This is a genomic window from Maritalea mediterranea, assembly GCF_021568695.1.
Taxonomy (GTDB): domain Bacteria; phylum Pseudomonadota; class Alphaproteobacteria; order Rhizobiales; family Devosiaceae; genus Maritalea; species Maritalea mediterranea.
The window spans coordinates 628,234-684,747 of the sequence record NZ_JAKGTI010000001.1; the positions used below are offsets into that span (position 1 = coordinate 628,234).

Consider the following 56,514-nt stretch of genomic DNA (forward strand, 5'->3'; position numbering starts at 1 on the left):
ATATTACGACATGCGTGTCTGGGGATGTTCATTCATCACCAATATGGGCGCGGGCATGTCGGACGAACATCTCTCTCACGACCATACGCAAACCATGGTCGCATCTGGCGGAGAGCGCATGCAAAGTTTGCTGACAAAAATGATTGCAGAACTATGAGTTTAAAAGCAGTTGAAATGCCGCACGCGGCAGAAGAGCATAAACGCAATCCCGGTTTCGATTTGGATTTGGGCTGGTTGCGCCATGTGCGGATGAACCGCTCAGCGTTGGAACGTCGGGCCGCCACCATCGGCACCCGCCGCTCTGTGAAAAAGCAATGGCAAGCCGCTTGGCTGCTCCACGCCATCACCAATATCGATTTGACCACGTTGAATGGCGACGACAGCAAGGGCCGCGTTGAGCGCCTGTGTGCCAAAGCCCGCCAACCCGTGCGCACCGATATTTTAACGGCGCTGGGCGTTGAAGATTTGGGCATCACCCCAGGCGCAGTGTGTGTCTATCACAATTTTGTTGCCGACGCGGTGGCCGCGCTTGAAGGCACCAACATTCCTGTGGCCGCCGTTTCAACCGGGTTCCCTGCAGGCCTCACGCCTTTGGCAACCCGCATTGCTGAAATCGAGGCCTCTGTAAAAGCGGGTGCCAAGGAAATCGATATCGTGATCGAACGGCATCAAGTGCTGACGCAAGATTGGCAGGGCCTTTATGACCAGGTCAAAGCCTTCCGCGCGGCATGTGGTGAAGCACATTTGAAAACCATTTTGGGCACGGGCGAATTGGCCACCCAAACCAATGTCGCCAAGGCCTCTTTGGTCTGCATGATGGCCGGGGCCGACTTCATCAAAACCTCAACCGGCAAGGAAAAGGTCAACGCCGATTTGGTGACCTCCCTGTCCATGATCCGCATGATCCGCTGGTTCCATGAGGAAACGGGCATTGAGATTGGCTATAAGCCCGCGGGCGGCATTTCCAAAGCCAAAGATGCAATCACATATCTAGCGATGATGAAGGATGAACTGGGTAATCAATGGCTTTCCCCGCATCTGTTCCGCTTCGGCGCATCGAGCCTTTTGAACGACATCGAGCGACAGCTTGAACATAATGTCACCGGGCGCTATGCGGCCGATTATCGTCAGCCTCTGGTTTAGGTGGGCAACATGAACGTTAAAGAGATTTTTGAAACCATGGAATATGGTCCTGCGCCGGAAGGCAGCGCCGAAGCACATGAATGGCTTGATGGCTATGGCCGCAAATTTGGTCACTTCATCAATGGTGAGTTCACCAAGCCGGGCAAAACATTTGCCTCCACGAATCCTGCCAACGGCGAAGAATTGGCGCAAATCAGCCAAGCCAAAAAGGGTGATATTGATCTAGCCGTTTCTGCGGCACGCAAAGCCCAATCAGATTGGGAAGCTTTGTCTGGCTATGAGCGGGCCAAATACCTTTATGCCATCGCGCGGCAAGTGCAAAAGCACTCTCGTTTGTTTGCGGTGCTCGAAACCCTCGACAATGGCAAGCCAATCCGCGAAAGCCGTGATTTGGATATCCCTTTGGTTGCGCGTCATTTCTATCACCATGCCGGGTGGGCGCAGCAGCGTGATCGCTTGTTCCCTGATCAATCAGCCTATGGCGTTTGCGGGCAAATTATCCCGTGGAACTTCCCACTTTTGATGTTGTCTTGGAAAATCGCACCAGCGCTCGCAGCGGGCAATACGGTCGTGCTGAAGCCAGCAGAATTTACGTCACTGACCGCGCTATTGTTTGCAGAAATCTGTCAGGAGATCGGCTTGCCAAAAGGCGTGGTGAATATTGTAACCGGTGATGGCGACGCAGGCGAAGCGATCGTCAACCATCCCGGTATAGACAAGATTGCATTTACCGGGTCGACAGGTGTGGGCAAAGCCATCCGCAAAGCCACTGCGGGAAAGGGCAAAGGCCTGTCTCTGGAACTGGGCGGCAAATCACCCTTCATCGTGTTTGAAGATGCGGATTTGGACAGCGCTGTTGAAGGCGTCGTCGATGCCATTTGGTTCAATCAGGGGCAAGTGTGTTGTGCCGGGTCGCGCTTGTTGGTTCAAGAAGCGGTGGAAGAGCGGTTCATTAAGAAGCTGAAAGCCCGCATGGAGACATTGCGCGTGGGCGACCCGCTCGACAAAGCCATCGATATTGGTGCCTTGGTGGCGCCCGTGCAGGTGAAACGGGTGCAGGATTTGATGAAAAAGGGCGAAGAGCAGGGGGCCGTGCGCCACCAACCCGATGGGGCGGTTCCCTCCAATGGTTGCTTCGTCAAGCCAACGCTTTACACCAATGTGCAGCCTGCCAACATCATCGCGGAAGAAGAAATCTTTGGGCCCGTTTTGGTCGCCATGAGCTTCCGCACGCCTGATGAAGCGGTGACCTTGGCCAACAATTCGAAATATGGCCTTTCTGCCAGCATCTGGACCGAGAACATCAACCTCGCTTTGGACATTGCACCACGGGTGAAGTCCGGTGTTGTCTGGATCAATTCCACCAATAATTTCGACGCTGCCGTCGGTTTCGGTGGGTATAAAGAAAGCGGTTTTGGCCGTGAGGGTGGCAAAGAAGGCATGCGCGCCTATCTGCGCCCCAACTGGGAACTGAAGCTGAAATCGTTGGGTAAATCCACAGTGCCAGCGAAACCCAAATTGTTCGCAACAGATGGCATTGACCGCACCGCCAAACTTTATGTGGGCGGCAAGCAGGCTCGGCCAGATGGTGGTTACGCTCGTTCAGTGGTGAACGCTGATGGCAAACTGGTTGGCGAAGTCGGTGAAGGCAATCGCAAAGACATTCGCAACGCAGTGGAAGCCGCGCGCGGAGCCTTGAGCTGGGGCAGCAAGCCCGCCCATACACGGTCACAAATTCTCTATTATATGGGCGAAAATCTCGACTATCGCCGCAGTGAATTTGCGGATCGGTTACGCGAGATGACCGGCGTTTCGGCTGGAGCTGCGAAAAAAGAAGTTGAGCTTTCTATCGAGCGCCTGTTCGCCTTCGCGGGCTGGGCCGACAAATATGACGGCGCCGTGCATAACCCGCCTGTGCGCCAAATGGCAGTCGCCATGGTGGAACCGATCGGCGTGATCGGCATTGCTGCGCCAGATGAAAGCCCACTATTGGGTGCTGTCTCCTTGCTCGCCCCATCCATGGCCATGGGCAACACCAGCGTGTTGATCCCGTCTGAAAGCGCACCATTGGCCATGACTGATTTCTATCAGATCTTGGAAACCAGCGATGTGCCCGGCGGCGTCGTCAACATCGTCACTGGGGCTAAAGATGAGCTGACCAAAACATTGGCCGAGCATGATGGCGTTGACGCCATGTTCTATTGCGGCGATGCTGAGGGTGGCAAAAAAGTTGAGCAATATTCGGTACACAATCTCAAACAGACTTGGACCAATAAGGGCAAAGCCATGGATTGGACCGATCGCGAGATTTGTGAAGGCGAATATTTCTTGGAGCGGAGCACTCAGGTCAAAAATGTTTGGGTGCCCTACGGCGCATAGGAACCTGAACCATGAGTGACAAGGTTGAAGTTGAAAACGTAAACACACCGGGCAAAATCACCCGCGTTGACGCGGCGAAATATAACGCCATGTACAAAGCGATGATGCAGGTTTTGCCCCATGAGGCACCGGGCATGGTCGTCAAAGATGTGATTGCCGAAGCCAAAAAACATCTGCCGGAGGGGCTGTTCCCCGGGGGCAGCACCGCAGGCTGGTGGGTGAAATGCGTGCAACTTGATCTTGAAGCGAAAAAGAAAATCGCGCGGGCGGAAAAGCCGCCTGTGCGACTTTATCGACTAGACTAAAGCCATCGAGGAAAGTCGAACATGTTTTTGCCGGCCGAAATCATCGCCAAAAAACGCGATGGTGAAACCCTTACCCCTGCTGAAATTAGCGCCTTTATCGAGGGCGTGGTCAGCGGTGCGGTCAAGCCGGAGCAGGCCGCCGCTTTTGTTATGGCGGTCTATTTCCAGAATATGGATATGGATGAGCGCGTGGCGCTCACCTTGGCCATGCGCGACAGTGGCGAGGTACTCAACTGGGACGAGTTAGACGGTCCCATTATCGACAAGCATTCCACTGGTGGCGTGGGCGATAATGTCTCCTTGATGCTGGCGCCCATCTGGGCAGCATGTGGTGCCTATGTGCCCATGATTTCTGGCCGTGGCCTCGGCCATACGGGCGGCACGCTTGATAAGTTTGATGCCATCCCGGGCTATCAAACCAGCGTAGACAGTGCTTTGTTCCGCAGGGTCGTGGCTGAAGCAGGATGCGCCATTGTGGGGCAAACCAACAATCTCGCGCCCGCTGATAAAATCCTTTATGCCATCCGCGATGTCACCGCGACGGTAGATAATATTTCGCTGATCACCGGCTCCATACTGTCCAAAAAACTGGCTGCCGGGTTGGATGCATTGGTGCTCGATGTGAAGGTCGGCTCAGGTGCTTTTATGAAATCAGCGGACGAGGCAAATGCCTTAGCACAAAGCCTCGTGCAGGTGGCCAATGGCGCAGGCGTGCGCACCAGCGCCTTGATCAGCGACATGAACCAGCCCCTCGCCAGCGCTGCGGGCAATGCGCTTGAATTGCAGAACGCCGTGCAGTTTCTCACAGGCGAACACCGCGATGCCAACCTCGAGCAAGTAGTGCTGGAGCTCGCGGCCCATGGCTTGATGCATGGCGACTTGGCGAGCGACCTGGATGCGGCGCGGCAAAAGGCACAAGACGTGTTGGAAAATGGCAGGGCGGCAGAACAGTTTGGCAAAATGATCAGCGGCCTCGGCGGTCCCACCGACTTTATGGCGCAGGTAGAGCATTATTTGCCCAAAGCCAAAATTATTCGTGACGTCACACTCGGCCAGTCGGGCTATATCACCGAAATCAATGCCAAGCAGGTGGGCATGGGCGTGGTCATTTTGGGCGGTGGCCGCAAAGCACCGGCCGATCCGCTGGATTATGCGGTTGGCTTCGATCAGCTGGCCCTGCTTGGTCAAAAGATTGAACAGGATACCCCAATAGCGCGTTTGCATGCCAATGATGAGGCCCTGGCCGATGAAGCAGAAGAGCGGCTGAAAGCGGCCTATAAAATTGGCGATGCGCCGCAAACCCCGCCATTATTCTATGGCGTGATTGAGCAAAATTAGGAGGCCCTATGCCCCGAGCAATATTATGTGTTTTGGACAGTTTTGGCATTGGCGGCGCGCCTGATGCCGCAGACTTTGGCGACGAGGGCGCCAACACCCTCGGCCATATCGCCGAAAAATGCGCTGCAGGTGAAGCCGACAAGGAAGGCTTGCGCCAAGGTCCGCTCTTCTTGCCTAATATGGATATGCTGGGGCTTGGCCTTGCTGCAAAAGCGGCGGCGGGCAGCGTGCCGCCTGACCTGAGCGAAGAGCATAAAGCAGGCGTCTGGGCGCACGCGAAAGAGGTTTCAAAGGGCAAAGATACCCCGTCTGGCCATTGGGAAATCGCTGGCGTGCCCGTTTCCTTCGATTGGGGCTATTTCCCCGAGACAGAACCTTGCTTTCCGCCAGACCTGATCGAAAAATTTATCGTAGAGGCCAAGCTGCCTGGCATATTGGGCAACAAACATGCCTCAGGCACCACCATCATCGCCGACTTGGGCGAGGAGCATATCAAAACCGGCAAGCCGATCTGCTACACAAGCGCCGATAGCGTGTTCCAAATCGCGGCCCATGAGCAGCATTTTGGTTTGGACCGACTTTACGAGATTTGCGAGATCGCCCGCAAATTGCTTGATCCCCTCAATATTGGCCGCGTGATCGCACGGCCGTTTATTGGCGAAACGCCAGGGGATTTTCAGCGCACCGGCAACCGTCGAGACTTTTCCGTATTGCCGCCAGAACCAACCCTTTTGGATCGCGCCAAGGAAGCGGGCCGCAAGGTGCTGGCCGTGGGCAAGATTTCAGATATTTACGCTGCCCAGGGTGTAACCCACAAAATCAAAGCCAGCGGCAATATGGCGCTTTTTGATGCGACTTTGGACGCGATGGATATGGCCGAAGATGGCGATTTGATCTTCACCAATTTTGTCGATTTTGACATGGAATATGGTCATCGCCGCGACGTGCCGGGCTATGCTGCAGCGCTGGAAAAATTTGATCGCCGTTTGCCAGAACTGGTCGCCAAAATGCGTCAGGACGATGTGCTGATCCTGACTGCCGATCATGGCTGCGACCCCACCTGGAAAGGGTCAGACCACACGCGTGAGCAAGTGCCGGTCTTGTGTTTTTCCCCAATTGTGCAAAAAGCCAGTGCGGGCGGGCGAGAAACATTTGCGGATATTGGTGAAAGCGTGGCAAGTTGGCTAAAGTTGCCAGCCGGGCCACATGGTAAGAGCTTTTTGTAAGAGGTAGAATATGGAAAACGTCACCGTTGTCGACCACCCGTTGGTGCAGCACAAATTGACCATCATGCGGACGAAAGAGACGTCAACGGCGAGTTTCCGTCGGCTGTTGCAGGAGATCGCCCATCTGCTTTGTTATGAGGTGACCCGCGATCTGGAAACCGAGCTGATCGATATCGAAACCCCAATCCAGAAAATGCAAAGCCCGGCGCTCAAGGGTAAAAAGCTGGTATTTGCGTCGATTTTGCGGGCAGGCAACGGCCTGCTAGAGGGCATGCTGGATCTCGTGCCCAGCGCGCGCGTGTCGCATATCGGGCTTTATCGCGATCCTGAAACGCTTGAAGCGATTGAATATTACTTCAAGGCCCCATCCGACATCGCAGACCGTCTGGTCGTTGTTGTTGACCCTATGTTGGCTACGGCCAATTCAGCTGTCACCGCGGTAGATCGCATTAAGCGCCGTGGCGCCAACAATCTCCGATTTCTGTGCCTGTTGGCCGCGCCTGAGGGCATCAAGCGCTTTCAAGAAGCGCATCCGGATGTGCCGATCTACACCGCGGCGATTGACGAAAAGCTCAATGAAAAAGGCTATATTGTGCCGGGCTTGGGCGATGCGGGCGACCGCATGTATGGCACCCGCTAAACGCAGAGCAAAATGAAGGGGCGTTACGGCGCCCCTCTATTCGCTTTTAAGCGGCAAGCCCAGTCCGATCAAATCTTCACGCAATTGTGCTGGATTCTCAAAATGAATGGCCTTCATGCCGATATGCTCAGCGGCCACCACATTGGGATAACTGTCATCAATGAACACACAGCTTGAGGCATCGAGGCTATAACGATCCAAAAAGCGGTGATAGATCCGGTAATCCGGCTTCACCAACTTCTCCTGACCGGAGACCAAAATCCCGTCAAACCGTTTCAAAAAGTCATATTTCTCCAGCGTCAGCTGAAATTTCTCTTTTGAGTAATTGGTGATGGCAAAGGTGGGGAGATCCGCAGCGATAAGCTCTTCATGAATCGCCACGGTACCCTCGAAAAGGCCAGCGATGGTTTCCAGCCAACGTTTATCATATGCCACAATTTGATCGGTATAAGCCGGGAAGCGGGCGCAGAGCTCCGCGATGCCGTCGGCATAAAGCTTGCCCGCATCAAACTCCAGATTCCAAAGTCCGGAATAGATATTTTCAACAAACCACACGGCTTCTTCTTCAGTGTCAAAGACATTGCGATAGAGGTTGAGCGGGTTCCAATCAATAAAAACGCCACCCAGATCAAATACGGGGATCAGGTAATCAGACATAATTTTCCTAAGAGTTCAGAGCGGGAGCAGCGATGTTAGTTCAGCTCGATGATTCCATCAAACCGCGATCTAAAGAAATAGCGTTTTTCAAAGTTGAGGGTAGAGTTAAACACATAGCCAATAACCGGGTTGGCAGAGTTCCAAGCTTCGCCCATGATCAGAAAATCGTTTCTGTTTGCTTTTGCCACTTCTGGCGGGATATCGACATATTCACTGTCTTCCACCAGGGCGCTTCCCCCGTTGTAGGTAAGTGACCATACAACCCAGGCGCGAGCATCGTCATCAATGCGCAGGCTGGTCACCCGTTGGCGCAAATTGGCGTCCTCATAGGGTTGAAGGGTAAACTCGGCGGCCTCAAAATAGTCGTCAATCGTTGAGGTTTTAATTTCATCCTCCGCACGCGCGACCAAGTCGGCAACCGACCCCGCCACCACCGCCACCTTGCGATCAATAATAATGAAAGTGCTGACATCAATGGTACCCAAATAAAGGGTCAGCATAACGGGAAGGATCAAAGCAAATTCTACGGCCGAAATGCCTTGGTCATTTCGCCAAGCGGATCGTAAAAATTTGCGTATTGGCCTGAACATGATCAGCTTCCTAAAACGGTTCGTTCATGAACACGCGTGAAGAACTCATGAGCATGGCGCTGTTGCCATTGAGCGACCCCAGCCGAAAGCCCATAATATTCAGAATGGTGGGCCACTTGTAATGAGTTTCCACCAGTACAACTTCGTTTCGGTCTCCGGGTTCAAATCGGCTTGCCCACACCCAATCGCCATCTTCATCGACCGGACTATTTGTCTGCGCGCTTGAAAAGCTTTCGATCACCTGCACCCGTATGCGGAGTTGATTGCAATCGAACAGGCCGAAAGTCTTGTCGCAAATCTTTGCGCGGAATTCCGGTATTTCATACCCCTTCGACTGTGCTTCTCCAGTTCGCACGACACGGGTGGCATCGTGCACAGCGCTATCCAAAACCTGTGAAGCCAACAACACGACGCCCGTTTCCAGGATTGCTCCGATAACTGCAAAAAAAGGAAGGGCAAGTAGGGCAAATTCGACAACGGTCACCCCGCTCTCATTCTCATGAAAGCGCCTGTGCCGTAATTGCTTATATGCGCGACGACATTTACGTGCGAACGACATCACTTGACCCTTGCTTTTAATATCAAAGCATAGCCTTTTGAGCTTACCGAATTCTTTCAATCAACTTCATTATTGCATGCAAATGCAATTATTCTGCTGCATTCTCTACGATGGATTTCGAGCCAGCGACTTGCCCGAGATAGTCCACATCGTCTCCCATCATCAAGGCGGGACCACACTCAGGTGTGCAAGACACGCTGTTCCGTTGCAAGCCATTGTAGATCAGCACCAAATTGTCCTGCTGCGCCACAACCTCAACTTTTAGGTCCGCAATAGGATTGCCAACCGCATCCAGTGCGATCAGATTGGTGTGGCCAAAGGTTTTACCTGTCAAAACAATGGTTTCAGGATCCTGAATGGTCGCGTCAGCAATGGCAGGGTTGCCGATCACCACAGTAGACGCAGCGGATGGTAGACGCAGAATGCGGGCCATGTTGACTTGTACATCCACTTCGCCTTTTGGGTCTGCCGCCAGACTTGCACTTACATTGGAAAAAGCCAACAGGCCAGCGGCCATTGCACCGGCAACCAGCCAGGAACTAAGCGCTTTCATCTTATATCGGCCAAGCATGACATTAACCCTTTGTTTAGCAAAACTCTTTCTGCATCATCGGATAGAATGGTGAACAAAGTGCAAATACAAATGACGGTTTTGCTTTGAGCCGCTTTGGCCGAGCTTAATTATATAGCTCAATGAAACAATCGGGCTGACTTATCGCTGCATTGTCATTTCTGGTTAGGTCAATGAAATCAAGGGTTGTTTTCACCAACACATAGAAATTCATAAATATATTTCCTTTTAACCACTTGATAATCATAAATATATCAAGTCGGGTTATTGCTGATTGCAAGGTTTCAATTAACACAATTTCAAGACTCGAAGCCTAACGTTGGCCTGGAGTTCGATGGTGAGGATCGGACAATTTCTAGTCACGTTGTGTCGTGACGACGAGCAAGGAGCAAACAAATGAATCTGGTAAAACGTTTTTTGAACGATGAGTCCGGCGCGACAGCAATTGAATATGGCCTGATCGCCGCACTTATCGCCGTGGTTATCATTGGCGCCGCAACAACTCTCGGTGACAATCTCAGCGCAACATTCGCCGAAATTTCAGGCCAATTGGTTGCTGCTGGTGGCGATAGCTAAGTTTTCGTCGCAAAGCAATTTAGAAAAGGGAGGCCCGCCGGCCTCCCTTTTTTGTGTCTATTTACATTTGGCTAATCTTAAAGCCGCACATTAGCCGGAATTGAAATTTGATGAACTGGCAATGATGAACACACTTATACTTGCGATTTTCCCGCTCATGATGGCCTTTTGCGCAGCGTACGACCTTTTGACCATGCGCATCCCGAATTGGATTTCTCTCGTCCTGATTGTCGCTTTCGTGGTGGCCGCGCTTGCAGGTGGCCTAGCCTGGGCAGCCATTGGTACCCATTTTATCGCTTTTGGCATTGCGCTCGTTGTTGGCATCTTACTATTTGTTCCCGGGTGGATTGGCGGAGGCGACGCGAAATTTGCCGCGAGCACGGCGCTGTGGATGGGCACGAGCAGCGCTGTGCCATTTTTACTTTACGCAGCAATTGCAGGTGGGGTCCTTACGATCCTTATACTCGCATTTCGTCATGTGATTAATCCTGCTCAATTGCCCAAATGGCCGTGGTTGCTCAAATTGCATGATAAAAAGGTTGGCATTCCCTATGGCGTTGCCTTGGCAATCGCCGGCTTGATCGTCTTTCCCCACACGGTGATTTTTACCGTACTGGCAACGATCTAAATCCTTAAAATCATGAAACTTTTCGTTAACTCTAATTGACAAGGCTCCATTAACCAAACCTTGACCCTTTAGTTCGATACTACCCGAGAATATTTGCGCCCATTGCGCGCAAAACAGTGAGTTTAACCGGGGAAATCGAAATGAAGCCGGCGCGTTTGATTCTAGTATTGGTCGCACTTGTAGCGGGGGGCTTAGCCGCATTTTTTGCTTTGAACACAGGCAATAGACCAGAGCCTGCTCCGCAGATTGCGGAAGAGGAGCCTGTCCAACAAGTCAGAGTTTTGATTGCCAGCCGCTCAATCGGTGTCGGCGAGTATCTGACCCCCTCCGCAGTGTCTTGGCAAGTCTGGCCCGAGGACGCCATTCAACCCGAATTCATTACTGATGATCGTCTACCTGATGCACCACAGCAAATGGAAGGCACAATATCTCGATTTGAGATTTTCGCGGGCGACCCGATCCGTGAGGCAAAGCTTGTGCGCTCGGCGCAAGGCTATCTGTCTGCTGTCATCGGCAAAGGGATGCGCGGCGTGTCGATCGAGGTCTCTGCCGAAAGCGGCGCTGGCGGCTTCATCGTGCCTAACGACCGTGTTGACGTGGTGCTCACCCAAATAAGCAATTTAGGCGATACATCACAAACCATTTTGGAAAACGCGCGTGTTTTGGCAATCGGCAAAAAGCTGGGGGAAATTGGCGAAAATTCAGGTGCAGGTAACGGTGAGCAGGCCCGTCCTGAAGCATTTGAAGATAAGACGATTGCCACTCTGGAACTTACGCCCCGTCAGGCAGAAGCTTTGATAAATGCCTCTAAATTCGGCGAACTTTCGCTGGTGCTGCGGTCAATCGTGGACTTTGTCGATGGGCCGGCAATCGGCGGCAAGACGGACCAAGCGAGTGTACGCCTTATTCGGGCAGGCAAGCAAAGTAACGCTGTTGCCAATTTGGAGAACAACGAAGCTGATGCAGCAGCAGAGGCTTCGACGCAACCAAGCGCTGACATGCCAGTGTTCTCGACTACATCAGAGTATTCGAATGTGCCGGGGGCACCATCATCGGGACCGGACGATAGCGGCCCCGTGCTGGTGAAGGAGTAGTAGAGATGTCGAGTATTGCGCAAGCCGTACTAAAACCCGTTCAAGCAGCGACGCTGGGGAAAGTGATGAAGAAAAACATAGTTTTGCTGGCTTTATTGGCAATCGTCAGTCTGTGCAGCGCGCAAGCTGCCTTGGCAAATGCAACGATGCGCATCTCCGCAAACCAAATTGGTCAGACTTATGCGGTCGAGATTGGCCAGAACAAATCCTTGATTGTTGATCTCCCCGTCTCCGCTAAAGAGGTAATTGTTTCTGAACCCACCATCGCCAATGCCATTATACGCACCAAGCGGCGTGCCATCATCCAGGGCCGGAACAGCGGTGATACAAACGTCATTTTCCTCGATGTAAAAGGCAACCCCATTGCGATACTTGACGTAACTGTCGGCCAGTCTGGCGGCGGTTTGGAGCAAACACTCGCACGTTTGCTGCCAGGGTCTTCCATTCAGGCCACGATGGCCGAAGATCGTGTTGTCTTGTCGGGGTCAGCGCAAAGCGATGATGATGTTCAAAAAGCCATCGCCATTGCCCAACAAGTCAGCAACAATGAGGTCGTTTCGATCATCAATATTGCGGGCTCTCAGCAAGTTATGCTGAAGGTCATCGTCGCAGAAGTTCAGCGTGAAACTGTAAAACAGTTGGGCATCGATCTGAATGCCAGCCTGAATGTCGGGGGCGTAGCGACGTCTCTCCTCACCAGCCCGGGACTTGGCGGTGTGTCCAACGTTGTGGCTTCGAATTCTGGAAATTTGGGCTTCTCGTTCGGCAATTTATCCGTTGACGCCACCATCAGGGCTTTGGAGCGTCGCGGCGCATTGCGCACGTTGGCCGAGCCTACGCTCACTGCGATTTCAGGCAAAAGCGCTGAGTTTCTCGCGGGTGGCGAATTCCCCGTGCCTGTTGGCTATGATGACGGTGAGATTACCTATGAGTTCAAAGAATTTGGGGTAGAGCTCAACTTTACACCTACCGTGCATTCCAACAATGCCATTTCTCTGGATGTGGAGACCAAAGTCTCTGAGCTGAACGCGGAGGGCGGTTATACCGCTGGCCCGGTTAGCATTCCCGCAACCAAGGAACGCCGCGCCAAGACTTCAGTCAAACTGCCGTCTGGCGCCACATTGGCGCTCGCGGGTCTGATTGAAGAAAAATCGCGGCAGCGCTTCAACGAAGTCCCTGGCCTCGGGAAAATACCGGTTCTGGGCGCATTGTTCCGGTCCAGAGACTTTGTGCGGGCAGAAACAGAATTGCTGATTCTGGTCACCCCTTATCTTACGGCTCCCGGACACCTGAACGATTACACCTTGCCGACCGACAAAATGGAATTTGCGGGTGATGCGGAAGCCGTGTTCTTGGGGCAAATGGAAAAGCTATATGGCGTTGGCGATGGTCCGAAAGGGTTGGACCTCAAAGGCGGCGTTGGCTTTGTTTTGGATTGATCGTGGCACGAAACGAGTTGGAAATTTAGATTATGTCAGATGATATTCGTCAAAATATTAAGGGCACGTCGGATATTCCCTCGGGTGCGCGTTTGGTGCCACATATCACCATTCAAGCGTTTTGTGAAAATGCGATGACCGCCCAGTCTGTCGAGTGTGCGGTCAATGATAGACGTATGCACAAAGTGGCGCTGACCACCCACAATGGGGGGATAGAGGCAGCGGTGGAGACCTACAAAGTCAATCCTACGCCAAACCTGATCATCATAGAGTCAAACCTTTCTGGTAACGATTTGGTGGCAGCGCTGGATCGGTTGGCAGAGGTTTGTGACGCCTCCACCCGTGTGATTGTAGTGGGCAACGTCAATGATGTGGAACTGTATCGGCGACTGATCCGGTATGGCGTGTCAGAATATATGGTCACGCCTGTAGAGACACCCGCCCTCGTGGAAACCATTGCGGACCTGTTCGCCTCGGACGGGGCAGAGCCGATCGGGCGAACCATTGCCTTTGTGTCGGCCAAAGGGGGTGCCGGATCATCCACGATTGCGCACAACACGGCTTGGGCATTGAGCCAGCAGGTGCGGCGTGATGTTTTGATCATGGATATGGATTTGCCTTTCGGCACAGCTGGGTTGAATTTCAATCAGGAACCGCCGCACGGCATTGCCGATGCTGTTTTCTCCAATGACGATGTGGATGATGTTGTTATCGAACGGCTTATGTCCAAATGTGCCAACCATATCAATCTTCTCACGGCGCCGGCCAACCTGAACCGCGATTATGACTTCCACGAGGAAGCATTCGAATCCATCATTGAGATTTGCCAGAAAAATATGCCGTTGGTGGTGCTGGATTTGCCCCATACCTGGAACGGATGGGTGCGCCACACCCTTTCCACCGTCGATGAAGTTGTGCTTGTGGCCGAACCCGATTTGGCCAATCTACGCAATGTGAAATTTATGATGGACACGCTCAAATCCTTGCGCATGTCTGAAGCTGAACCCGTTTTGATGATGAATAAAGTTGGCGTGCCTAAGCGGCCCGAATTGAGCACATCTGAGTTTGCCAACACCATTGAAGTGGATATTTTTGCAGAAATTGCTTTTGAGGCAGCCCTTTTTGGCACGGCAGCCAACAATGGGCAAATGATCGCAGAAGTGAACAGCTCACACAAAATCAATGATGCTTTTAACGCTTTGGCCCGGCGGGTAAGTGGTCGTGATGGTGTCGCCACCCAGGATGCTGCAGGGCTGTTGCCGGGCATCTTGAAGAAATTAAAGCTGGGATAATCCACGATTAGCGTGAAGTAAGGTCAGTTATGTTTGGGAAACGCACAAGTTTTGGCGGAAATACAAATCAGCAGCAGGCAAAGCCCAAGCCGCAGCCTAATCCTGCGCCGAAACCGGCGCAAAAGCCTTCATCTGAAAAGACTGCCCAACGTCCGCAGGCCGGTCAAACCCCGAACCTGAAAATCAATAAGCCAAAGATCGGTCAGGAAGAAGTCGTCGACGTCGATAAAACGGCCAAAGACAGAGGGGTAGATTCCGAATATTACAAAACCAAATCCTCGGTCTTCAATGCCCTGATAGACTCGATTGATCTGAGCCAATTGGCGACTATGGAGCAGGATTCTGCCCGCGAAGAAATTCGCGACATTGTGTCTGAAATCATCACCCTGAAATCCATCGTGATGTCCATTTCAGAACAGGAGGATCTGCTCGAGGATATTTGTAACGATGTATTGGGTTATGGCCCCCTCGAGCCGCTGCTGGCCCGTGATGACATTGCCGATATTATGGTCAATGGCGCCGGCCGGACCTACATTGAGGTGGACGGCAAGGTGCGCCTGACCAATGTGCGCTTCCGCGACAACTCGCATTTGATGAATGTGTGTCAGCGGATTGTGAGCCAGGTCGGCCGTCGTGTGGATGAATCGAGTCCCATTTGTGACGCCCGTTTGCCCGACGGTTCGCGTGTGAACGTCATCGCCCCGCCACTGGCCATTGATGGCGCCTCGCTCACCATTCGTAAGTTTAAAAAAGACAAGCTTACCCTGGATCAGTTGGTGAAGTTCGGTTCGATCTCGCCTGAAGGTGCAAAAGTTTTGCAGGTGCTGGGCCGGGTCCGTGCCAACATTTTGATTTCAGGCGGTACCGGGTCAGGTAAAACCACTTTGCTGAACTGTATGACCGGCTTTATCGAGTCTGACGAGCGGATCATCACCTGCGAAGACAGTGCAGAATTGCAGCTACAGCAGCCCCACGTTGTGCGGTTGGAAACACGCCCGCCCAACCTTGAGGGGGAAGGTGAAATCACCATGCGTGACTTGGTGAAGAACTGCTTGCGGATGCGTCCGGAGCGGATCATCGTGGGTGAGGTGCGTGGCCCCGAAGCATTTGACTTGCTGCAGGCCATGAACACAGGTCACGATGGGTCCATGGGCACTCTGCACGCCAACTCACCCCGTGAAGCCTTGAGCCGTTTGGAATCCATGATCACAATGGGCGGCTATTCACTGCCCTCCCGCACCATTCGCGAGATGATCGTTTCATCTGTTGATGTGGTCGTACAGGCCGCGCGCTTGCGCGATGGCTCACGGCGGATCACGCATATATCTGAAGTGCTAGGCATGGAAGGCGATGTCATCGTCACTCAGGATGTGTTCCTTTACGACATCATAGGCGAAGACGCGAACAGCAATCTGATCGGGCGCCACCGCTCCACCGGCATCACCAAACCGAAATTTGCCGAGCGCGCGCGTTATTACAATGAAGAACTGAATCTTGTTGAGGCCCTGGAAGCAGCGGCTGTCAGCGATGAAGAAGCAAGAGGTTAGTGATGTCACCTTTAATCCTCTTCTTTCTAACAGCCATTGCAATCGGTGCGATAGGCTTGGCATTGGTTCCCGGTGTGGCAGGCAGTGGCCGCGCCGGCAAACGCATGAAAGCGCTGCGACAATCTGATGGGCGTAGCGTGCGCGGTCGGCAGCGGGGTCGGGCCGAGGCCGATGGGCAAAAGAGTCGCAACAAGCGGCGTAAGTCGTTGCAAGAGGTTCTTGACGAGCAAAATGAAACCAACAAGAAGCGCAAGAAAAAAACACTCAAAAAGCGTCTGATTCAAGCAGGCATGAAAGGAAATGTAGCCGCGTTCTACCGCTACTCGGCTATTTTGGGTGTGATCGTGTTTCTGTTCACTTGGTTGACCGGCGTGCCACTTCATTTTGCAGTGGTATTCGGGGCTTTCGGGTTTTACGCTCTACCGAGGTGGTATTTGGCGAACAGAACCAAGAGCTTCCGCGCAAAATTTTTAGATGAGTTTCCCAACGCCATCGAAGCCATTGTGCGTGGCGTGAAAGCGGGTATGCCGGTCAACGAGTCCATGAAGGTGGTGGCGTCAGAAGCCAAGGAACCGGTCAAGACAGAGTTTATTCGCGTTGTCGAGCAACAATCAGTCGGCAAAAATATGGGGGAGGCCATTACCATTATGTTTGATCGTCTTCCCATCCCCGAAGTGAACTTCTTTGTGGTTGTGATCACGGTGCAGCAACAATCGGGCGGTAACCTATCGGAGGCACTTGGAAACCTCGCGACAGTTTTGCGAAACCGGAAAAAGATGAAGGCTAAGGTGAAAGCCATGAGCTCTGAAGCCAAGGCTTCCGCAGGCATTATCGGGGCACTGCCGTTTGTGGTCGCAACCTTGGTTTCCTTTGTGAGCCCAAGTTATCTGTTGCCTTTATTTCAAACCCAAATTGGCAATGTTTGGCTCGGGGCAGCAGGTTTGTTGATGGCGATGGGGGTGTTTGTGATGTACCGCATGGTCCAGTTTGAATATTAGCAGCAGCTGAAAGTAACCATATGGAAACGCTCATTGATACACTCACAGATCGGCAATTTTTGGTCGCGCTCTTAGCAGCTGTTTCTGCAGCGGCGATTGTGTTCACCTTTGGGGCTCAGTTTGCTGACAGCAAAGATATGAAAAGCCGTATTCGCAGTGTTGCGAGCGAGCGGGAGCGGCTCAGAACCGATGAACTGGCACGGCTGCGCGGCGAGGACAAGAAAAGTCAGGCCAGCGCACGCCGGAAAGATCTGATCCAAAATATTGTGGAGCGGTTCTCGCTGAAAAAGGCGTTTGCGGACGAACAGACCACGCTTAAACTGGCCCAAGCCGGGTATCGCGGACCCAACGCGGTCATGACCTATGTGTTTTTGCGCTTCACCATTCCGCTTGCTGTATTTGCGATCGCATTTTTCTATTTGAAGTTCATCATTCTTCCCGATGCACTTTTGTTTTTACAGATCACCTATGCCCTGGGCGCGGCCATTTTATCCTCCTACCTGCCTGTAATTTTGTTGACCAACAAGATCACCAAACGCCAGCAATCAATCCGGCGTGCCTGGTCAGATTGTTTGGACTTGATGTTGTTGTGCGTTGAAAGCGGCATGTCCATTGAGGCCGCGTTTCAAAAGGTTTCGCACGAAATCGTCAGCCAAAGCCCCGAATTGGGGGAAGAGATGTCCCTGACCACCGCTGAATTGAATTTTCTAGAAAGCCGCGCCAAGGCCTATGAGAACATGGCCAAACGCATCAATCTGGATGAGATCAAGGCGGTCATGACCGCGTTGATTCAATCAGAGCGCTACGGCACTTCAGTCGGCAGTTCACTGCGGGTGATGGCGGAAGAAGGTCGCGACATGCGCATGATGGAAGCTGAAAAGAAAGCTGCAGCCTTGCCACCGAAACTGACCGTGCCGTTGATTTTGTTCTTCTTGCCGGTATTGTTTATTGTAATTATGTCACCAGCCATGATTTCAGTGATGGGCTAGGTCACTGTTGCTCTGACGACGTGGCTGATCTCAGACTATGAAATAAAATAGGGGCCTTTCAAAGGCCCCTTTTTATCGCATAGTGAAGAGAACTGAGCTGTTTTACGAACTGCCCTTGATCCGATCCCACTTGTTCTGTTGGGTCAATAGCGCGCGGATATAGGCCATATTGGCCTCGACATCTTCCGCAGGCAGCTCTCTGGCATAAAGGCTGCGGGCCTCGTCAAACCGCCCCTGCAACCCCACCACCAGGGCAAGGTTCAGCCGGACTTTGCGTGTTGATTGCGGCATGGAAACGGCGCGCCGCAGCGCTGCCTCTGCCTGATCCAACTGATTTGACATGGCATAGGACAAGCCCAAATTTGCATAGAGCGAAGGCTGGTTTGGCGCGATCACAAGTGCCTGATTATAAAGTTCACGCGCCCGTGCATTCTGTCCCATCTGGTCGTAAATTGCGCCTTTTACGCTCAGGGCATTCCAGTTGGGTCGCTCGGGACGGATGGTAGCCTCTAATATATTCAAGGCGCGGTTAAATTTGCCATCAGCAGCCAATGCCTTGGCATAAGCCAACGCGATTTCTTCGTCATTCTTGTGCTGCAACCGGGCCTGTTCCAGTACGGAAACGGCCTGACCGGTTTGGCCGATGGCCCGCAAAGCGGCCGCAAAGTAAATGGCCGTCTGTTTGTTGGGCTTTTGTTGATATTTGGCGCCAAGATCCTGCACTGCCGCATGTTTGGCCTCGTTGGACATGCTGGAGAAATCCGGTGTGGCTGTGCCGCCGCCAGCACCGCGTGGGGAGGCGCAGGCATTCAATGCAACCGCTGCCACACCAGCCAAGGCCAGCAGCTTTAACCTCTGCAACATGCTTTTTTGCTGAATAACCATGCAAACCTCTGCACAAATAGGGTGGTGCGCGATCAACGCCATCCTCTATGCAATAAATCATTAACCCTAATAGTCGGTTAACTCGCCATGCAGAATGCAGCGCCGTGAGGGTTTGCAAAGCCATTCGCTTCGCGTTAAATCTTGCGCGAACCAATTCAAATGAAAGCGGTCATATGTCTGATTCCCATCCCATTTCGGTTTATTGTCTGTGGCAGAATGAAACTCTGCCCAACATGTTGAATGCGCAGCAAAAAGCCTGGGCAAAGGCCCACAAATTTGAGGGTAAAAAGGGCGAGTTGGTCGCCCTGCCCGATGAGCAGGGTGAACGGGTGGCCTATCTATTCGGCATGGGGGAGAAAAAGGGGGCAGACCCTTTTGTAACCGGGCTCGCCGCTACAGCTTTGCCTGAGGGGCAGTATGAACTGCACGGCAATTTTGAGAACGCCACACTGGCGGCTGTCGGGTTTAGATTGGGGGCATATGATTTTGATCAATTCCGCAAATCACCAAAAAAAGTTGAGCTGAGCGGGTTGGCTGGCGCCGATGCAGACGAGGCCGATTTGCTGGTGGAGGCGGCAACACTCGCCCGCGACTTGACCAACCGGCCTGCCAACGACCTGACACCCGAAACCTATGAGAAGGAAATTCGTGACTTTGCAAAAAGCCATGGTGCCAAAGTATCTTCGATCGTCGGCGATGATTTGCTCAAACAGAACTTCCCCATGATTCATGCTGTCGGGCGCGCCGCCGCCGAGGCACCGCGCCTACTGGATTTCACATGGGGCGATGAAAGTGATCCCAAAATCACCTTGGTCGGCAAGGGCGTGGTGTTCGACACGGGCGGGCTGGATATCAAACCCGCCCCGGCGATGCTGCTGATGCGCAAGGATATGGGCGGCTCTGCAAACATTTTGGGCCTCGCCCACGCTGTGATGAAAGCCAATCTGAAAGTTCGCCTGCGCGTGTTGATCCCCGTGGTTGAAAACTCGATTTCTGGCAATGCCTTCCGCCCCGGCGATGTGCTTAACTCGCGCAATGGCATGACGGTTGAAATCGGCAATACCGATGCCGAAGGCCGTCTCGTGCTCGCTGATGCCTTAAGCCTGGCTGATGAAGAGAACCCGGAAATGATTATCGATATGGCCACACTGACCGGCGCGGCCCGCGTCGCGGTCGGGCCAGATATTGGCGCCCTTTATTCAACAGACGATGGGTTGGCGCAAGAGTTGGTGGCCAAAGGCAAAGCCAACTCCGACGCGCTGTGGCAACTGCCTTTATGGGACGAGTATGATGCGCTGCTGAAATCCAATATCGCTGATGTGAACCACATTTCGAACGGGCCGTTTGCCGGCTCGATCACGGCGGCATTGTTTCTGCGCCGCTTCGTGAAAAACGCCAAAAGTTGGACACATATGGATATTATGGCTTGGTCGCCGGTGGCTCGTCCCGGGCGCCCGATGGGGGCCACCGAGCAGGGCCAGCGCGCCGCCTATTTTATGCTGAAAGAACGCTTCGGCAAAAAATAGCCGCGCCCGCCTAATAGCCTTGAGCGGGGTCGACGATATATTTCAACGCGTCGCCTCGCTCAAACAGCTCCAATTGCTCTGCCACCAGATTGACCCCGCCTTCAAATGAGGAAATAGCGGCAATATGGGGCGTGATATAGCAATTGTCCAAGTCCCAAAGCGGACTATCCTTAGGCAGTGGCTCTGTTTTAAACACATCAAGACTTGCAGCGCCTAAAGTGCCATCCCGCAAACATTCCACCACATCATTTTCGTCCTGATGTCCGCCGCGGGCAGCGTTGATCATCACTGGGCCATGCGGCAGCACATCGCGGCGCAGTTTTTCAAAGGTCTGACGGCAAAGAATATCTCGCGTGTCGTCAGTCAATGGCAGCAAGTTGACTAAGATGTCCGTGTCCGCCAAAAAGCGGTCAAACTGTTCCAGGCCCGCATAAGATTGTACACCGTCTATCTGTTTCTCACTGCGGCTCCAGCCATTCACTTGATAGCCGAGCATAACCAGCTTTTCCGCGGCGTCAGCACCCAATTGGCCAAGTCCCATAATGCCCACGGCAATATCTGTCGCCGGGGCAGGGTAATATTGTGTCCAATAGTGAGCGCGTTGTTCCTGCCGATAGTGCGTCAACTCGCGGTGATGCATGGTGACATTGGCGATCACATAGTCGCTCATACATTGGGTCAGCGTATCATCTACAAAACGGGTTATCGGCACATTTTTCGGCAAGTGCGGATGCTTTAAAATGGGATCAACACCGGCGCCCAACGAAAGAATGACCTTTAGATTCTCCAACCCGTCAAACACATCATCGCGCGGCTTCCATACATAAAGATAGGTAATCTCTTTCGGGTCGAACTCATCTGATGAGGTGACAATCTTACGGTTTGGCATTTTGGCGCGAAACGCATCGGCCCATTCCTGTTCATCAATGCCGCCCAAATGCACCAAAAGCGTCATGCCAAATCTCCAATCTTGGGGTGAAACAAAAAAGACCGTGCCTTTATGACACGGTCTTTTCAATGCTTTCAAGCGTTTGGATCCAAGCTTAGTTGCTTGCATCGCCTTCGCTGGATTCTTCTTCCGCCGCTGCTGCTGGCGCTGAGTCTTCTTCGTCAGCGCTCATTTCTTGTGCAGCATCTTCCGCATTATCTTCCATCACTTCTTCAGTGGATGTTGCGTCAGCGTTCACATCTTCTTCTTCAATCACCGCTGCATCTTCAACAGCAGGGAAGGGCACAGGATTTGAATCCAGCGTTTGCATATAGGCCAACAGATCGGCGCGATCTTCTTCTTTTCTCAGGCCGTTATAGCTCATTTTGGTGCCTGGTGCGTATCCTTTTGGATCCTCAAGGAAGGCATTCAGTGCTTCATATGTCCACACTTTGCCCTCGGCGCCCATTTGGTTCAAAACATCGGAATAGGAAAAGTCGCTCACGCCACCAATTGTGCGCCCCACAATGCCATAAAGCGCTGGGCCAACTTTGTTGGCGCCACCTTCTTCAAAGCTGTGACAAGAGGTACATTTCTTCGTGACGTCAAGGCCGTCTTCTGCGGATGCTGCAACCAGCAATTCCGCCAATGGCACGGTTTCTTCTTCAACCTCGGCCACTTCAGCGCCGCCAGCTTCTGGCTCAGGCAAGGTATATCCACCTCCTGGGCCAGCTTCTGTGTGGTAGATCGCCTCTGACAAGAAGCCAATGCTAAATACAAACACAAGGGTGCCCAATGCAGCCCCGATAAATTTTTCCAGATCAATCCGATTCATTGTTCAGCTTTCTCCGCGTCGCTTCCCCGCCAGCGACAAATTCCGCCTGAGTCCGTCTTTGCGGTGACAAAGAGGACCAATTGATTCTTTCACACATCATAAGAGGTGCTTTTGCGCGCGGACCTTATCCATAAGCCGCTTTTTGCGCAACTCCCTTATCGCCATCTGCGACATTTCGCATGAAATTTTCCCAATTTTCCAGCAATAAACCCGCTTCAATTGACTTCATGAAGAAAAAAAATGAATAGTGCGCGGCGAAAAATCAAAAATTGAGGAAAATTCGATGCTTAAAGTGGCGTTTCAGGGTGAATTGGGGGCTTTCGGACATGCGGCGGTGCGCGCTACATTTCCAAATGAACAGGAATTGCCTTGCACCACTTTTGAGCAAACCGTGGCCGCGGTGCAAAATGGCGAAGCCGATTTTGCCATGGTGCCGGTGGAAAACTCGCTTTATGGCCGTATCACCGATATCCACCATTTGCTGCCCGAAAGCGGACTGAAAATCATTGGCGAATATTTTCACCGTGTGAATATGAATCTGCTGGGGGTGAAAGGCGCTAAGCTTGAAGATATCAAGGAAGTGCAAAGCCTTTCGGTGGCACTTGGCCAATGCCGCAATTTTATCAAAAAACACAATTTGGTCGCCATCAATGCCGTGGATACGGCCGGATCAGCCCGCGAAGTGGCCGAGCGCGGCGATAAATCCCGCGCTGCCATCGCCTCGCGCTTGGCCGGTGAAATTTATGGCCTGGACGTTTTGGCGAGCGATATCGAAGATGAAGACCACAACACCACGCGTTTTTTGATCATGTCCCGCAAGATGATTGAGGTCGATCCGGCAAAGCACAAGGTGAAAACCACCTTTGTCTTCCGGGTACGCAACGTGGCTGCTGCGCTTTATAAAGCGATGGGCGGTTTTGCCACCAACGGCATCAACATGACCAAGCTGGAAAGCTATATGGTGGATGGCAGCTTCACGGCCACCCAGTTTTATGCCGATATTGAAGGCCATCCGGACGATCCCGGCGTGCAGGACGCGTTCGAGGAATTGGCCTTTTTTACCCACCATATCGATATTCTGGGCGTTTATCCGGCAGCGGAAAAGCAGGAATAGGGCTCGTATAGTGCCAGGGTGCGGAAATCTTTTGTTCCGCCCCCCTTGCACTTTTAAGCAAAGTGCATGATATAGGGCGTCGGGAGATTGGCGCGGACGAACCGCTCGCCAATCGGGTCAGGTCCGGAAGGAAGCAGCCCTAACGAGTTAGGAACGGGTCGTTGCCAGTCTCCTTTTTATCTTTGCCCAAATATTTTGCGCCCCACCTCAGAATCGGTGTCAAATAGGCGTTAAATATCAAACGCACATCCTTTTAGGCAGGCAGAGTTGGCAGATCAAAAATCCTCATATGTTGTGCTCGCGCGCAAATATCGCCCGGAGAGCTTTGACACCTTTATTGGCCAAGAGGCCATGGTGCAAACGCTCAAAAATGCGTTTGAGGCCAACCGCATCGCCCATGCCTTTATGCTCACGGGTGTGCGCGGGGTGGGTAAAACGACCACCGCCCGTATTCTCGCACGCGCGCTCAATTTCGAAGATGATAATGGCCAGCGTCCCAATCTCGATCTAACCGAGGAGGGCAAGCACTGCCGCGCCATCATTGAAAGCCGCCATGTGGATGTGGTGGAAATGGACGCGGCGTCTCACACCGGCATTGATGATATTCGCGAAATTATCGATAGTGTGCGCTATGGCCCGGTGTCTGCGCCTTATAAAGTCTTCATCATCGACGAAGTGCACATGCTCTCCAAAGCCGCGTTCAACGGCCTGCTGAAAACGCTGGAAGAGCCGCCCCCTTACGTAAAGTTTATCTTCGCCACCACCGAAATCCGCAAGGTGCCGGTCACCATCCTTTCGCGCTGTCAGCGCTTTGATTTGCGGCGGGTGGATAGTGGCACGCTCTATGATTATCTCTCCGATATTCTGGAGAAAGAGCAGATCAGTTTCCAGCCCGATGCGCTCCAAATGATCATTCGCGCCGGCGAAGGGTCTGTGCGCGACAGCCTCTCATTGCTCGATCAAGCAATTGCCCATGCGGGTGGAGAGATCGGCACGGAAACCGTCAAACAGATGCTGGGCCTGGCCGACCGCGCCTTGATCCTCGATCTATTTGAAACGTTGATGCGCGGTGATATGGGCGCGGCGCTCGAACAAATGCGCCACCAATATGATGCCGGTGCTGATCCACAAACCATCATTTCTGATCTGGCGACCGTGACCCATTTGGTCACCCGCCTGAAAGTGGTGCCCAGCGCCACCGACGATCCGGCGCTGACCCCGGATGAAAAACAGCGCGGGCGCGACTTGGCGCAGAAGCTGGGCGTCAAAACCCTGTCTCGCGCCTGGCAAATTCTCAATAAGGGCATTGGCGAAATCAACAATAGCCATGACGCGCTGCAAGCGGCGGAAATGGTGTTGATCCGGTTGGGCTATGCGTCAGACCTCCCCTCGCCAGATGAACTGATCAAAAAGATACAATCCAACCCGCAAGCCGCATCTGCTCCGCAGCATGGTGGCGGCGGTGGCGGCGACGCACCGCGGGCAATGGCCAATGGCGGTGGCGTCAATGCGCTGGGGCAACGGGCGCCCACCGCCTCGCGCGAACAAAGCCCGTTGCGGGCCATGGCCACCAACCCGGATCCGACACCCGCTGCCGTGCAGGAGCCCACGCGCCACATCAAAACCTATGAGGAGTTGATCGAACTGGCGGCTGAAAACCGAGAGCTTGTGTTGAAACATGCGCTTGAGGCCCATGCCAGCCCGGTTTCCTTTGCCGATGGCCGCATCGAACTGGCGCTGACCGAAGAGGCGGACCACACATTCGTGCCGCTATTATCTGCTAAATTGCGGGAATGGACCAACCAGACTTGGATGATTTCGGTTGCCCGCGAAAAGCCGACCGACACGATTGCGGCACAAAGGCAGCGTGCGCGCGACGAACGGCAGAAAAAAGCTGAACAGATTCCTGAAGTGAAAGCAGTTTTGGATGCGTTTCCCGGTGCCAAGCTGGTGAATATCCGTTCTTTAACCGATGATGACGGGCCGGAAGACTGGCTTGAACAAGATCTTGAAAATGATGAAGGTGACCTATGAAAGACATGATGGGCATGATGAAAAAGGCGCAGGAAATGCAGGCGCGCATGGGCGAAATGCAAGCTGAGCTGGAAGCGCTGGAAGTTGTGGGCACCGCTGGCGGCGATGCCGTGCAAGTGACATTGACCGGTAAGGGCGAAATGCGCGGGGTGAAAATTGACCCCGACTTGCTTAAGCCTGATGAAGCGGAGATCGTGGAAGATCTCATCATCGCCGCCCACGCCGATGCCAAACAGAAATCAGAAGAAATGGCCCAGGAGAAAATGAAGGAAATCACCGCTGGTTTACCGATCCCTCCTGGTATGAAAATGCCATTTTAAGCGAAGGACCATCCCGATGTCCTCACGCTCTGGCGGGCCAGAGATTGATCAGCTTATCCAATTATTGGCGCGGTTGCCGGGGCTTGGGCCCCGGTCTGCCCGTCGTGCGGTGTTGCACCTGATTAAGAAAAAGGAAACGCTGATGGTGCCGCTATCGGCGGCGCTAGACCGGGCTGTAGACAGCGTGATGACCTGCGCCAATTGCGGCAATGTGGACACTATGTCCCCCTGCCATATCTGCACAGACCCGAAGCGCACCGCCTCCGGCCTGTTGATCATTGTTGAAGATGTTGCCGACCTCTGGGCGCTGGAACGGGCCGGCATCGGCGCCGCGCTTTATCATGTGCTGGGCGGCACCTTGTCGCCTCTCGACGGCATCGGGCCGGACGATCTCAACATCCAAAGCCTGGTGCAACGCGTGGAAGCTGGCAATATTACTGAAATCGTGCTGGCGGTGAACGCCACCGTCGATGGCCAAACCACCGCCCACTATATCACCGACCAACTGCAACCCTTCGGTGTTAAAATTTCCCGCCTGGCCCATGGCGTGCCCGTGGGCGGCGAGCTGGATTATTTGGACGAGGGCACCCTGGCCCAGGCGCTCAAGGCGCGGACCCTCTTTTAGTCACGGTTACAAACCCGGCGTCGGGCTGGAACCCCCTCGACATAATCTAGGCATCAACGCGTCCCACCGCGCAGCCGCAGCGGATTCGCACCGTTGCGACGGTCACCTATCAATCTGTAAAATTTGCCTTTGCAAAATGCGCAATAATACCCCCAAGATTGATAGATTATTGCCGTTTTTACTGACGCATTCCTTCTGTACAATCTAATCTTCTTAATTCCGCTATGATTTATGAGGGATATTCAATGGCCAAGTTTCACCGCGATACGCTTAATCTGGTGCCATTTGTCAGCGTCGATAATATGATGAAATTGATCTTGCATATCGGCGTGGAGGAAACCATGGCCGGCATTGCTAAGGCCATCGAGGAAGATTTTGTGCGCTGGGAACTTTTCGACAAAACCCCACGCGTCGCTTCCCATTCCAATGAAGGTGTGATTGAGCTGATGCCCACCAGCGATGGTGAGGTTTATGGCTTTAAATATGTAAATGGCCACCCCAAAAACACAAAAGAGGGCATGCAGACCGTTACGGCGTTCGGCCTGCTGGCCGATGTGGCCAACGGCTATCCGGTGCTCCTGTCTGAAATGACGATCCTCACCGCCTTGCGCACCGCTGCCATGTCCGCCGTGGCCGCCAAATATCTGGCGCCCAAAAATGCAAAAACCATGGCCATCATCGGCAATGGCGCCCAGTGCGAATTCCAGGCTTTGGCTTTCCGCAAAATTTGCGGCATCGAAAATATCCGCCTTTATGATACAGACCCGAAAGCCACCGAAAAGGCCATGTTCAACCTGCAAAACAGTGGGCTTAACCTCACTTCTTGCAGCACCGGCGAAGATTGTGTGGCGGGGGCCGAAATCATCACCACCTGCACGGCGGATAAGCAATATGCCACCATACTTACCGATAATATGGTGGGGTCAGGCATTCACATCAACGCCATTGGCGGCGATTGCCCGGGCAAGACCGAGCTGCATAAAGGTATTTTGCACCGCTCGGAAATTTTCACCGAGTTTACCCCGCAAACCCGTATTGAGGGCGAAATTCAGCAATTGCCGGACGACTATGAAGTCACCGAGCTGTGGGAAGTGATGTCAGGTCAAAAAGAAGGCCGCAAAGCCGAAGGGCAAATCACCCTGTTTGACAGTGTCGGCTTCGCCGTCGAAGATTTCTCTGCCCTGCGCTTTATCTATCAGGCCATCCAGGGCACTCAATTCTATGAAGATTTGGACATGTTGGCCGACCCAGACGATCCGCGCGATCTCTATGGCATGGTGCAACGCGCCGCCAAGCAAAATATGACTGCCGCAGAATAGCAAAAAGCCCCGGTTCGCCGGGGCTTTTCTTTTAAGGTGTCAGCGCAATTAGTCGCTCTTGGTCCGCCAAGGGTCCAGCGCCGCCATGTAGCGCCCAATTGCATAGCGCCACGGGATGATAAACACAAATGGCACCACAAAGGCGCAGGCAAACAGGACCTCTATGGTCGCTTCGTCCATGGTGCCCGTTTGCCAGCGGGGCAGGGCCACAAACAGCACCCAGATCAGTTTCCAACTGAGTTCAAACCACAGCAGCGGCAGCATAAAGATCGGCGCGAACAGCCCGAGAATGGAAAGCACAGCCAAAGCGCTCAGCATGGCGGTAACAACGCCATCCATCATCGGCATGGTCACCACAGGGCCAAACAGGTCAGGCACGATCTGTATCGACAGGCCAACCAGCAACAACAAATAACATCCGCGCAATAAATAAAGGCGCAACAGCGAAACGGGCTTCAATTTTTTGTCCTTCTTGCAATTTGCAGTCAGAATAGTGATCTAGTGAACATAGATTTGTAGCCGGATATAAGATTAAGTCCATGATCTTAGGTTGCTTGAAACTTGATCCTTTGTAACAGGAGAAAAATATTGGCCCTCTCCACCGTGTCCGCCGGTTTAGCCGCAGGCTTGTTGGCCTATGCATTGTCGCGCGGGGCAGATGCGGAGGATTTGCAGGCCAAGTCCAGCCTCGGCGATCATGATCTGACTGACCCGGACGCGCGGGTGCCACTGCACACATATCTTGCCCTTTTGCATCAGGCGCAAGAGGGAACGAACGATCCGGCCCTCGCGCTGCATTGGGGCGAAGATGTGGACATGGCGGAGCTTTCAATCGTCGGCCTGATCATGAATGCCGCCTCCACGAAGGGCGTTGCGTTTCAGCAATTGCAGCGCTATGGGCGGCTGGCCATGGAGATCAATGATCCAGCGGGCAGCCCACATTTTGAACTGACCCAGCAGGACGGGCGCCTCTACATGGTTTATCGGGCGGCTCCCGCACAAAATGTACCGGAACTGGTGGAAAATGCCTTTGCGCGGCTGACGTGCGGGCCACGCCAATTTCTTGATTCACCCCATATCCTGTCGGTGGACTTCACACATCCGGCCCCGTCTTACAGGGATGAATATGCCCGCATATTCCAGTGCCCCGTACATTTTGAAGCTAAGTGGAACGCAATGGAGCTGCACCCGGAGGTCGCCGCTTGGCCCGTTGCGCAAAGCCCAGCCTATATGTCCAAATTGCTGGCCGAACGGGCCGACCAGCTTTTGGCAAAGTTAACGACACAAAAAAGCGTGCGCGGCCAAGTGGAGCAGGCGCTTCTGCCGCTTTTACATTTGGGCAATCCGGGGGCAGACCAAATCGCCGCCCAGTTGGGCATGAGTCGTCAAACGCTCTTTCGTCGCTTGAAAGAGGAGAACGCATCCTATCGCGACGTGCTGGAAGAGCTGCGCCACACCATGGCCATGTCGCATTTGAAAAGCCAAAAGCTCAGCGTGGGTGATATCGCCTATCTGCTTGGGTTCTCAGATGTAGCGGCCTTCTCCCGTGCCTTCAAGCGCTGGACGGGCCAAAGCCCCCGGGCGTTCCGTCAAAGCTCTGAGATGGTGTAGTCGCGTGCACAAAAAATGTGCCGCCAGATGCAAAAGCACCGGCGGCACAGTTGAATGCTTTTTCGTTAGACTTATGCGGCCTTTTTAAAGTCCAACGTGGCGCGTTGGCCCACATCCGGCTCATGATGGGTCAAATTGGCCTTGATGGTTTCGAACAGGAAGACAGCACCGCTATCCGTGCTCAACCAGATCTCACCATCCTGCGGCTCAAACTTGACCAACACCAGATCAGGATCATATTTGCCGTCCTCAAACCATGCAGACGCCACAACGCTCCAGATTTCTTCCAGCTTTTCCTGGTTGGGCGATGTGGAAACTTTCCCGTTCACATAGCCGTGCAGACCAGCACTATTGTCGGAAAGCGCAAAGCGAATGGTTTTCCCCGCTTCCGCCGCATCGGCCGCATCTGTGCCTTTCGAGGTAATAAACCAGATCGCCCCGTCATCATCCGGCGTCAGGTTGGGCGTCATCGGAAACAAACGTCCGTCCACGTCCAACAGACCAGATTTGACATTAGAGAGACGTTTCCAAAATTCCTTTTTAAAATCAGTCATATCTAGCACTCCTTTCAGTGGGAGGGAAACGTGCGGGAATGGGCGATGGTTCCCTAAGCAAATGTCGAAGAAACGCCGTGTTACGTGTTCGTTGCTCTATCTAATGGCAGATGACATAAGGCACGACCAAACTCCCTCCCCTTGACGGGGAGGGCTGGGGTGGGGTGATGCACTGAGGCAAAACGCAAGCGATCGAGACATAAGATGACACGACACTGCCCGAGCGCGCCAATATGGTTTCTCATGCCGATCAACACACACCGCCGTCACCCCAAGACTTGATCTTGGGGTCCATTTGCGAACGCGAAGAGCAGAAGAATTGGTGTCTCACCCCCCGGAAACTTCAACAAGCGCGACGGTGAAATGAATTATGGGGCAATAAATTTGCCATCCTCGTCAAATAAAAATGAAACATGACCTGTTTCGATTAGTTCCAGCGCGTCGCCGCCTGTTTGACCGTCAATGCTTATGGAACTTGCATGATTTCCAATAGAGCCCGCCAAGAAGTGACCGAAAATGGTGGGACTATAGGGGTACGTCGTCAGTTCTTCAGGGATATTGGCAGAGATAATTGGTTCGGCATTCGTTGGGTCGATTCTAGTAAGGAACTCGGGACGTTCCTTGATATGAGCATTTGCCGCCAAGTGTCTAGCATATAACTCCCTAAGTTGAAGTTTAGATAAAGGTGAGTTTAACGCAGCCAACTGGTGTTCCAACATTGAGCTTACAGCGCCACAATCATCAAATGTATGTATAATTGCGAGATCATTGACTCTAAGCAGAATGCCGCGACCCAAGAGGTTGTCGCAATAGTCAAATGTAGGTTCACCAGAATAATCAATCCGCACAATCGTTATCGAGCCGAAGATCTTAGTATCAATGCTAATTCCGAAAAGGCCCGCTCTTGCCAACGCGTGAATATGATGGAGTTCCCCTAGTGAATGTTTATCTCCAATTACCTCGTGATCTTCCCTCAAATCGGGAGAAATTCGATTCTTGAAGTCCCTCAAATGCACTTTTGTGAAAACAAGCGAAAGCCAACAACACAGCTTTTCTTTGCCTTCCGACATTAGATAATCTCTTGTTTTTTCGAAACCTCCAGATAAAATATTGCTGATTGGATTCTCGTAATAGTTTCCGAGGCGTGAGTTGCACGACCCGCAGCACGATATTTTGTAGGTGCCGTATTTTATGTGGCTCCCTGTTGGAAGAGTTAGGGTCTCTTTTTGCAAACCACAAAGCCGCTGCAGCCATCGAGGAATTACATGTTCATTGTTGAAGTTTGAATTTGGTGCTTGTCCGCAAACAAAACAATGCCCCTTTTTGCATATCTTGGTCTCAAACTGATCTAGTGAAAACAAGATCGAGTTCCCTGAATGATCAGAGATGCTCCCATCAGTACCAAAAAGATATGCTGAAGGATTGGTTTTCAATACGCTCTACCCATCCCCCTCAATCATTCCCTTCGGTTCCTCAAACTCAAGCTGTTCAATCCGCTCGCCGCGTTTGGTGACTTTGCCGGTGGAAATCAAAATCTGTTCCACATCGCGGTTGGCCTGTTGGAAGTGATTTTGCAGCTTGTGCACCCGGTCAGACAATCGGCCCACATCGGCCAGTAGATTGGTGACTTCCTGTTGGATAATATGCGCCTGTTCGCGCATTTTCACGTCGCGCAGCAGCGCCTGGATCACCTGGATGGACAGCATCAAAAGCGAGGGCGACACAATCACCACCCGCATCCGCAAAGCTTTTTGCACCAGATCATCGAATTTCTCGTGAATATCCGCAAAAATGGCCTCTGAGGGCACAAACATAAAGGCGGTGTCCTGTGTTTCCCCGGCAATCAGATATTTTTCCGAAATATCCTTTATATGTTTGGTCATGTCGGTGCGGAACTGGGTCATTGCGCCTTTCAGTTCCACCGCATCTTGCGCGTCATTAATCCGCTGCCAGCTTTCCAGCGGAAACTTTGCGTCCACCACCAAATCGGGCGCCTTGTTGGGCATCAGCACCAAACAATCGGGCCGCGAATTGTTGGAAAGGGTGGCTTGAAACTGGAAGGAGCTGGAGGGCAAGCCATCGGAAATAATCGCTTCCATCCGCCCTTGGCCAAACGCCCCGCGCGATTGCTTGTTGGCCAGAATATCGCGCAAGGACACCATCTCGTTCGACAGCTCGGAAATATTGGCTTGCGCCCGATCAATCACTGCCAGCCGTTCATTCAATTTGGAGAGGCTTTCCTCGGTCTTGGTGCGGGATTCATTCACCGTTTGGCCCATGCGATGGCTGGCGCTGTCAATCCGATCGGTCAAAGCCTTGGCCAAATCCGAAGTGCGGCTACCAAAAATTTCTGACATGGTGTGCATGCGCCCGGTCATCTCGCTTTGCACCCGCATCAGATCGGCCAGATGCCGTTCCATTTCCTGATTGCGCTCGGCAATGCGCGCCGCCTCAACCGCGCGTTTCTGGCTGGCGCGCCAGCTGCCCACCAGCGCCGCAACCGCCAACACCAACAATAAGCCAACCCCCGCAAGGATCAGCTCCAACGCTGTGAAATCATGCCCAAAGGCATTAAAAAGAACATCATTCATAAAAAGAACATATCGTGATTCGTGTGCCCTTGCCGCGATAAAGCGCGGATGGCTTTAAGGCGGGGCTTTGCCTGCTTATATGTGAAAAGAGCAGGGCCGCAATGTGCCGAATTTCTTGACCCGAACAGCTAATCGGCCTATCCAAGCAGCCAAACCTGAACCAAGAGAATTAGACCATGACCATCCGCCCCATTTTACATATCCCGAACGATGTTTTGCGCAAGGTCGCCGCGCCGGTCGACACGGTGAATGACGAGATCAAAACGCTGATCAAAGATATGTTCGACACCATGTATGACGCGCCGGGCGTGGGCTTGGCCGCGCCACAAATTGGCGAGCTGCATCGGGTGATCGTGATGGACCCCTCTAAAGAAGAGGAAGAGCCAAATCCCATCGCCATGATCAATCCGGAAATTACCTGGTCTTCCGAAGACACATGGACCTATCAGGAAGGGTGCCTGTCCATTCCCGAATATTATGAGGATGTGGAACGCCCGGTGAAAGTGCGTGTGAAATATCTGGATGAAGAGGGCAACCCGCAAGAGTTGGAAGCCGAAGAGCTATTGTCTACCATCGTGCAGCACGAAATCGATCATCTGGATGGCAAATTGTTTATCGATTATCTGTCGCGGCTGAAGCGCGAGCGGGTGACCAAGAAATTCCAGAAAATCGCGAAACGCAAGGCAGGCTAATATGCGGGTCATTTTTATGGGCACGCCGGAGATTGCCGTGCCGACCTTGAGCGAAATTATCGGGCGCGGCCATGATGTGGTGGCGGTTTATACCCAGCCGCCCCGCCCGGCAGGCCGCGGCAAAAAAGATCGGAAATCGCCGGTGCATGAACTGGCCGAAGGCTTCGGGATTGAAGTGCGCACGCCGCTTAATTTTAAAGACCCTGCCGATGTGGAAGCCTTTGAAGCGCTGGACGCGGATGTGGCCGTCGTGGTGGCCTATGGCTTGCTGCTGCCCAAAGCGATTTTGGATGCGCCTGCTAAGGGTTGCCTCAATCTCCACGCCTCATTGCTGCCCCGCTGGCGTGGCGCTGCGCCCATCCAGCGAGCGATCATGGCGGGCGACAAGCAAACCGGCATGATGGTGATGCAAATGGATGAGGGCTTGGACACAGGCGATGTCGGCCTGATCGACGAAATCCCGATCTCCTCCAACATGACCGCAGGCGAACTTCACGATGAAATGATGGTGCGTGGGGCCGATATGATGGGCCGCGCGCTCTCGGCGTTGGAGCGCGATAGCCTTGATTTCACCCCGCAAGCCAGCGAGGGCGTGACCTACGCCAAAAAGATAGACAAAAAGGAAGCACGGATCGATTGGACCCAGCCTGCCGAAATGGTCCACAACCAAATTCGCGGCCTGTCGCCCTTTCCCGGTGCGTGGTTTGAAATCGAGATCAATGACAAGCCCGTGCGCATCAAAATCATCAAATCCAGTCTGACCGAAGGCCAGGGCACACCCGGCACGGTGCTGGATGATGATATGCGCATCGCGTGCGGCGAGGGCGCTATTTTGCCACTCACCGTGCAACGTGAAGGCAAGGGCGCGATGGATGTGAAAACCTTCCTGCGCGGCCCCGGCTCACTTAAAGGCAAGGTGGCGCGCTAGTGCCCCGCTATAAGCTCACGGTTGAATATTTCGGCACGCCCTATCATGGCTGGCAATCCCAGCGCGATGGCAGGGGCGTGCAGGACGCGGTGGAAAATGCGATCGAAAAATTCTCCGGTGAGCGGGTGAAAGTACAGGCCGCCGGCCGCACAGATTCTGGCGTCCACGCCACGGGGCAGGTGATCCATCTCGATCTCTCCAAAGAGTGGGACCCCTATCGCATTTCCGAGGCGATGAACCATCATCTCAAGCCGCATCCCATTGTCATCACCGCGTATGAAGCGGTGCCAGAGACATTTGAAGCGCGGTTTTCGGCGCTGGCGCGGCATTATGAATTTATCATTCTCAACCGCAAAGCCCGACCGGCCATTATGCGCAACCGCGTCTGGCATGTGCCACACCCGCTGGATGCGGAAAAAATGCACGAAGCGGCGCAGCTTATTTTGGGGCAACACGATTTCACCACCTTCCGCGCCTCAATCTGCCAGGCCAACTCACCCATCCGCACGCTGGACAGGCTGGATGTGGAGCAGCGCGGTGACATGATCCATATTTTCGCCTCGGCCCGCAGCTTTTTGCACAATCAAGTGCGCTCCATGGTGGGCTCTTTGGTCGAAGTTGGACGTCACCGTTGGACGCCCGCAGAATTCCGCGCAGCGCTCGATGCGGCAGATCGCTCGGCCTGTGGCCCTGTGTCGCCGCCCGACGGGCTCTATCTGATCGGGGTGGACTATCCGCCGCTAGACGCCTGAGCCTTGCTGCTGGGCATCGATGAAAGCTGCCGGATCAATACCTGCCGCCGAGAACATAATGTTCACCGTGATCATCGCTGCCATCAGGACCGCCATAATCGTTGCGACAAAAAAGATGATGGTTTGCGGCACGCTAAAGCCCAAAATCACCCGTGCCGTGCGCCAGAATATGATGAGGGTCAGGATAACAATTAAGAAGTAGCCGACAGTGGCCAACAATTGGAACACAAAGATGGCAACAATAATCAGGGTGAAGAAAAAGCTCGCCCAATTGTTGACTACCATATAGCCCAATATGCGTTCGCGCTCACCGATAATGCCCAAAAACGCATAGGCCACCAAATAGGGGGTGGCATAAAGGATCGTATAGCTTAGCAGATTGGCCCAAGCGGGCACCTGCAAGCCTTCAGGGCCGGGGCCAGCGAATAATTCCTGCAAAATCAAGCCGATAAAGACCGCAATAAAGCTACCCACCAGTCCAGCCTGGCTGAAATTGAAATAGCCCAGTTTGCCCGTTTCACCGCGAATTAGCGAAAAGATACCCCGAGCGGCATCGACCATTTCTTCCAGATAGGGACGGTTGTTCATATCAGCTCTTTTGCTCTAAAAATGCGCGTACATAATCAGTGTACACGCCTTGAAGGCGCTCTACCATGGCCATCGGCACACGTTCGTCGACCTGGTGCATGCCTTTGCCCACCAGGCCAAATTCGGCCACGGGGCAATAATCGGCAATAAACCGGGCGTCAGATGTGCCGCCGCCAGTTGAGCGGATAGGCGTTATATTGGCGTGCTTGGTGACTGTTTCAATAAGCAAATCAACATCTGCCGAGTCATTCGACACAAAAGACCGTGACACGGGGTGGTGTATTTTCAACTCCACATCGCATCCATTGGCAGGCACTTTCAAAATTTGCTGCCCCAGCCAATATTCCAGCTTAAAGGCGTCCCACAAATCATTGAACCGTATATTGCCCTGCAAAGAGCCTCGGGCCGGGATCACATTGCCCGCCTTGTTGCCCACATCAATCGTGGTCAGTTCCAGATTGCTGGCCTGAAAATTCTCATTGCCCTCATCCAACGGTTCGTCCGACACTTGAGCGGCGATTTTCGCCAGCACGGGCAGCGGGTTATTCGCCTTATGCGGATAGGCCACATGACCCTGCGCGCCGGTCACGGTGATGGTGAAGCTTAGCGACCCACGCCGGCCAATCTTCACCACATCGCCAAATTCCTCGGCGCTGGAGGGTTCGCCCACCAGCCCAAAGTCAAACTGATGGCCTTGCTCTTTTGCCCATTGCAGCGCCTTGACGGTGCCGTTCACCGCGTCGCTTTCCTCATCGCCGGTGATCAGCAGCGAAATCGTGCCTTTATCCACTTCGCCGCTTTCGACAAGTTCGGGCAGGGCGGCGCAAAAGGCGGCCACGCCGCTTTTCATATCTACCGCGCCCCGGCCCCACATTTCGCCATCCACCTCTTCGGCGCTAAAGGGATCGTGGGTCCACGCGGCTTCGTCGCCAACTGGCACCACATCAGTATGCCCGGCAAACAGCAAATGCCGTCCGCCTCGGTTGCGGGTGGCAAACAGATTTTTCACCGGATAAGAGCCATCGCCCTCAAATGTGAGAATTTGGCACTCAAAACCCAATGGCGTCAGAAACTCTTTTACACGTTCCAACGCACCATCATTGGCCGGGGTCACCGATTTGCAGCGGATCAAATCCCGTAAAAGGTCGAGTGCCTGGCTCACTTACGCCTCCCGCAACAAATCGTTGACAGAAGTTTTGGAGCGGGTTTTCTCGTCCACCTGCTTCACAATCACAGCGCAATAAAGGCTTGGGCCTGGCGTGCCGTCGGGGAAAGGTTTGCCTGGCATAGAGCCGGACACCACCACAGAATAGGGCGGCACTTCGCCCATATGAATTTCGCCGGTTTCACGGTTCACAATTTTGGTGGATTGGCCAATATAGACGCCCATGGAGATTACGGAGCCTTTGCCCACGCGCACGCCTTCCACAATCTCAGACCGAGCGCCGATAAAGCATTCATCTTCAATAATCACCGGGCCGGCCTGCAACGGCTCCAACACGCCGCCAATGCCCACGCCGCCTGAAAGGTGCACACCCTTGCCGATTTGGGCGCAAGAGCCAACAGTGGCCCATGTGTCCACCATGCAGCCATCATCAACATAAGCGCCCAGATTGACGAAAGAGGGCATCAAAACCACATTTTTGCCGATATGGGCAGACTTGCGCACAATCGCGCCCGGTACCGCGCGGAAGCCCGCATCGCGAAACCTGTTGTCGCCCCATCCTGCAAATTTGGAGGGCACTTTGTCCCACCATGTGGCACCACCTGGGCCGCCCTCAATCACTTCCATGTCGTTCAAGCGGAACGATAGGAGTACAGCTTTTTTAAGCCACTGATTGACCACCCATTCGCCCTGATCATTCTGCTCGGCCACGCGGGCTTCGCCTTGGTCCATCAGCTCAAGCGCTTCATTCACAGCGTCACGCACAACACCTTGTGTTGCAAAAGTGATCTCGTCGCGTTTATCAAATGCGGTATCAATGGTTTGAGCCAGTTCGGTGCGATCCATGTGCGGGTCTCCTTGACGGTGGGCAATATCTTTGGCGCGACATTAGCGTGCAAGGGACACCTGTCAACCTCGCTTTTTCGCGCTATGGTCGCAAAATCGTAATCAAGCCAAAACATCTTTAACGCTTCAGGCGCAAAGATAAAACAGACCGATGCACCTTAAAGGGGAAATTTATGGCTAGACGTCGCAGACAGCACCACACGTCGCTTCGCACATCTGAGGAAGATATCAACGTCGCACGCCGGGTGCCGCGCACGCTGCAAACCGAATCTGCTGCCTATAAGCTGGCCTTCTCAGACGAAGAATTTATGACCGCCGAAGAAACGCGGCCCATACGTTTGCAGCTCGAAATTCTGAAACCGGAATTATGGCTCACCGAGCGGGGGATCAACTCCACGGTTGTGTTGTTTGGTGGCGCGCGCTTGCCCGCGCCAGGGGCGGAAGCCTGGGCCGCAAAGAATGACATCCAGAAGAAGAATTTGGAGAAGAACTCAAAATATTATGAGGAAGCCCGCAAATTTGCGCGGCTGGCTTCGCTCACATCCGAAACGTTGGATTATAAAGAATATGTCGTCGTCACCGGCGGCGGCCCCGGCGTAATGGAAGCGGGCAGCAAAGGCGCCGTGGAAGTGGGCGCGCCCAATATCGGGCTCAACATCGTCTTGCCCCATGAACAGGCGCCCAACACTTATGTCACGCCAGATCTGTGCTTCAACTTTCACTATTTCGCCACACGCAAAATCCACTTTCTGCTGCGCGCGCGGGTGATCGCTGTGTTCCCCGGTGGCTTTGGCACGATGGATGAATTTTTTGAAGCGCTCACCTTGATTCAAACTGGCCGCATGGAGCGTGTGCCGGTGCTGCTGTTTGGCAAGGAGTTCTGGTCCCGCGTCATCAATCTGGAAGCCTTGGCAGAAGAGGGGACCATCTCGCCCGGCGATCTCGATCTGTTTGATACCGTCGACACGGCAGAGGAAGCGTGGTGCATTGTGCGCGAGTTCTACAATTTGCCGCAGATCACGGATGAAGGCTGCGATCGGGTTGAATAAAGAAAAAAAGCCCGGCCTTAGCCGGGCTTTCCCGTTATTCAGCAATCTTGTCGATGTTGAAGTGCTTCATGCTTTCAACACTGTCAATTTCTGCCATCATGCCTTGGAAGGCGGGTAACGTCATGACTTTTTCTGCTGCAGCTTGTGCATCTTCCAGGCTGGCCCATTCCACCAAATCGGCAAAATGTTTATTGTCTTCCGTGTTCACCAACGCGTGGTAGCGCACAAAGCCCTTTAGCTTCTTGGCGTGTTCCATTGCCTCGCGCCGCTTAGCGAGCGCATTATCTCCGTTCTTTACAGTGAAGCTGACCAGTTCAAAAACGTGTGACATTTGTTTTTCCTTTCCAGTTGATGGAAAGCGATTTAGCATCCCCTTGTTGCCACCCTTATGGCCACAATGTTGAGGTGAAACCAAATTTTATGCGCCGCGCCGAACGTCTCTTTCGCATCATCCAGATCATGCGCACTGCCAATGGCGCGCTCACCGCACAGCAGGTTGCGGATAAACTTGAGATTTCTAAACGTTCCGTCTATCGCGATATGGCGCATTTGATTGGCTCGGGCGCGCCCATCGAGTCAGAGCCTGGCGTTGGCTTTATGCTGAGCGATGAATTTGACCTGCCGCCCCTCAGCTTCACCTTCGAGCAGTTGGAAGCACTGGCCTTGGGCGCGAAAACCTTAGCCCTGATTGCCGACAAAGACATGTCCGCCGCCGCTAAGGAAGCGCTCGCCAAAATCCGCGATGCGGTGCCGCAAAGCCATCAAGACAAATTGGATAGCCCACATCTGATGGTCGTGCCGCCGCAAGGCATGAACATGCCGCAAAGGGAACTGCGGTTGGCCCGCAGGGCAATTGATGAAAAACGTATTCTACAGGTCACGTACAAGGCGCTGGACGACAAGGTGACCGAACGCCAACTCTATCCGCTGGCGCTTGCCAATTTTGGCCCGATCTGGCTGATGACCGCCTGGTGCACCGCGCGGGAGGACTTCCGCGACTTTCGTATGGACCGATTTGAGCAGATGCATCTGGAACGCGAGAAATTCAACCTCGCGCCCCATCAAACACTGCAAACCTATCTCAAAAGATTTAACTGCTAAGCGGTGCGGGCGAAAGGGCTCAAAAAAGCGCCCAGGTTGTCAGTGACATGATGAATATGCTCTTCATCGTCTTTACGTTCCAATTCGAAGGGCTCCAGTTCGCTGCCATCAAAATCGGCCCCAGGCACCACATGAACGGTGCGCATGCCCAAGCTGTGCGGCACCTTCAGATTGACTTCCATATCCTCAAAGAAGGCCGCATTTTGTGGGGCCACCGCATGGGCGTCCATAAACCGCGCATAAGAAGGATTATGCGGCTTGGGCTCAAATTCGGCCTGGATAATATCGAAAATATCTTCAAACACATCTTCACCGCCCAAACGCTTCAGCACATTTTGAGCGTGGCCACGATCGGCATTGGTGAAGATAATCTTACGGCCGGGCAGGGCGCGAATGGCATCCATCAAACCGGGGTTAGGGGCCACCGGCGTATAATCAATATCATGCACCCTTTCCAAATAATGGTGCGGGTCCACATTGCGGGTGGCCATTAGCCCATTCAAGGTGGTGCCATATTCAGCGAAAAACTCTTTTTGCAGCTTGCGCGCGTCGGCCCATTCATAACCCGTCACGTCCACCACATAGGCGGTAATCAGCTTGTCGACCTGATCAAACAGGCGGCATGTGCGCGGGTAAAGTGTGTTGTCGAGATCAAAAATCCAGCAGTCGACATGCGAAAGGGGCATTAAAGAGCGGCCTCATCTTTGTTCTTGTGAATCAGGCTACCGGCACCATGCTCGGTAAACAACTCCAATAGCACCGCATGTTCGGTTTTGCCATTCACAATCACCACCGCTTCCACACCATTCTCCGCAGCAGAAATGGCCGTTTCCAATTTCGGGATCATCCCGCCCTTGGCCACACCATCCTCGATCAGTTTGCGGGCATCATCCACATCCATATCGGTGATCAGTTCGCCATCAGCGCCCAAAACCCCCTCAACATCGGTCAGCAGCAAGAAGCGCTTTGCGTCCATAGCCGAGGCGATAGCGCCGGCAAATGTATCCGCATTGATGTTGAAGGTGTCGCCCTTTTCACCTGCGGCAATTGGGGCGATCACGGGGATGATCTCTTCGGAGATCAAGCGGTGCAAAATTTCCGGCTTCACCTCGCTGGGCTCACCTACAAAACCCAGATCAACAATGCGCTCAATATTGCTGTCCGGATCCATTTTGGTCCGGCGCAGTTTTTTGGCGGTGACCATGTTGGCATCCTTGCCACAAAGACCGATGGCGCGTCCGCCTTCTTGTGTGATGGCCGTCACGATCTGCTTGTTGATGGCACCAGCCAGCACCATTTCCACCACATCCACAGTTGCTTGGTCGGTCACCCGCAAGCCATCTTTGAATTCAGATTGAATGTTCAGCCGCTCCAGCATCTTGCCGATCTGCGGCCCGCCCCCATGCACCACAATCGGGTGTACACCGGACTGACGCAGCAACACAATATCGCGCGCAAAGGCCCGGGCCAGTTGATCATCACCCATGGCATGGCCGCCATATTTTACCACCACCACGCGATCATCATAGCGCAGCATATAGGGCAGAGCCTGGGCGAGAATGGCAGCTTCTTCTGTTTTGTCAGGTCTAGTTTCGCGCGTCATGAATTTTGGCGTTTCCTTGATGATGGGATTGTCACTATCGTGCAGGTTCGCCCCGCTTTGTCCAGACCTTAAAACCCCTCTTGCCATGCAAAAGTCAATAGTCTTAGATGCGGAGATCACGTCAAGGTAGCTATTATGAAAATCACCATTTTGCAAACCGGCCTTGTGCCCGAGCCGTTGCGCGAGGCGTTTCCGACCTACGGTGAAATGATGCAGATCATGCTGAAGCAAGCCGGTGGCGAATTTGATTTCCGGGTGATCAGCGTGGTGGAAAATGAACCACTGCCGCCGCTCGATGATGTGGAGGCGCTGTTGATCACTGGCAGTTCCCACGGTGTCTATGATCCGTTGCCATGGATCGATCCGCTTAAAACCTTCATCCGCGCCGCGTATGAACAGCATATCCCCATGGTTGGCATTTGCTTTGGCCATCAAATAATGGCGGAAGCGTTGGGTGGCCATGCGGGTAAATCTGAAAAAGGCTGGGGTTTGGGGCGCCATGCTTATCGGCTCGAAAACTTGCCTGAGATTTTTGGCGTTGAGGCGCAAGACGTGCATATCACGGCTTCCCACCAAGATCAGGTTTTAAGTCCACCTGCCCAAGCCGAAATTATCGCCAGAAGCGATTTTACGCCCAATGCAGGCCTTTTCTATCCTGATGGTCCAGCCATCAGCGTGCAGCCGCATCCCGAATTTAGTGATTCTTTCTCGCGCACGCTTTTCACCAAGCGCAAAGGGGTTGTGTTTGACCCAGATGATGCGGATCAAGCGCTGGCCTCATTGGCCGATCCATCATCCTCAGCTTTGCTGGGGGAGTTGTTTGTCAGGTTTTTCCGGGAAAATTCGAGCAAATCGATTCAAAAATAATCAAAATTTAAGCATCCCGTACCTATTCTGATCAGACTTTGATCAAAGGGCAGATTTATTAGTGTTTAAACGGGGGCAAAATAGCGCCTTCTGGCGGCAATCCTTCTGGCATATGACTAATTTGCCAGCCCTGATTTGTGTGGTTTTTTTTATATTTTTCTGGGTTTTTGTAGAAGATCAACGCAATCGCCTATACGTCCAGGAACAGCGCAATGAAGTTTTGGCAAGCGCTAGCATATTGCGCGCTGAGCTTGAGCAGACCATTAATGCCAACCTACAACTGGTAAAAGGGCTGGTGGGTGTCATCGCGTCGGAACCAGATATGGGGCAGGTGCGGTTCTCCTTTCTGGCGCGCGCGCTGTTTGACGATTCCGAACAATTACATGTGCTTGCCGGGGCACCCGACCTCGTAGTCCAGATGATATATCCTTTTGTCGGCAACGAGGCCGTGATTGGACTGAACTATCGTGAACACGAGGCCCAGCGCGATGCTGCCTTACGCGCGCGTGATACTAGTGAACTTGTGCTGGCCGGGCCGGTGGACTTGGTGCAAGGGGGGCGCGGCTTTATTGGACGCTACCCGGTTTTTTTAAACGATTTCACCGGGGGCAAAAAGTTTTGGGGCATTGTATCCGCAGTTATTGATGAAGAGCGGCTCTATGAGGCAAGCGGATTGCTTGATGAGGATCTCAAACTGGATGTGGCGTTGCGTGGCCACGATGGGCTGGGCGATGTTGGGAGTATTTTTTTCGGCGACCAAGACATGCCACAAAAAAATCCAGTGTCCGTTCAGGTTACTTTGCCTAATGGCAGTTGGTCCCTACTGGCGATCCCTAAAAATGGGTGGGCGGCAACTGCGCCTAATGTATGGCAATTGCGGGCGTTTCTGAGCGTTGCCTTCCTGATTGTCTTGCTTCCCTTGCTATACAGCGCGCATTTGATGCGGTTGCGCGGCAAGCAGAATAAGGCCTTGGCTGCTCGGGAAAAGCAGTTGGAATTAGTGCATGAGCGGTTGCGCGTTGCGCTTTCAGCTTCGGCGATTGGTGTATGGGAAACGAATTTGCGCACTGGTGTAAATCTATGGGATGACCGGACGAATGAGCTGTTTGGGTGTGAAGAAGTGATCTATGCCAGAAGTGCCGCGGATTGGGAGGGGGCATTGCACCCCGAAGATCGCGAATTGGCGAAAAGACAATTTCAAACGGCTATTGCCACCAAAGGTAACGTAAATTCTCAATTTCGTATCATCACACCAAAAGGCGAGGTGCGCTATTTGCAGTCGCGATGCTCTTACTATCACGCTGAAGGGGAAGACCCCAAAATGGTCGGCGTGAATTGGGATGTTACTGAAGAAGTGGAAATGAAAAATGCGCTTCTTGAAGCCAAGAAGTTGGCAGAAGGACAAAATAAAGAGCTAAAGTCTGCCCATCAGCAAATCGAACATTTGGCCATGCATGATGAGCTAACTGGGCTTCCCAACCGACGCTTGCTCGACCAGCATCTGCGCATGATGCAAGAAAACGCTGAAGAGGGCATAGGGCTGGCCATCTTGTCCATCGATCTCGATCGCTTCAAGCAAATCAATGATACACTGGGGCATAGAGCAGGTGATGCTACCCTTTGTCATTTTGCCAACGCTTTGCGTGCGAATGCACCGAGAGATGGTTTCATTGGTCGTGTGGGTGGTGATGAGTTTGTGCTTGTCATGCCATGCGATGGCCGACTTGACGTGCTGGAAAAACTGGCCCAACGGATTATCGACGCCGCGAACCAGCCGCTAAATTTTGAAGGTCAAGTTTGCCGTTTTGGCGCCAGTGTGGGGGTCGCCTGCACGCCGGACAACGCGATTGAGTATTCTCACTTGCTTGTGCGCTCTGACATTGCGCTCTATCGCGCGAAACAGGATGGACGTAACTGTTGTTCCTTTTTCACCGACGAATTGCATACAAGTATTTTGCGCACGCGAGAGCTGTCGGAGGAGATTCTACAAGGAATCGAACAATCGCAGTTTGTACCTCACTATCAACCGCAATTTGATGCGCATTCATTGAGCATTATTGGCGTAGAGGCGCTTGCACGCTGGCAACATCCTGAGCGAGGGGTGCTTTCGCCCGTCGAGTTTATGGATGCTGCTGACGACCTTAATGTGATGGACAAGCTCGACGAAATCATATTGCAGCGTGTGTTGGACGACATGGCCGCCTGGGAGGCCGCCGGTATCCATGTGCCCAATGCGTCGGTCAATGTGTCGTCAAGTCGGTTGGAACACGAAGACTTGATCATGTCTTTGTCCCAGTTTGACATCAAGCCCGGTCAGCTGACGTTTGAGTTGGTTGAGACGATCTTCCTCGACGAATCCAAAAAGATTGTCGATGAGAATTTGGCACGCATTCAGGATATGGGTATTGATATCGATATCGACGATTTTGGTACCGGTCATGCGTCAATCGTTGGCTTGTTGCGGCTTCATCCCAAGCGGATCAAAATTGATCGGCAGTTTGTGGCCCCACTCACCGAATCAGCGGAACAACGCCGCTTGATCAAATCCATCATTGATATGGGTAAATCGCTCAATATCGAAGTATTGGCTGAAGGGATCGAGCAGGAAGACCAAGTGCGCATCCTGCGTCTTCTGGGCTGTGATGCTTTCCAAGGCTTTTTGTTCGGGCACCCTATGGCAGCTGACGACATGGCTCGATTTGTGAAAGACCATCAAGTCCAAGCGCGGCCATCCAAAATGACGGTTCTTTAGTTGGCGCGAAATTGGACGAGGTGTTTTTAAGTCGCCAGCAATTGCGCGATCACGGCGCGCAAACCGTCAATGCCGTCCTTCTTTTCTGAGGACGTGATCAGCATTTCTGGGTGAGCGGCGCCGTGCTTGGCAATGATCTGATCGGTCTTGGCCACAATCTTTTCAAGCTCGCCAGCCTTTGGTTTGTCGGCTTTGGTCAGCACGATTTGATAAGAAACGGCCGCGCTGTCCAATTCATTCATCACCGTTTCATCCGCAGGCTTTGGCCCGTGCCGCCCATCAATCAACACAAAAACACGCCGCAAGTTCGGACGGCCCTGCAAATAGGCGTGTATAAGTCTGGTCCAAGTCTCCACCGTCTTTTTCGGCGCTTTGGCAAATCCATAGCCAGGCATATCTACAATGCGCAGCGGCGCATCATTGGCTTCAAAAATATTCAGCTCTTGCGTGCGTCCAGGGGTGTTGGAGGTGCGGGCCAGATTGACCCGTCCCGTCAACGCATTGATCAAAGAGGATTTGCCGACATTCGATCGGCCAGCAAAGGCGATCTCTGTGCGGTCGGTTGGGGGCAAATCATCGATGCGCACACAGCCTTTCACAAAGTCCCAAGGCCGTGCAAATAGCAGGCGACCTGCTTCCAATTCTGCTGGAGAGAACTCAGTCATATTGCCCCGCAAATAGTTTGATGTTGCACCCTTGATAAATCAGCAAGGTACAAAAAAGAAGAGGCGGCGTTAATGCGCCGCCTCTATTCATGAAGCTTATTTGGCTTCTTCTTCAACTTCGGCCGGTTTTTTGCGTTTGAAGGTGGCGGCAATATTGCCAAACAAATCCACCTCAACACCATGCCGCCGCATAATCACATATTGCTGCAGGATCGACAGGAAGTTGTTCCATGCCCAGTAGATCACCAAACCAGCGGGGAAACCTGCCAGCATGAACGTAAAGATCACAGGCATCCAAGCAAAGATCGCCGCTTGGGTCGGGTCTGCTGGTGGCGGGTTCAGGCGCATTTGCACAAACATGGTGATACCCATGATCAACGGCCAGGCGCCCAACGCCAGAAAGCCACCAATAACCGGCAGAACTGTTGGGTCATAAGGCAACAGACCAAACAGGTTGAACACGGTGGTGGGGTCTGGTGCCGCCAAATCCTGAATCCAGCCAAAGAAGGGCGCGTGCCGCATTTCAATGGTCACAAACAGCACTTTATAGAGCGAGAAGAACACAGGGATCTGAATCAATACCGGCCAACAGCCCGACATCGGGTTGATCTTTTCGCGCTTATAGAGTTCCATCATCGCTTGCTGTTGCTGCATGCGATCTTCTTTATGCCGTTCCTGGATTTCCTTCATCTCTGGCTGCACTTTTTTCATGGCTGCCATCGAGGCATATGATTTGTTGGCAAACCAGAAGAAGGCGATTTTGATCAACACGGTTACGGCCAGAATAGCCAAACCGAAATTGCCCAACACTTCGTTCAGGAAGCGGATCAGATAGAACAATGGCTTGGTGATAAAGTGGAACCAGCCCCAGTCGATCAACAGTTCAAACCGATCAATCCCGAGATTTTTCTCGTAATTGTCGATGTGGTTCTCAACCTTCGCACCGGCAAACACATAGCTTTCAAAGCTGCCGCTTTGATTGGCGCCGATCACAACAGGGTCCTGAGCCACGAAGCTGGATTTATAGGTTGGCCGCGCATTGCCGTTGCCATAAGAGAAACGGGCGTTCACAGAAGTATTTGGGGTCGGCACAACCGCGGTGGCCCAATATTTATCGGTAAAGCCAAGCCAGCCGCCATTGGAGGAGTAATCTTTACGGGACTCTTCTGCCAGATCGCCATAAGAGAGCTCGACAAGGTTATTGTCGCCAAGCACCCCGATCGGTCCTTCATGCAAGATAAAGAAGCCAGAGGTTGCAGGCGTTTCCTGCCGTGTAACACGCGAATAGGGGAACAGCGCAATATCGCCGCTACCATTGTTCTGCACTGTTTGGGTGACGGTGAAGAGATAGTTTTCATCCACACTGTAGGTGCGTTTGAACACCTGCCCATTGCCATTATCATATTGCAGGGTCACAGGCGCACTAACCGAAAGCGTGTCGTTGCCGACAACCTGCCATTGGGTGTTTGCCTTGGGCAAATTGGCTGTTGAACCCGTGGCGCTCACCCAGCCCTGTTCCACAAAATAAGGCTTTGGTGTGCCCTCTGGGGACAATAGCGTGATGATCGGGCTGCTTTCGTCCACGGTCTCGTGATAGCGCTTCAACCGCAAATCGTCGATCCGGCCGCCGGTCAGATTAATTGAGCCTGTCAGCGCGTCGGTAGAAATCTTAACGCGTTGGCCCTGGGCGATCACGTCTTCTCGGCTGCCAACAATGCCGGTCGTCGAGACAACAGCCTCATTTGGTGAGCCATCGGCAGAAGGGGTCGGCAGGTCTGCGATGTCGGATGTGGCTTGCTCTTGTTGTGCAGCCAGTTCAGCTTGACGTTGGGCTTTTTCCAATTGCGGCCCGGCGACAAAATATTGCCAACCCACCAACACCAAAATCGACAATCCGATTGCCAGGACGTAATTGCGGCCTTCATTCATGATTTTGACTTCCGATCTTTTGCATGCGAAGCAGCGCTTCTATCCACATGTATCTTTTCAAGCGCCCGTATCAGGCTTTTTTTAAGTTCACTAAAGGGTTCATGTAACGCTTCTTGCCGTCCAATCAACACATAGTTGAAATTTGGGTCGAATTTTTCAGCAAATTCCCGGGCCAGTGCGCGAAGCCGACGTTTAACCCGGTTGCGTTGCGGCGCGTTGCCTACCCGTTTGGTCACCGTGTAGCCGATGGCAGGACCCAGCTCGCAATCCTCATTGTGCGCAACCGCTTGCAGCACAAAGCCGCGCCGGACAATTTTGCGTCCCCGCGCGGCTTTCAAAAATTGCGCCCTTTTTTTCAACTGGCGCATCGTCGTCATCTCGCTATTCGGACCCGTAACGTGTCCAAACCGTCACTTAAGCTGACAAACGCTTGCGGCCACGTGCGCGACGTGCATTCAAGATTTTGCGGCCGTTTTTAGTGGCCATACGTGCGCGGAAACCGTGACGGCGTGTGCGAACAAGATTGCTTGGCTGAAATGTACGCTTCATTGCTCTTCAAGACCGCATCTTAAAGGACACGGTTCCTCTATACTGTTTAATTCTTGATTGACCAGCGGGCGCGTCTCGCTTCTGTTTTTGCCAAAACAAAGCCAACCGCACCATCAAAAATGGTCGAGTTGGGCTGGCTTATAGGCAATCGTGCCTTTGAAGTCAATCAAAACCGTCCCGCGCATACGCAATTTTTGCAGCTCGTGTTTCACACGTGGTGCTCACCTCTGAGTGATCATGCTGTCATTATATTTTACTTGGGTCCATGCGCCACAAGTGGTTAGTTTGATCGCATCGGAAACAGATAGGATCATTTATGGCTTTGCTCAACCAGACCAATCGATCACTGCTCAAGCGCTGGCTGCCGCCTGCGTTGTTGGTGATGATTGTTGTCGTTTTATATGTCACCGGCAGCTATAAATGGATTTCAGTTGAAGCGTTGGTGCAAAATTATACACGCCTGACCGCATTCGTCGGTGACTATCTGTTGGCCGCCGTGCTGATCTATATGGCCTTTTATGCCCTTGCCGTGGCGCTGTCGTTCCCCGCTGCCTGGGTGCTCACTGTCTCTGGTGGCCTGTTGCTGGGCTGGTGGGTGGCAGGGCTTGCTACCATCTTTGCGGCGACTGTTGGGGCTTCTGTGCTGTTCTTCATCGCCAAGACATCATTGGGCGAGCATATGCGGGAAAACGCGCGCGGCTATATCCAAAAAATGCGTGCTGGATTTCAGCAGGATGCCGTGAACTATATGTTGTTCTTGCGCTTAACACCCGTTTTTCCATTCACTTTGGTCAATATTGTGCCCGGTATTTTGGGTGTGCCTTTCCGCATTTTCTTCTGGACCACTTTCGTCGGCATCGCGCCGGGGAGCTTTGCTTATTCCTACGCCGGCGAGGGGCTTGATTCGATTGTGCGAGCGCAAGCGGACGCTTATGAGGCGTGTGTTGCAGCCGGGAACACGCCGTGTGGCATTTCTCTAAAGTTGGGCAATATTGTCACCACAGACCTTTTGATTGCGCTGGGTGCCTTGGGCGTGGCAGCGCTGATCCCCACCATCATCAAACGCTTGCGTAAACCGGCAGCATAATAAATGATGACCCAAACGCACCCTGTGCGAGGACAGATTATTCATGGCTAAAATACTTCAACCAGATCTATGTGTAATGGGCGGCGGCTCCGGCGGACTTACCGTCGCCGCCGCAGCGCTCTCGCTTGGGGCCAGTGTGGTGCTGGTGGAGCGGGATAAAATGGGTGGCGATTGCCTCAATTACGGTTGCGTGCCGTCCAAGTCGCTTATCGCCTCGGCCAAACGCGCACAGCATATGCGCACAGCCACAAAATTCGGCATTGCTGCCGAAGACCCCAAAATCAATTTTGGCCGTGTGCATGAACATGTGCATGGGGTGATCGCAGACATAGCACCTCATGATTCGGTGGAGCGGTTTGAAGGCTTGGGCGCAACAGTGCTGCAGGGTGAGGCGAAGTTTACGGATGCAAAGACCGTAATTGTGGGTGAACAGGCCATCAAGGCACGGCGTTTTGTGATCGCCACCGGGTCGCGACCCATGTCCCCCCCCATTCCGGGGTTGAGTGATGTGGAATATTACACCAATGAAACCATATTTAACCTCACCCGCAAGCCGCAGCATCTGATCGTTGTGGGCGGCGGCCCCATCGGTATGGAGTTGGCCCAGGCCCATCGCCGGTTGGGCGCCGAAGTCACCGTTCTGGAGATGCAAAAACCGTTGGCCAAGGACGATCCGGAATTGACCCAGATTGCACTTAAACAGGTGCGTCGTGAGGGGGTCGAAATATGTCAGGGCGTGAAAGTGACCCAGGTCGCACCTAAGGGCAAAAACATCGTCGTCACGATTGAAAAAGAAAGTGGAGAAACTGAGGAAATCTCTGGCTCGCACCTCTTGCTGGCCGCCGGGCGCAAACCCAATATTGAGGCGTTGGCGCTGGAGAAGGCAAAAATTGAACATGACGCGAAGGGCATCAAGGTCAACTCATCGTTGAAAACCTCAAACAAGCGGGTCTATGCCATCGGCGATGTTGCCGGTGGTCTGCAATTCACCCATGTGGCGGGTTATCATGGCGGCTTGGTGGTGCGCAACGCGCTCTTCCGTCTGCCGATCAAAAACGATACCACCATCATTCCCTGGGCGACTTATACCGACCCTGAGATTGCCAATGTAGGGCTCACCGAAGCCGACGCGCGAGAGAAGTATGGTGACAAATTCAGGGTTTTGCGATGGAGTTTTGCTGAAAATGATCGCGCCCGCGCCGAACATGTGGAAGAGGGGCTGCTGAAAGTGATCACCACCCCATCCGGTAAGATCTTGGGCGCCGGGGCCGTGGGAAAGAATGCCGGGGAACTGATCAATATCTATGCGCTGGCCGTGGCCAACAAAATGAAGATCGGTGCCTTCACCAAAATGGTGTCGCCCTATCCCACGCAATTCGAGATTGCAAAGCGCATCGCGGTGGAGTTCTATAAAGACAAGGTTGATCATCCGGTCTTGCGGTTCTTGCTGCAATTCAATCGGATGCTGGGCTGATCGGAACGGGCTGCAAAGGCATATATGGCGAACGACATACCAGACGCACCAAAACGGGTTATTTTTGGCCTGTCGATGAAGCTGATTACCATGATCATCGCCATGATTATGGTGGTGGAGGTGCTGATCTACTTGCCGTCAGTGGCCAATTTCCGCATCAATTGGATGGATGATCGCGTGCATATTGCGGGCGTGGCCGCTCAGGTGATTGAAACCGTGCCCGACACGATGGATTTGACCCCGACAATGATCGGCAAGCTGTTAAGTTCGGCAGAAGCTGAGGCATTGGTGGTGCGCACTGAAGGACAATCGCAGCTTATAGAACGCCCGGATGTGCCCATGCCTGTTGCCGCCTATGCCGCGGATACCCGCGAACGGGCGCCGCTTGATCTGATTGCTGGCGCGCTGGAAATCCTGTTTTTTGGCTCCAACCGCACCATGCGCGTTATTGGGGTGCCCATGGACAGTCAGGATGTCGTGGTTGAGGTGTTGATCAATGAGGCTCTGCTGCGTCAGGAGTTGCTGATATATTCCCGCAATATTTTCTGGCTCTCGCTGTTGGTGGCCAGCTTTACGTCTTTTGCCATTTTCTTGTTCCTGAACGGTCTTCTGGTACGGCCAATTTCGCGCCTCACCTCCAATATGGTGGCCTTCCGCCAAAATCCCGATGATGCCAACAAAATCATTGTGCCCTCAGATCGCCGAGACGAGGTGGGTGTAGCTGAGCGCGAGCTGGCCGCCATGGAAACCAATATCTTCACCTTGCTCAAGCAAAAGCAGCATTTGGCGGATTTGGGCTTGGCCGTGGCCAAGATTAATCATGATCTGCGCAACACACTGGGCGCAGCCCAGTTGCTTTCAGATCAAGTGGCCAATTTGGATGACCCACATGTGCAACGGCTAGCGCCAAGATTGGTCAACACCCTCGACCGGGCGATCAATTTTTGCCAGTCGGTTTTGGATTATGGGCGCCACAAGGCAGTGCCCCCGAAATTTGAACGTGTAGATCTGCGGGCTTTGCTGGACGAATCTGCGACAGAGGCTGCAGTGCGCATGCACCCCGAAATTGATTGGCGCAACCAGGTGCCGGACAATGTCATAATTCGGGTGGATCCGGATCAGATTGCACGGGTGTTCACCAACCTGTTCAAAAATGCGCGCGAGGCACTGGAAGTGCAGCACCGTCAGGATGGCGAAAGGCCGTGGGTTGCCGTCGAATTGGAAACCACGCCCGATCAGCTTCGTCTGACAGTGGAGGATAATGGGCCAGGGCTGTCACCTCGTGCCAAGGACAATCTGTTCCGCGCTTTTGAAGGATCGGGCCGTGCCGGTGGCACCGGGCTGGGCTTGGCGATTGCCAAAGAACTTGCCGAGGCGCATGGGGGCACACTTGCTTATGTGGATGTCCAAAAAGGCACGAAATTTGAAATTTCTTTGCCCCGGTAATCCGGGCTATTTGCCCACAAAATGACAATCTTGCAAAAAAGTTGTTGCGGGAGGTCTTGCATTCATTTCAAAGCCAGTATATGGCTTTGCGCTGTTGATTGATGGAACGATTTGGTCCGTTGATTTAAGCACCGGTAGCTCAGCTGGATAGAGCACTAGACTACGAATCTAGGGGTCGGGAGTTCGAATCTTCCCCGGTGCGCCACTTCCCCTTTCTTGAATGTCATTTGATTTGGACCAATGGTCACATTTGGACCAAAATAGGGTACCGAGTTGCGCGCTTTACAGTCAGCGCAGTGGACAACAAACCATACATTTGAGATTTGCGCCTTACAGCGAGGGTTGCAAGCGGTCGTTCGCTTAAATGCGCTCAGCCGTCTGCGCTGCGGACGAAGAAAACGAAAAGGACACTGTTCGGACACGTTCCTTGCAAAGTGACTGACTTTGGCGAGATAGGAATGCTCAGCTTTGACTATTCAGCGTTGAGAAGATCACATGTCTCACTGGGCAGGACCACTTCCAACGCATTCTCAACAAAAATGATGCCTTAAAAACGGGCCGCATAAGGCCAAATACAAACCGACCAATCCTCCAAATGTATGGCGGAGAGTTGGGGCTCAGGTCACGGGTATTTCTCCAACTTATCTTTAATTTTGTAGTACAACATCCCGATTGCAATTAACAGGCTGCCTAACTTGCGATTTAGTGGCAAGTGCCAATGGTTCACATTCTCAAAAATCTCAAATTCTGAGCCATCACCTGCCATACATTGTGCGGTGATCTCACCAAGAATATGACTGAGTGCTATGCCGTGCCCGCTGTAGCCTTGAACATAAAACACATTGTCGTTTATGCGGCCAACTTGCGGAATGCGATTAAGGGTAATGCCGTCCAGTCCGGACCAGCAAAATTCGGCCTTAATTCCTTTAAGGCGCGGAAAGGTGCGTTCAAGGGCCGGTATCAATTGTCGAGCAACGTCGGGGGTATCGACACCAGAATAATTCGTGCCGCCGCCAAACATCAGGCGGTAGTCAGCAGTTAAGCGATAATAATCGAGCACAAATCGGCTATCATATACGGCAAGCCGGTGTGGATTGATGGCATCTGCATCTGATTGCGACAGGGGCTCGGTCGCCATATTGGCCAAGGAAGCCGGGAACAGTTTGCCGTTCAGTTTTTTGCGCTCAAGCAGGTGATAGGCATTTCCGGCCAGGAGAATTTTTTGCGCACGCACCGAACCGGTTTTTGTGCGTACAAGCGGGCGCTCTCCATGTTCTATATGTGTAACTTCGCTGTTTTCAAAAATCCGCCCCCCCAATTTGCGCACCACTTGCGCTTGCCCAAAACATAGATCCAGCGCATGCACATGCATATTGCGACGGTTTAAGAGCCCACCCTGATAAATATCAGTTTCCAGATAATCACCGATTTTTTCTTTTGGCACCAATTCCAGATCATCGGCCATGCCTTTGGTGCAGCCTTGCGCATATGTGGCATTGAGTTCGGCCAATTGGGCTTGCGTCAACGCGGTTTGGAGATGGCCAAACACCAGGTCGCAATCGATATTATATTTTTTGACCCGTTCGCGAATGATGTCATGGCCGCGCCAGCGAATGTTCCAAACATAATCAGCAGCTTTGTCGCCGATCGTGCGGCGAAATTCGCGCGCCATGGCCTTTTCGCCCGAAAGGCTGCCGGTAATCTGTCCACCATTTCGACCCGTTGCGCCCCATCCAATTTTATTTGCTTCGCACAAAACGACATCAAGCCCGCGTTCGGCCAATTCAACTGCAGTCGCGACACCGGTAAACCCGCCTCCGATAATGACCACATCGGCCTCGATATCCGTTTCAAGACTTGGGTAATCTACGCGGTTTTTTGCGGTCGCCGCATAGTATGTTGGCGCATGGTCCATCTAATTTGGTCCTTTGCAAAGAGTTGGCGGGCTATGTTGCGCCATCTAACGCGGTTTTTTAAAGAATGCTTCGACCACGTCTGCGAACGTGTCCCGGGTGAGCCGCGCGTCTGTGGCGGCGAGCGCTTGGTTGTAAACATCTCGGGGTAAGATATCACCTCGTGCTTCAAGCAGGTCTTTGAAGAACTCAGGCGAGAATTCGGGGTGAGCCTGAACGGTGAGGGCCTTATCCCCGTATGCCAGCAGGGCATTCTCGCAACAAGAAGAAGATGCGATTCTCTTGGCCATTTCGGGGCGTTCAACAACTTGGTCCTGGTGCCACGCGATTAAACTATGTTTGCCCAACTCCGAACTTTCATAGACCGTTGTCCCTACTGACCAGCCGCCGGTGAATTTTTCGACCCTACCGCCAAGCGCTTGAGCTAAAATTTGATGTCCGAAACAAACGCCGAATATGGGCACACCCGCTTTAAAAGTGTCTTGTAGAAAGGTTTCGAGCGGCTTGATCCAGGCGTGACCCTCATAGACGCCAAATCTTGACCCCGTAATCAACCAGCCCTGTGCATCCTGAGGGCTTTGAGGCAGTTCGCCCTCAAGCACCTCATAATTTTCAAATGAAAACCTACGGCCACTCAAATAGCGTTCGAAAAATTCATTATAGTCGCCATGCTTGTCGCGAATTGATTCCGGCGAACGCCCTGTCTGCAATATGCCAATTTTCATCGTTTAACCTATATTCGCCCAACTGGGCTTTCTTGTGCACCGGCTTGTGCAGCGAGCAGACATAGCCAGTCATGGGCGATATGTGCCGCGGCAAGTGCGGTGATTTCGGCGTGGTCGAATGGCGGTGAGACCTCCACAACATCCATCCCGATCAAGTTGAGAGTCTTAAGCCCACGTATAAACTCCAGCCCTTGCCATGAATTTAATCCGCCTGGCACCGGCGTGCCAGTGCCGGGGGCGAATGCAGGGTCTAATCCATCGATATCAAAACTGATGTAAACCGGCGCATCTTTGGCGCGCTGCTTGACAATATCAAGTGCTGCATCGATGCCGTTTCGGTGTATCCAAGGGCTTGTTAAAATTTCGAAGCCACAATCAGTATCATTGTAGGTACGCAATCCGACTTGAGTTGATTTCCCAACATCGACTATCCCCTGTTTCGCGGCGCGGGCGAACATAGTGCCATGATCTGACCTGACGCCGTCATCCGCCCACGTGTCGCAATGTGCGTCAATTTGGATAAGAGCCACTGGACCGTATTTTTCAGCATGTGCTTGCAAAATTGGGTAGGAAATTGAATGATCGCCGCCGATGGACAGGAGTTTCGTGTCTGTACTTAGAATGTCCGCAACTTGGGTTTTGATGGCATCGCCGATCGTTTCGGGGTGGTGGGGGTCAAGCATCACGTCGCCAAAATCCACCACGTCCAGATGTTCGAATGGATCGAATCCCCAAGGAAAAGCCGAAAGCTCTGCCAGTTGAACGGATGCCTGGCGCACCGCACGTGGCCCAAGGCGGCAGCCTGGGCGGAAGCTTACCGCATTGTCAAAGGGTACACCCATCACCGCCACGTCCACGCCGTCCAGCACTTGACTATATCTGCGGCGCAAAAAGCTAAGCGCGCCACCATAGGTCATTTCTGGCCAGCGGCCTCTATTATCTGCCTTGCGGAAAGCCTGATCGCCGGAATTGGACATAACAACGCTTACAACCCCAGCTTATCTTTAATGCTGTAATACCATGAGCCGACCACAGAATAGGGCACGCGAAACATCTGTCCGCCGGGGAATGGGATATAGGGCACTTTTTCAAACACATCAAAGCGTTCATTGTCGCCCGAAATCGCTTCGGCCAAAATCCGTCCGAATGTATGCGATCCGGTGACGCCGTGGCCTGAATAGCCGTGGGCAAAATAGGTGTTATTGTTCAATCGACCCAATTGCGGCACCCGGCTGAAGGAAAGGGCAAAATTGCCGCTCCAGGCATATTCGATTTTAGTTGTTTTTAGTTCGGGGAAAACCCGATCCATGTTTTTGCGCAGCTTGGCTTCAATATCTTTCGGGTCACTGCCACCATAAACGGTGCCGCCACCAAACAGCAGACGATTGTCTGCAGACAGGCGATAATAATCAAGAATATACCTTATATCTTCCACGCAGGTTGATGTAGGCAGTAGTCGATGCGCAAATTCATCCGACAACCGTTCCGTGGCCATAATTTGTGTTGAAACAGGCATGACGCGGGTTGCCAATTCAGGCACGACTTTCCCCAAATAGGCGTTGCCGCAAAATACAACGGTTTTACATGAAATTTCACCGTGTTCTGTCTTTACGACCGGTCTTTTCGCTTCATAATCAACATCGATAACTGCGGACATTTCGTAGATGGTGCCGCCATTTTTCTCAACCGCATCGGCTTCTCCTAACGCGAGGTTGAGCGGGTGCATATGCCCGCCTGCATGATCGATCATGCCGCCGGCATAAACATCGGACCCTACATAATGGCCAATATTTTCCTTTGACACCATTTCTTGGGAGCAAAGGCCATAGCTTTGCCAAAGCGCCAACCGCTCCTCAAGCTCACGCATATGCGCGGCGGTGTAAGCGGTAAATAGGTTTGTCGGTTTGTAGTCGCATTTGATGTTATAGGTTTTAATGAAGTTGCGAATGATGTCGCCACCTTCCATCACAAGACCGGCTACAAAATTAGCTGTGTCCTGCCCATAGCGTCGCTTGATCGTTTGTAAAGAGGCGTTGAGACCATTTACAATTTGTCCGCCGTTGCGCCCTG

Annotated in this window: 57 protein-coding genes, 1 tRNA gene and 1 other RNA gene (2 of these 59 cut by a window edge); 34 read left to right on the forward strand and 25 right to left on the reverse strand. The window is 52.9% G+C overall.

The annotated features are described in order from the left end of the window. The 7 genes in view from L1I42_RS03020 to upp are tightly spaced (at most 21 nt apart) and all read left to right on the forward strand, a layout consistent with a single transcriptional unit that may run on beyond the window. On the forward strand, positions 1-157 hold the 3' portion of the coding sequence (locus tag L1I42_RS03020) for a purine-nucleoside phosphorylase (RefSeq protein ID WP_439651466.1). 644 nt of this gene lie to the left of the window's left edge; the window shows 157 of its 801 coding nt (coding positions 645-801); its start codon lies off the left edge, out of view; its stop codon occupies positions 155-157. Further along, a complete protein-coding gene (deoC, locus tag L1I42_RS03025; RefSeq protein ID WP_236113024.1) occupies positions 154-1,143 on the forward strand; it encodes a deoxyribose-phosphate aldolase in 990 nt (329 codons plus the stop codon). Before L1I42_RS03020 ends, deoC begins: the two co-directional genes overlap by 4 nt. Before the next feature lie 9 nt (positions 1,144-1,152). After that, complete coding sequence (locus L1I42_RS03030; RefSeq protein WP_236113025.1) at positions 1,153-3,522, forward strand: aldehyde dehydrogenase family protein; 2,370 nt, start codon at positions 1,153-1,155, stop codon at positions 3,520-3,522. An 11-nt stretch (positions 3,523-3,533) separates the two neighbouring features. Then, positions 3,534-3,827 (forward strand): DUF6958 family protein, encoded by a 294-nt coding sequence (locus L1I42_RS03035; protein ID WP_236113026.1) that lies wholly within the window; start codon positions 3,534-3,536, stop codon positions 3,825-3,827. A 21-nt stretch (positions 3,828-3,848) separates the two neighbouring features. Beyond that, on the forward strand, positions 3,849-5,165 hold the full coding sequence (gene deoA / locus L1I42_RS03040) for a thymidine phosphorylase (protein WP_236113027.1): 1,317 nt from the start codon (positions 3,849-3,851) through the stop codon (positions 5,163-5,165). Between the two features lie 8 nt (positions 5,166-5,173). Next, complete coding sequence (locus L1I42_RS03045; RefSeq protein ID WP_236113028.1) at positions 5,174-6,391, forward strand: phosphopentomutase; 1,218 nt, start codon at positions 5,174-5,176, stop codon at positions 6,389-6,391. Positions 6,392-6,401: 10 nt separating this feature from the next. Continuing rightward, entirely contained in the window at positions 6,402-7,031 is a 630-nt protein-coding gene (upp, locus tag L1I42_RS03050) for a uracil phosphoribosyltransferase (protein WP_236113029.1), read from the forward strand. Between the two features lie 36 nt (positions 7,032-7,067). Here the strand turns inward: upp and L1I42_RS03055 are convergent, their stop codons facing one another. From L1I42_RS03055 to L1I42_RS03070, 4 genes are read right to left on the reverse strand one after another with little or no spacing between them, the layout of a single operon-like run. Then, on the reverse strand, positions 7,068-7,688 hold the full coding sequence (locus L1I42_RS03055) for an HAD family hydrolase (RefSeq protein WP_236113030.1): 621 nt from the start codon (positions 7,686-7,688) through the stop codon (positions 7,068-7,070). Between the two features lie 35 nt (positions 7,689-7,723). Next, the gene (locus tag L1I42_RS03060; RefSeq protein ID WP_236113031.1) at positions 7,724-8,278 is read right to left on the reverse strand and encodes a TadE/TadG family type IV pilus assembly protein; all 555 of its coding nucleotides are present in this window, start codon (positions 8,276-8,278) and stop codon (positions 7,724-7,726) included. Between the two features lie 10 nt (positions 8,279-8,288). Continuing rightward, entirely contained in the window at positions 8,289-8,897 is a 609-nt protein-coding gene (locus L1I42_RS03065; RefSeq protein ID WP_236113032.1) for a TadE/TadG family type IV pilus assembly protein, read from the reverse strand. 28 nt (positions 8,898-8,925) lie between these two features. Continuing rightward, on the reverse strand, positions 8,926-9,390 hold the full coding sequence (locus L1I42_RS03070) for a pilus assembly protein N-terminal domain-containing protein (RefSeq protein WP_236113033.1): 465 nt from the start codon (positions 9,388-9,390) through the stop codon (positions 8,926-8,928). 414 nt (positions 9,391-9,804) lie between these two features. Here L1I42_RS03070 and L1I42_RS03075 point away from each other — a divergent pair, with 414 nt between their 5' ends. The 8 genes from L1I42_RS03075 to L1I42_RS03110 all read left to right on the forward strand — a co-directional run bounded on the left by L1I42_RS03075 (position 9,805) and on the right by L1I42_RS03110 (position 17,971). Then, on the forward strand, positions 9,805-9,984 hold the full coding sequence (locus tag L1I42_RS03075; RefSeq protein WP_236113034.1) for a Flp family type IVb pilin: 180 nt from the start codon (positions 9,805-9,807) through the stop codon (positions 9,982-9,984). A 121-nt stretch (positions 9,985-10,105) separates the two neighbouring features. Further along, on the forward strand, positions 10,106-10,612 hold the full coding sequence (locus L1I42_RS03080; RefSeq protein ID WP_236113035.1) for an A24 family peptidase: 507 nt from the start codon (positions 10,106-10,108) through the stop codon (positions 10,610-10,612). A 140-nt stretch (positions 10,613-10,752) separates the two neighbouring features. Continuing rightward, positions 10,753-11,706, forward strand: a complete 954-nt coding sequence (gene cpaB / locus L1I42_RS03085) for a Flp pilus assembly protein CpaB (RefSeq protein ID WP_236113036.1) — start codon at positions 10,753-10,755, stop codon at positions 11,704-11,706. Between the two features lie 65 nt (positions 11,707-11,771). Continuing rightward, complete coding sequence (locus tag L1I42_RS03090) at positions 11,772-13,145, forward strand: type II and III secretion system protein family protein (RefSeq protein WP_236113037.1); 1,374 nt, start codon at positions 11,772-11,774, stop codon at positions 13,143-13,145. Positions 13,146-13,177: 32 nt separating this feature from the next. After that, positions 13,178-14,437, forward strand: a complete 1,260-nt coding sequence (locus tag L1I42_RS03095) for a CpaE/TadZ family protein (protein WP_236113038.1) — start codon at positions 13,178-13,180, stop codon at positions 14,435-14,437. 29 nt (positions 14,438-14,466) lie between these two features. Further along, on the forward strand, positions 14,467-15,984 hold the full coding sequence (locus L1I42_RS03100; protein ID WP_236113039.1) for an ATPase, T2SS/T4P/T4SS family: 1,518 nt from the start codon (positions 14,467-14,469) through the stop codon (positions 15,982-15,984). A 2-nt stretch (positions 15,985-15,986) separates the two neighbouring features. Beyond that, positions 15,987-16,982 (forward strand): type II secretion system F family protein, encoded by a 996-nt coding sequence (locus L1I42_RS03105; protein WP_236113040.1) that lies wholly within the window; start codon positions 15,987-15,989, stop codon positions 16,980-16,982. Positions 16,983-17,002: 20 nt separating this feature from the next. Next, complete coding sequence (locus tag L1I42_RS03110; RefSeq protein WP_236113041.1) at positions 17,003-17,971, forward strand: type II secretion system F family protein; 969 nt, start codon at positions 17,003-17,005, stop codon at positions 17,969-17,971. A gap of 102 nt (positions 17,972-18,073) precedes the next feature. On the opposite strand, the gene L1I42_RS03115 is transcribed toward L1I42_RS03110, so the two are convergent. Then, the gene (locus L1I42_RS03115; RefSeq protein ID WP_236113042.1) at positions 18,074-18,856 is read right to left on the reverse strand and encodes a tetratricopeptide repeat protein; all 783 of its coding nucleotides are present in this window, start codon (positions 18,854-18,856) and stop codon (positions 18,074-18,076) included. A gap of 173 nt (positions 18,857-19,029) precedes the next feature. On the opposite strand from L1I42_RS03115, the gene L1I42_RS03120 reads away from it, so the two are divergent. After that, entirely contained in the window at positions 19,030-20,382 is a 1,353-nt protein-coding gene (locus L1I42_RS03120) for a leucyl aminopeptidase family protein (protein ID WP_236113043.1), read from the forward strand. 10 nt (positions 20,383-20,392) lie between these two features. On the opposite strand, the gene L1I42_RS03125 is transcribed toward L1I42_RS03120, so the two are convergent. Together L1I42_RS03125 and L1I42_RS03130 are read right to left on the reverse strand one after the other, a co-directional pair. Beyond that, positions 20,393-21,337, reverse strand: a complete 945-nt coding sequence (locus L1I42_RS03125; RefSeq protein ID WP_236113044.1) for a 2-hydroxyacid dehydrogenase — start codon at positions 21,335-21,337, stop codon at positions 20,393-20,395. Positions 21,338-21,425: 88 nt separating this feature from the next. Next, positions 21,426-22,145 carry a c-type cytochrome gene (locus L1I42_RS03130; protein ID WP_236113045.1) on the reverse strand — a complete coding sequence of 240 codons (720 nt, stop codon included), beginning with the start codon at positions 22,143-22,145 and terminating at the stop codon, positions 21,426-21,428. A gap of 283 nt (positions 22,146-22,428) precedes the next feature. Here L1I42_RS03130 and L1I42_RS03135 point away from each other — a divergent pair, with 283 nt between their 5' ends. From L1I42_RS03135 to ocd, 6 genes are all read left to right on the forward strand, one after another. After that, positions 22,429-23,259, forward strand: a complete 831-nt coding sequence (locus L1I42_RS03135; protein WP_236113046.1) for a prephenate dehydratase — start codon at positions 22,429-22,431, stop codon at positions 23,257-23,259. 81 nt (positions 23,260-23,340) lie between these two features. Further along, an RNA gene (gene ffs / locus L1I42_RS03140) (signal recognition particle sRNA small type) lies at positions 23,341-23,436 on the forward strand. A gap of 90 nt (positions 23,437-23,526) precedes the next feature. After that, positions 23,527-25,293, forward strand: coding sequence for a DNA polymerase III subunit gamma/tau (locus tag L1I42_RS03145; protein ID WP_236113047.1), 1,767 nt, complete (start codon positions 23,527-23,529; stop codon positions 25,291-25,293). Continuing rightward, on the forward strand, positions 25,290-25,613 hold the full coding sequence (locus L1I42_RS03150) for a YbaB/EbfC family nucleoid-associated protein (RefSeq protein WP_236113048.1): 324 nt from the start codon (positions 25,290-25,292) through the stop codon (positions 25,611-25,613). The genes L1I42_RS03145 and L1I42_RS03150 overlap by 4 nt, the downstream gene beginning before the upstream one ends. 16 nt (positions 25,614-25,629) lie before the next feature. Further along, a complete protein-coding gene (recR, locus tag L1I42_RS03155) occupies positions 25,630-26,238 on the forward strand; it encodes a recombination mediator RecR (RefSeq protein ID WP_236113049.1) in 609 nt (202 codons plus the stop codon). Between the two features lie 245 nt (positions 26,239-26,483). Further along, positions 26,484-27,557, forward strand: a complete 1,074-nt coding sequence (gene ocd, locus L1I42_RS03160; RefSeq protein ID WP_236113050.1) for an ornithine cyclodeaminase — start codon at positions 26,484-26,486, stop codon at positions 27,555-27,557. A 48-nt stretch (positions 27,558-27,605) separates the two neighbouring features. On the opposite strand, the gene L1I42_RS03165 is transcribed toward ocd, so the two are convergent. Beyond that, positions 27,606-28,016: a hypothetical protein gene (locus L1I42_RS03165; protein WP_236113051.1), complete on the reverse strand. Its 411-nt coding sequence runs from the start codon at positions 28,014-28,016 to the stop codon at positions 27,606-27,608. A 129-nt stretch (positions 28,017-28,145) separates the two neighbouring features. On the opposite strand from L1I42_RS03165, the gene L1I42_RS03170 reads away from it, so the two are divergent. Beyond that, on the forward strand, positions 28,146-29,168 hold the full coding sequence (locus L1I42_RS03170) for an AraC family transcriptional regulator (protein WP_236113052.1): 1,023 nt from the start codon (positions 28,146-28,148) through the stop codon (positions 29,166-29,168). Between the two features lie 71 nt (positions 29,169-29,239). Here L1I42_RS03170 and L1I42_RS03175 read toward each other — a convergent pair whose 3' ends face one another. From L1I42_RS03175 to L1I42_RS03185, 3 genes are all read right to left on the reverse strand, one after another. Continuing rightward, complete coding sequence (locus L1I42_RS03175; protein ID WP_236113053.1) at positions 29,240-29,722, reverse strand: pyridoxamine 5'-phosphate oxidase family protein; 483 nt, start codon at positions 29,720-29,722, stop codon at positions 29,240-29,242. Between the two features lie 368 nt (positions 29,723-30,090). Beyond that, positions 30,091-31,155 carry a hypothetical protein gene (locus tag L1I42_RS03180; RefSeq protein WP_236113054.1) on the reverse strand — a complete coding sequence of 355 codons (1,065 nt, stop codon included), beginning with the start codon at positions 31,153-31,155 and terminating at the stop codon, positions 30,091-30,093. 6 nt (positions 31,156-31,161) lie between these two features. After that, the gene (locus L1I42_RS03185; RefSeq protein WP_236113055.1) at positions 31,162-32,313 is read right to left on the reverse strand and encodes a DNA recombination protein RmuC; all 1,152 of its coding nucleotides are present in this window, start codon (positions 32,311-32,313) and stop codon (positions 31,162-31,164) included. Between the two features lie 176 nt (positions 32,314-32,489). Between L1I42_RS03185 and def the strand changes: the two genes are divergently transcribed. Genes def through truA form a run of 3 tightly spaced genes read left to right on the forward strand, consistent with a single transcriptional unit; the run spans position 32,490 to position 34,685 of the window. Beyond that, positions 32,490-33,005 (forward strand): peptide deformylase, encoded by a 516-nt coding sequence (gene def / locus L1I42_RS03190; RefSeq protein ID WP_236113056.1) that lies wholly within the window; start codon positions 32,490-32,492, stop codon positions 33,003-33,005. 1 nt (position 33,006) lies between these two features. Further along, positions 33,007-33,933, forward strand: coding sequence for a methionyl-tRNA formyltransferase (gene fmt / locus L1I42_RS03195; protein ID WP_236113057.1), 927 nt, complete (start codon positions 33,007-33,009; stop codon positions 33,931-33,933). Then, a complete protein-coding gene (gene truA / locus L1I42_RS03200) occupies positions 33,933-34,685 on the forward strand; it encodes a tRNA pseudouridine(38-40) synthase TruA (RefSeq protein WP_236113058.1) in 753 nt (250 codons plus the stop codon). Before fmt ends, truA begins: the two co-directional genes overlap by 1 nt. On the opposite strand, the gene L1I42_RS03205 is transcribed toward truA, so the two are convergent. Genes L1I42_RS03205 through dapD form a run of 3 tightly spaced genes read right to left on the reverse strand, consistent with a single transcriptional unit; the run spans position 34,674 to position 37,284 of the window. Continuing rightward, entirely contained in the window at positions 34,674-35,273 is a 600-nt protein-coding gene (locus L1I42_RS03205) for a hypothetical protein (RefSeq protein ID WP_236113059.1), read from the reverse strand. The two genes, truA and L1I42_RS03205, sit on opposite strands and share 12 nt — an antisense overlap. Position 35,274: 1 nt before the next feature. Then, entirely contained in the window at positions 35,275-36,435 is a 1,161-nt protein-coding gene (dapE, locus tag L1I42_RS03210) for a succinyl-diaminopimelate desuccinylase (RefSeq protein ID WP_236113060.1), read from the reverse strand. Next, entirely contained in the window at positions 36,436-37,284 is an 849-nt protein-coding gene (dapD, locus tag L1I42_RS03215) for a 2,3,4,5-tetrahydropyridine-2,6-dicarboxylate N-succinyltransferase (protein ID WP_236113061.1), read from the reverse strand. 173 nt (positions 37,285-37,457) lie between these two features. On the opposite strand from dapD, the gene L1I42_RS03220 reads away from it, so the two are divergent. Continuing rightward, complete coding sequence (locus tag L1I42_RS03220) at positions 37,458-38,333, forward strand: LOG family protein (RefSeq protein WP_236113062.1); 876 nt, start codon at positions 37,458-37,460, stop codon at positions 38,331-38,333. A gap of 34 nt (positions 38,334-38,367) precedes the next feature. Here the strand turns inward: L1I42_RS03220 and L1I42_RS03225 are convergent, their stop codons facing one another. After that, on the reverse strand, positions 38,368-38,664 hold the full coding sequence (locus tag L1I42_RS03225; RefSeq protein WP_236113063.1) for an antibiotic biosynthesis monooxygenase family protein: 297 nt from the start codon (positions 38,662-38,664) through the stop codon (positions 38,368-38,370). 89 nt (positions 38,665-38,753) lie between these two features. On the opposite strand from L1I42_RS03225, the gene L1I42_RS03230 reads away from it, so the two are divergent. Beyond that, positions 38,754-39,434, forward strand: coding sequence for a helix-turn-helix transcriptional regulator (locus L1I42_RS03230; RefSeq protein ID WP_236113064.1), 681 nt, complete (start codon positions 38,754-38,756; stop codon positions 39,432-39,434). Here L1I42_RS03230 and L1I42_RS03235 read toward each other — a convergent pair. Continuing rightward, positions 39,431-40,120 carry a pyrimidine 5'-nucleotidase gene (locus L1I42_RS03235; RefSeq protein WP_236113065.1) on the reverse strand — a complete coding sequence of 230 codons (690 nt, stop codon included), beginning with the start codon at positions 40,118-40,120 and terminating at the stop codon, positions 39,431-39,433. The two genes, L1I42_RS03230 and L1I42_RS03235, sit on opposite strands and share 4 nt — an antisense overlap. Next, positions 40,120-41,037, reverse strand: a complete 918-nt coding sequence (gene argB / locus L1I42_RS03240; RefSeq protein ID WP_236113066.1) for an acetylglutamate kinase — start codon at positions 41,035-41,037, stop codon at positions 40,120-40,122. Before argB ends, L1I42_RS03235 begins: the two co-directional genes overlap by 1 nt. 135 nt (positions 41,038-41,172) lie before the next feature. On the opposite strand from argB, the gene L1I42_RS03245 reads away from it, so the two are divergent. Beyond that, the gene (locus tag L1I42_RS03245; RefSeq protein WP_236113067.1) at positions 41,173-41,904 is read left to right on the forward strand and encodes a glutamine amidotransferase-related protein; all 732 of its coding nucleotides are present in this window, start codon (positions 41,173-41,175) and stop codon (positions 41,902-41,904) included. Positions 41,905-42,142: 238 nt separating this feature from the next. After that, positions 42,143-44,656 carry a bifunctional diguanylate cyclase/phosphodiesterase gene (locus tag L1I42_RS03250; RefSeq protein WP_236113068.1) on the forward strand — a complete coding sequence of 838 codons (2,514 nt, stop codon included), beginning with the start codon at positions 42,143-42,145 and terminating at the stop codon, positions 44,654-44,656. 26 nt (positions 44,657-44,682) lie between these two features. Here the strand turns inward: L1I42_RS03250 and yihA are convergent, their stop codons facing one another. The 4 genes from yihA to rpmH form a co-directional block, all read right to left on the reverse strand. Continuing rightward, positions 44,683-45,321, reverse strand: a complete 639-nt coding sequence (yihA, locus tag L1I42_RS03255; protein WP_236113069.1) for a ribosome biogenesis GTP-binding protein YihA/YsxC — start codon at positions 45,319-45,321, stop codon at positions 44,683-44,685. A gap of 96 nt (positions 45,322-45,417) precedes the next feature. Next, complete coding sequence (gene yidC / locus L1I42_RS03260; RefSeq protein ID WP_236113070.1) at positions 45,418-47,250, reverse strand: membrane protein insertase YidC; 1,833 nt, start codon at positions 47,248-47,250, stop codon at positions 45,418-45,420. Then, the gene (rnpA, locus tag L1I42_RS03265; RefSeq protein WP_369413060.1) at positions 47,247-47,627 is read right to left on the reverse strand and encodes a ribonuclease P protein component; all 381 of its coding nucleotides are present in this window, start codon (positions 47,625-47,627) and stop codon (positions 47,247-47,249) included. The genes yidC and rnpA overlap by 4 nt, the downstream gene beginning before the upstream one ends. A 37-nt stretch (positions 47,628-47,664) precedes the next feature. Further along, on the reverse strand, positions 47,665-47,799 hold the full coding sequence (rpmH, locus tag L1I42_RS03270; protein WP_084633949.1) for a 50S ribosomal protein L34: 135 nt from the start codon (positions 47,797-47,799) through the stop codon (positions 47,665-47,667). Positions 47,800-48,115: 316 nt separating this feature from the next. Here rpmH and L1I42_RS03275 point away from each other — a divergent pair, with 316 nt between their 5' ends. From L1I42_RS03275 to L1I42_RS03290, 4 genes are all read left to right on the forward strand, one after another. Then, positions 48,116-48,886 carry a TVP38/TMEM64 family protein gene (locus tag L1I42_RS03275; RefSeq protein ID WP_236113072.1) on the forward strand — a complete coding sequence of 257 codons (771 nt, stop codon included), beginning with the start codon at positions 48,116-48,118 and terminating at the stop codon, positions 48,884-48,886. A 43-nt stretch (positions 48,887-48,929) separates the two neighbouring features. Beyond that, complete coding sequence (locus L1I42_RS03280) at positions 48,930-50,360, forward strand: dihydrolipoyl dehydrogenase family protein (RefSeq protein ID WP_236113073.1); 1,431 nt, start codon at positions 48,930-48,932, stop codon at positions 50,358-50,360. A 24-nt stretch (positions 50,361-50,384) separates the two neighbouring features. Next, the gene (locus L1I42_RS03285; RefSeq protein WP_236113074.1) at positions 50,385-51,806 is read left to right on the forward strand and encodes a sensor histidine kinase; all 1,422 of its coding nucleotides are present in this window, start codon (positions 50,385-50,387) and stop codon (positions 51,804-51,806) included. Between the two features lie 128 nt (positions 51,807-51,934). Beyond that, positions 51,935-52,011 (forward strand) — tRNA-Arg (locus tag L1I42_RS03290). 417 nt (positions 52,012-52,428) lie between these two features. Here L1I42_RS03290 and L1I42_RS03295 read toward each other — a convergent pair. The 4 genes in view from L1I42_RS03295 to L1I42_RS03310 are tightly spaced (at most 45 nt apart) and all read right to left on the reverse strand, a layout consistent with a single transcriptional unit that may run on beyond the window. Then, positions 52,429-53,721, reverse strand: coding sequence for an NAD(P)/FAD-dependent oxidoreductase (locus L1I42_RS03295; RefSeq protein ID WP_236113075.1), 1,293 nt, complete (start codon positions 53,719-53,721; stop codon positions 52,429-52,431). Positions 53,722-53,766: 45 nt separating this feature from the next. Then, on the reverse strand, positions 53,767-54,444 hold the full coding sequence (locus tag L1I42_RS03300) for a type 1 glutamine amidotransferase (protein ID WP_236113076.1): 678 nt from the start codon (positions 54,442-54,444) through the stop codon (positions 53,767-53,769). 8 nt (positions 54,445-54,452) lie between these two features. After that, positions 54,453-55,421, reverse strand: coding sequence for an agmatinase (speB, locus tag L1I42_RS03305; protein ID WP_255768279.1), 969 nt, complete (start codon positions 55,419-55,421; stop codon positions 54,453-54,455). 8 nt (positions 55,422-55,429) lie between these two features. Continuing rightward, positions 55,430-56,514, reverse strand: partial view of an NAD(P)/FAD-dependent oxidoreductase gene (locus L1I42_RS03310; protein WP_236113078.1) — the 3' portion only. The gene runs 229 nt beyond the window's last position; the window shows 1,085 of its 1,314 coding nt (coding positions 230-1,314); its start codon lies off the right edge, out of view; its stop codon occupies positions 55,430-55,432.

Excerpts from the sequence above, each read along its gene's own strand:
- L1I42_RS03030 (WP_236113025.1), top strand. The coding sequence starts at position 1,153 with ATGAACGTTAAAGAGATTTTTGAAACCATGGAATATGGTCCTGCGCCG.
- cpaB (WP_236113036.1), top strand. The coding sequence starts at position 10,753 with ATGAAGCCGGCGCGTTTGATTCTAGTATTGGTCGCACTTGTAGCGGGG.
- L1I42_RS03205 (WP_236113059.1), bottom strand. The coding sequence starts at position 35,273 with ATGAACAACCGTCCCTATCTGGAAGAAATGGTCGATGCCGCTCGGGGT.
- L1I42_RS03120 (WP_236113043.1), top strand. The coding sequence starts at position 19,030 with ATGTCTGATTCCCATCCCATTTCGGTTTATTGTCTGTGGCAGAATGAA.
- L1I42_RS03060 (WP_236113031.1), bottom strand. The coding sequence starts at position 8,278 with ATGTTCAGGCCAATACGCAAATTTTTACGATCCGCTTGGCGAAATGAC.
- fmt (WP_236113057.1), top strand. The coding sequence starts at position 33,007 with ATGCGGGTCATTTTTATGGGCACGCCGGAGATTGCCGTGCCGACCTTG.
- L1I42_RS03115 (WP_236113042.1), bottom strand. The coding sequence starts at position 18,856 with ATGGTTATTCAGCAAAAAAGCATGTTGCAGAGGTTAAAGCTGCTGGCC.
- L1I42_RS03225 (WP_236113063.1), bottom strand. The coding sequence starts at position 38,664 with ATGTCACACGTTTTTGAACTGGTCAGCTTCACTGTAAAGAACGGAGAT.
- L1I42_RS03125 (WP_236113044.1), bottom strand. The coding sequence starts at position 21,337 with ATGACGCTTTTGGTGCATTTGGGCGGCATTGATGAACAGGAATGGGCC.
- L1I42_RS03300 (WP_236113076.1), bottom strand. The coding sequence starts at position 54,444 with ATGAAAATTGGCATATTGCAGACAGGGCGTTCGCCGGAATCAATTCGC.
- ocd (WP_236113050.1), top strand. The coding sequence starts at position 26,484 with ATGGCCAAGTTTCACCGCGATACGCTTAATCTGGTGCCATTTGTCAGC.
- L1I42_RS03150 (WP_236113048.1), top strand. The coding sequence starts at position 25,290 with ATGAAAGACATGATGGGCATGATGAAAAAGGCGCAGGAAATGCAGGCG.
- recR (WP_236113049.1), top strand. The coding sequence starts at position 25,630 with ATGTCCTCACGCTCTGGCGGGCCAGAGATTGATCAGCTTATCCAATTA.
- L1I42_RS03095 (WP_236113038.1), top strand. The coding sequence starts at position 13,178 with ATGTCAGATGATATTCGTCAAAATATTAAGGGCACGTCGGATATTCCC.
- L1I42_RS03175 (WP_236113053.1), bottom strand. The coding sequence starts at position 29,722 with ATGACTGATTTTAAAAAGGAATTTTGGAAACGTCTCTCTAATGTCAAA.
- L1I42_RS03090 (WP_236113037.1), top strand. The coding sequence starts at position 11,772 with ATGAAGAAAAACATAGTTTTGCTGGCTTTATTGGCAATCGTCAGTCTG.
- L1I42_RS03230 (WP_236113064.1), top strand. The coding sequence starts at position 38,754 with ATGCGCCGCGCCGAACGTCTCTTTCGCATCATCCAGATCATGCGCACT.
- rnpA (WP_369413060.1), bottom strand. The coding sequence starts at position 47,627 with ATGACGACGATGCGCCAGTTGAAAAAAAGGGCGCAATTTTTGAAAGCC.
- def (WP_236113056.1), top strand. The coding sequence starts at position 32,490 with ATGACCATCCGCCCCATTTTACATATCCCGAACGATGTTTTGCGCAAG.
- deoC (WP_236113024.1), top strand. The coding sequence starts at position 154 with ATGAGTTTAAAAGCAGTTGAAATGCCGCACGCGGCAGAAGAGCATAAA.
- L1I42_RS03235 (WP_236113065.1), bottom strand. The coding sequence starts at position 40,120 with ATGCCCCTTTCGCATGTCGACTGCTGGATTTTTGATCTCGACAACACA.
- yidC (WP_236113070.1), bottom strand. The coding sequence starts at position 47,250 with ATGAATGAAGGCCGCAATTACGTCCTGGCAATCGGATTGTCGATTTTG.
- L1I42_RS03135 (WP_236113046.1), top strand. The coding sequence starts at position 22,429 with ATGCTTAAAGTGGCGTTTCAGGGTGAATTGGGGGCTTTCGGACATGCG.
- argB (WP_236113066.1), bottom strand. The coding sequence starts at position 41,037 with ATGACGCGCGAAACTAGACCTGACAAAACAGAAGAAGCTGCCATTCTC.
- L1I42_RS03045 (WP_236113028.1), top strand. The coding sequence starts at position 5,174 with ATGCCCCGAGCAATATTATGTGTTTTGGACAGTTTTGGCATTGGCGGC.
- L1I42_RS03035 (WP_236113026.1), top strand. The coding sequence starts at position 3,534 with ATGAGTGACAAGGTTGAAGTTGAAAACGTAAACACACCGGGCAAAATC.
- L1I42_RS03075 (WP_236113034.1), top strand. The coding sequence starts at position 9,805 with ATGAATCTGGTAAAACGTTTTTTGAACGATGAGTCCGGCGCGACAGCA.
- L1I42_RS03275 (WP_236113072.1), top strand. The coding sequence starts at position 48,116 with ATGGCTTTGCTCAACCAGACCAATCGATCACTGCTCAAGCGCTGGCTG.
- L1I42_RS03280 (WP_236113073.1), top strand. The coding sequence starts at position 48,930 with ATGGCTAAAATACTTCAACCAGATCTATGTGTAATGGGCGGCGGCTCC.
- deoA (WP_236113027.1), top strand. The coding sequence starts at position 3,849 with ATGTTTTTGCCGGCCGAAATCATCGCCAAAAAACGCGATGGTGAAACC.
- L1I42_RS03220 (WP_236113062.1), top strand. The coding sequence starts at position 37,458 with ATGGCTAGACGTCGCAGACAGCACCACACGTCGCTTCGCACATCTGAG.
- L1I42_RS03295 (WP_236113075.1), bottom strand. The coding sequence starts at position 53,721 with ATGGACCATGCGCCAACATACTATGCGGCGACCGCAAAAAACCGCGTA.
- dapD (WP_236113061.1), bottom strand. The coding sequence starts at position 37,284 with ATGGATCGCACCGAACTGGCTCAAACCATTGATACCGCATTTGATAAA.
- L1I42_RS03285 (WP_236113074.1), top strand. The coding sequence starts at position 50,385 with ATGGCGAACGACATACCAGACGCACCAAAACGGGTTATTTTTGGCCTG.
- L1I42_RS03080 (WP_236113035.1), top strand. The coding sequence starts at position 10,106 with ATGATGAACACACTTATACTTGCGATTTTCCCGCTCATGATGGCCTTT.
- L1I42_RS03070 (WP_236113033.1), bottom strand. The coding sequence starts at position 9,390 with ATGAAAGCGCTTAGTTCCTGGCTGGTTGCCGGTGCAATGGCCGCTGGC.
- upp (WP_236113029.1), top strand. The coding sequence starts at position 6,402 with ATGGAAAACGTCACCGTTGTCGACCACCCGTTGGTGCAGCACAAATTG.
- rpmH (WP_084633949.1), bottom strand. The coding sequence starts at position 47,799 with ATGAAGCGTACATTTCAGCCAAGCAATCTTGTTCGCACACGCCGTCAC.
- L1I42_RS03185 (WP_236113055.1), bottom strand. The coding sequence starts at position 32,313 with ATGAATGATGTTCTTTTTAATGCCTTTGGGCATGATTTCACAGCGTTG.
- L1I42_RS03130 (WP_236113045.1), bottom strand. The coding sequence starts at position 22,145 with ATGAATCGGATTGATCTGGAAAAATTTATCGGGGCTGCATTGGGCACC.
- L1I42_RS03110 (WP_236113041.1), top strand. The coding sequence starts at position 17,003 with ATGGAAACGCTCATTGATACACTCACAGATCGGCAATTTTTGGTCGCG.
- speB (WP_255768279.1), bottom strand. The coding sequence starts at position 55,421 with ATGTCCAATTCCGGCGATCAGGCTTTCCGCAAGGCAGATAATAGAGGC.
- L1I42_RS03055 (WP_236113030.1), bottom strand. The coding sequence starts at position 7,688 with ATGTCTGATTACCTGATCCCCGTATTTGATCTGGGTGGCGTTTTTATT.
- L1I42_RS03245 (WP_236113067.1), top strand. The coding sequence starts at position 41,173 with ATGAAAATCACCATTTTGCAAACCGGCCTTGTGCCCGAGCCGTTGCGC.
- L1I42_RS03105 (WP_236113040.1), top strand. The coding sequence starts at position 15,987 with ATGTCACCTTTAATCCTCTTCTTTCTAACAGCCATTGCAATCGGTGCG.
- yihA (WP_236113069.1), bottom strand. The coding sequence starts at position 45,321 with ATGACTGAGTTCTCTCCAGCAGAATTGGAAGCAGGTCGCCTGCTATTT.
- L1I42_RS03100 (WP_236113039.1), top strand. The coding sequence starts at position 14,467 with ATGTTTGGGAAACGCACAAGTTTTGGCGGAAATACAAATCAGCAGCAG.